This is a genomic window from Methylobacterium cerastii (assembly GCF_022179125.1).
Taxonomy (GTDB): Bacteria; Pseudomonadota; Alphaproteobacteria; order Rhizobiales; family Beijerinckiaceae; genus Methylobacterium; species Methylobacterium cerastii.
Genome location: NZ_BPQG01000068.1, coordinates 1 through 55,419, shown reverse-complemented (window position 1 = coordinate 55,419; position 55,419 = coordinate 1). Strand labels below are relative to the sequence as shown.

Genomic DNA, 55,419 nt, shown 5'->3' with positions numbered 1-55,419 from the left:
CGTCGGAGGCGGTGTAGGGCGCGATCACCTTCAGGCCGGGCACGTTCGAGTACCACGCCGAATAGTCGTGGCTGTGCTGGGCGCCGACGCGGGCTGCCGCGCCGTTGGGGCCGCGGAACACGATCGGGCAGCCGAGCTGGCCGCCGGACATGTAGAGGGTCTTGGCCGCCGAGTTGATGATGTGGTCGATCGCCTGCATGGCGAAGTTGAAGGTCATGAACTCGACGATCGGCTTCAGGCCGGACAAGGCCGCGCCGACGCCGATGCCGGCGAAGCCGTGCTCGGTGATCGGGGTGTCGACCACGCGCCGCGCGCCGAATTCCTGCAGCAGGTTCTGCGTGACCTTGTAGGCGCCCTGGTACTCGGCGACCTCCTCGCCCATGACGAAGACGTCCTCGTCCCGGCGCATCTCCTCGGCCATGGCGTCGCGAAGCGCCTCGCGCACGGTCATAGTCACCATCTCGGTGCCGGCCGGGAACTCCTCCATCACCGGCGCGGCGGCCTTGTTGGTGATCACGGCGGGCGCGGCCGGCGCACGGGGCGCGTCGTCGCCGGTCTTGGCGGTGGGCGCCGGCGCCGGGGCGAGCCCTTCCGCCTGCATGTCCGGCGTCGGGGCGGGATGGCCCTCGGCCGGACCCTTCGGCTTTCCGCCGCCGCCCCCGGAGGCCGCGGCCGCCGCGACGTCCTCGCCCTCGCCGGCGATGATCGCGATCGGGGTGTTGACGGCGACGCCCTCGGTGCCCTCGGCGACCAGGATCTTGGCGAGCGTGCCCTCGTCGATCGCCTCGACCTCCATGGTCGCCTTGTCGGTCTCGATCTCGGCGAGCACGTCGCCCGACTTGATCGCGTCGCCCTCCTTCTTGAGCCATTTGGAGAGCTTGCCCTCCTCCATGGTCGGAGACAGGGCGGGCATCAGGATGTCGGTCGCCATGAAGGGTCTCTGATCGGTGAGGCGGGCGGGGCGGCCTTGAAGGGGGCGTCGGAGAGGCGGCGCGCCCTCAGGCGCGCGCGTCCAGCAGGATGTCGGTCCACAGCTCGGACGGATCCGGCTCGGGATCGTGGGTCGCGAACTCGGCGGCGTCGGCGACGGTCTCGCGGACCTTGGCGTCGGTGGCCTTCAGCTCGGCCTCGGCGACCCCGTGCAGCTCGATCAGGCGCTTGCGCACCATCTCGATCGGGTCGTGCTCGTCGCGCATCTTCGAGACCTCGTCCTTCGTCCGGTACTTGGCCGGATCGGACATCGAGTGGCCGCGATAGCGGTAGGTCTGCATCTCGAGGATGTAGGGGCCCGCGCCGGTGCGGGCGTGCTCGATCGCGCGCTGCGCCGCCTCGCGCACGGTCCGCACGTCCATGCCGTCGACCTGCTCGCCGGGGATGCCGAAGGAGATGCCGCGCCGCGAGAAGTCCGTCTGCGCCGAGGCGCGGGCGACCGAGGTGCCCATGGCGTAGCGGTTGTTCTCGATCACGTAGACCACGGGCAGCTTCCACAGCTGCGCCATGTTGAAGCTCTCGTAGACCTGGCCCTGGTTGGCCGCGCCGTCGCCCATGTAGGTCAGGCTGACCTTGCCGTTCTTGCGGTAGGCGTCGGCGAAGCCGAGGCCCGTGCCGAGGGAGACCTGCGCGCCGACGATGCCGTGCCCGCCGAAGAACTGCTTCTCGCGGCTGAACATGTGCATCGAGCCGCCCTTGCCGCGGCTGTAGCCGCCGCGGCGGCCGGTGAGCTCGGCCATCACGCCCTTCGGGTCCATGCCGCAGGCGAGCATGTGGCCGTGGTCGCGGTAGCCGGTGATCACCTGGTCGCCGTCGACCGAGGCCATCTGCATGCCGATGACGACCGCTTCCTGGCCGATGTAGAGGTGGCAGAAGCCGCCGATCAGGCCCATGCCGTAGAGCTGCCCCGCCTTCTCCTCGAAGCGGCGGATCAGCAGCATCTGGTGGTAGGCGTGGAGGTCTTCCTCGCGGGTGAATTGCGGCGCGTTGGGAGCGGGCTGGTGCTCGGCCGCCACGGCTTCCGGCGCCTCCGCGGCAGGGTTGGGCTGCCCCGCATCTTTCGCGGCATCCATCGGCGTGCTCCCGTGCTGGCGTCTCTTCCCTGTCGGTTTAGGACACGCGCCCCGGGAATGCGAGGGCCTACGCTCTGACAGGTTCCGGCCGTTGTCAGGCGCTTCGGAGCTTCGCGGGAAGGGCCGTTCGGGCGTCGAAGCGCCGTTCAGGGATCGATGACGACCACGTCGTTGGCGTGGACCCGGCCGAGGACGACGCGGGCGCGCTCCTCCAGCAGGTCGCGGTCGATCTGCTCGCTGCGCAGCAGCGCGACGCGGTGCTCCCAGGTCGCCCGCTCGGCCTTGGCGGCCGCGAGGTCCCGGGTCAGCCCGTAGGCCTGGATCTTGAGGGCGCGCTTGGCCTCCAGGCCGCGGTTGCCGTTCTCGGCCTGATACACGAAGTAGCCGACCACCAGCCCGGACAGGGTCCAGAGGCTGAGGGGCAACACGACCATTCTGACGCGGCGACGGACGACCATGCCGCGACCATCGGCGGCGAGGGTTAACAAAGCCTTTGCCGCGCCGCCCGATCGCGCGCTCGGCGGTGGACGGTGGCACACCTGCGGGTTGAACCGACCTCCGGGGTGCGGGAAGATCGGAACAAAGGTCGAACATCGATCCGCCTGCGATCGCGCTGCGGACGGATCGCTCAAACGGGACAGCGCAGTGACCGCCCCGGTGCGAAAAGTCATCCACGTCGACATGGACGCGTTCTACGCCTCCGTCGAGCAGCGCGACGACCCCGCCCTGCGCGGCCGGCCGGTGGCGGTCGGCGGCTCGCGCGAGCGCGGCGTGGTCGCGGCGGCGAGCTACGAGGCGCGGGTCTTCGGGGTGCGCTCGGCGATGCCCTCGGTGACCGCGCGCCGGCTCTGCCCGGACCTGGTGTTCGTGCGCCCGCGCTTCGAGGTCTACCGCGGCATCTCCGAGGAGATCCGCACGGTGTTCTCCGAGCACACGCCGGTGATCGAGCCGCTCTCCCTCGACGAGGCCTACCTCGACGTCACCGAGAACCTGCAGGGGCTGCCGACCGCCACCCTGGTCGCCCGCGCGATCCGTGCCGCGATCCGCGAACGCACCGGGCTCGTGGCCTCGGCCGGCGTCTCGTACAACAAGTTCCTGGCCAAGGTGGCCTCCGACTACCGCAAGCCCGACGCGCTGTTCGTGATCACCCCGGAGATGGGGCCGGCCTTCGTCGAGGATCTGGCCATCGGCCGCTTCCACGGCATCGGCCCGGTCACGGAGACGAAGATGCGCCGGCTGGGCATCCACACCGGCCGCGACCTCAAGGCCCGCTCGCTGGAGGAGCTGACCGCCATCCTCGGCAGCGCGGCGCCCTACTACCACGGGGTGGCGCGCGGCATCGACGAGCGCCCGGTGCGGGCGCACCGCATCCGCAAGTCGATCGGCGCCGAGAACACCTTCTCCGACGACAGCGCCGACCTCGACGTCCTCGCGGAGCGCCTCGCGCCGATCCTCGACAAGGTCGCGGGCGCCTGCGCCGCCAAGGGCCTGCGCGGCCGGACCGTGACGCTCAAGGTGAAGTTTTCGGACTTCGCGCAGGTGACCCGGGCGCGCTCGCTGGCCTCGCCCGTCGGCGACCGGGCGAGCCTGGAGGCGATCAGCCTCGGCCTGCTGCGCGACCTCTACCCGCTCCGGCGCAGCGTGCGGCTGCTCGGCGTCGCGCTCTCGGCCCTCGACCACGGCGAATCCCCGGAGCCGCTGCAGCTCGGCCTGGCGATCTGACGGCCCCCGCCGAGCCGCCGGGGGCGCAGTCATCGGGTCGCGGTCATCGGGTCGCGGGTCCTTCGCCGGCGCCCCGCCCTACCTGGGTGGAGAACGACAGCGACAGCAGGCAGCCATGACCGACGACCCCCGCGAAGCCGGAGCACGGCCCCCCTTCCCCGGCGACCAGCAGCAGGCGCGGCCGGGATTGTCTTCGCGGATGACCCCCGCCCCCGACCACGGCGAGCACAGCTACGTCGGCAAGGGCCTGCTGACCGATCGCGTCGCCCTGATCACCGGGGGCGATTCCGGGATCGGCCGGGCGGTGGCGATCGCCTACGCCCGCGAGGGCGCCGACGTGGCGATCTCGTACCTGCCCGTCGAGCAGACGGACGCCGAGGAGACGAAGGCCTGGGTCGAGCGGGCCGGCCGCCGCGCCCTGCTGCTGCCGGGAGACCTGCGCGAGGAGGCCCATTGCCGCGACCTCGTCGCGCGCACGGTCGCCGAATTCGGGCGCCTCGACATCCTGGTCAACAACGCCGCCGCGCAGACCGTCAACGACGGGCTCGACGACGTGACGGCGAAGGACCTCGAAGGCTCGTTCCGCGCCAACGTCTTCGCCATGTACTACCTGTGCCAGGCGGCGGTGCCGCACATGAAGCCCGGCTCGGCGATCGTGAACTCCACGAGCCAGCAGGCCAAGGTCGCCGACAAGACCATGCTGATCTACGCCGCCACCAAGGGGGCGATCGCCAGCCTGACGATCGGGCTGTCGAACCTGCTGGCGCCCAAGGGCATCCGGGTGAACTGCGTCGCGCCCGGCCCGGTCTGGACGCCGATCCAGCCGATCGTGAAGAGCCCGGAGCAGATCGCGTCGCTGGGGTCCGAGACGCCGCTCGGCCGCGCCGGCCAGCCGGCCGAGCTGGCCCCGGCCTACGTGCTGCTGGCGTCGCGCGAGGGCAGCTACATGTCCGGCGCGCTCGTGCCCGTCACCGGCGGCACGCCGATGTACTGAGCCGCGACCCCGCCGACCGGAACGGTCCGCGGCGCCTGCGATTGACGGCGGAACCCCCCAAGGGGCCGAATTGAGGGGCCGAACCGCCCTGCCACAGGAGCCGGAACCATGTCGAAGACCATCGCCGCCACGTTCGAGACCCGCCGCGACGCCGAGATGGCGGTCGAGCACCTCGTCCAGGAGCACAAGATCGACCGCAAGGCCGTGACCATCGCGCCGGTCTCGGACGAGAACAGCGCCGGCACCGAGACCGCCGGCGCCGACATCGAGGACGGCCGCGTCGCGAAGACCCACACCGACGGCGAGCCCAAGCTCGCCGGCCGCCTCAAGGTCTCGGCCGACGTCGACCCGTCGCTCGCCGACAAGGTCGAGACCTCGTTTGCGACCTACGGCGGCAAGGCCGCCTGAGCCGGCACGCCGCACGACGCCGTCCCGCGATCCAACGGGCGACCGCTTTATCCGGGAAGGCGCGGGGCCCCCTCTCCCCGCGGGCGGGGAGAGGCCCGCACCGACCTCGTCGTCGGTGCGGGAAGCGAAGGCGAAGCCGAAGCGGCGGTGAGGGGGGCCGACGGAGGAGCCTCATTCGGCTCGGCCCCCTCACCCTCGGCAGCCGCCTCGCTTCGTCGACGACGAGGTCGGCAAAGCCCTCTCCCCGCAGGCGGGGCGAGGGGATGCGCGCCGACCGTTCAGCCGGAAGCGGAGACGCGTGGGCACGACGGCTCGCCGCACCCCTGCCCCGGCTGGGCCGCTCAGGCGGCCCAGACCTGGCGGTACAGCGTCGCGATGGCCTCGATCTCCGGCACGACCGGGTTGTTGCCCGGCGAGCCCGAGGCCAGCGCCTGCGCCGCCATGGTCGGGATCAGCCCGTTCCACCTTGCCTCGTCGATGCCGTAATCGCCCGGCGTCGGCACCTGCAGGTCGTCGTTGAGGTTCTGCAGCTCGGCGATCAGGCGCGAGACCGCGCGCGCGTCGTCGTCGGTCTCGCGCGCCACGCCCATCGCCCGGGCGCAGGCGGCGTAGCGGCCGGGCGAGCCGGGCGCCGAGAACGCGGTGACGGCCGGCAGCAGCATCGCGTTCGAGAGCCCGTGCGGCACATGGAAATGCGCGCCGATCGGCCGGCTCATCCCGTGAACGAGGGCCACCGAGCTGTTCGAGAACGCGATCCCCGCCTGGGTCGCGCCGAACATCATCGCCTCGCGCGCACCGCGGTCGCCCGGATCGGTCCAGACCCGACGCAGGTTCGGTGCGATCGCCCGCATCGCGGCGAGTGCGAACCCGTCCGAGAACGGGTTGGACTTGCGCGAGACGTAGGCCTCGATCGCGTGCGTCAGCGCGTCGATGCCGGTGTCGGCGGTGAGCCGGGCGGGCTTGCTCAGGGTCAGCTCGTAGTCGACGAGCGCGGCGACCGGCAGGTAGGCGAGGCCGGCGCAGAGCATCTTCTCGTCGGTGGCCTCGTCGGTGACGATGGTGAAGCGCGTCGCCTCCGAGCCGGTGCCGGCGGTGGTGGGGATCGCCAGGATCGGCAGGCCGGGCGCCTCCTGGCTGTGCGGCGCCTTGTAGTCGCGCATGTGCCCGCCGTGGCGGGCCAGCACCGCGACCGCCTTGGCCGTGTCCATCGGGCTGCCGCCGCCGAAGCCGACGACGCAATCGTGGTCGCCGGCCTTGAGCGCCGCGAGCGCCGCCTCCACCGAGGCGACCGTCGGGTCCGGGACGGTCTGCGAGAACAGCCCGGCCTGGATGCCGGCCGCCGCCAGCCGCTCGACGAGCCGCCCGGCCCGGCCGCTGTCGGCGAGGTAGGGATCGGTGACGACGAACGGCCGCGACAGCCCGAGCTGCCCCAGGACCTCCGGCAACAGCCCGCACGCGCCGGCTCCGATCCGCATCAGCCGCGGCAGGGCGATGGCGCTGATCATGGCGTTGGATCCGTCTTCTCGAGGGACGCGGGCGGCGCGGGGGCGCGCGATTGAACCCATCATACGCAAGGCAGGCTAGCGGTTGCGCAGGCGCCAGGACAAGCCCGTTCGGAACGGCCGGCGCGACATCCGGCCCGCCTTATCCCGCCCGCGAGAACAGCGCCTGCGCCGCCTCGACCGCCCCGACGATGAACGCCGCCACCTCGCGGATGTGGGCGGCCTGCCGGTGGTCCTCGTGGATGTGCATGTGGAAGGCCCGCGTCAGCGACAGCGCGTCCGGCAGCACCGGCACGAGCCCCGGATGGGCGGCGGCGATGAAGCCCGGCACGATGCATAGCCCCGCGCCGGCCAGCGTCGCGTGGACCTGGGCGAGGAGGTTCGTCGAGCGCAGCCGCGCCGAGGCGCCCGGCCCGATCACGTTGAGGTAGTTGAGTTCGCGGGCAAACAGCATGTCCTCGATGTAGCTGACGAACGGATGCCGCCCGAGGTCGGCCACCGTCCGGATCGGCTCGGCCGCGTCGAGGTAGCCTTTCGACCCGTAGACGAAGAGCCGGTAGTCGGTGAGCCGGCGCGTCACCACCCGCGCCTGCTGCGGCGCCGACAGGCTGACGACGATGTCGGCCTCGCGCTTCGACAGGCTGAAGATCCGCGCGGTCGCCATGATCTCGACCTCGAGCCCCGGATGGGCTTGCGTCAGCCGGTGCATGCGCGGGGCGAGGAACACGCTGCCGAACCCGTCCGGCGCGCCGATCCGCACCGTGCCCGAGACGCTCCGCCCCGTCCCGCCGGAAGCCGACCCCGAGACGAAGGCGCTCTCCATCGCCTCCGCCGTCCCGAGCAGCGCCTCGCCGGCTTCCGTGAGCGCGTAGCCGAGGTTGCTCTTGTGGAACAGCCGCCGGTCGAGCCCCTCCTCCAGCGCCAGGATGCGCCTTGCCACCGTGGTGTGCTCGGTGCCGGTCTGCACCGCCGCGGCCGTCAGCGTGCCGGTGCGGGCGACGGCGAGGAAGTAGCGCAGGTCGTCCCAGTTGCGGGTCCGCTTGAGGCTCACGGGCGGGGTCCGATCCGGCTGCGTTGTGCATCGATGCACACCGGCTGCGAGCAGGTCCAGCTTTATCGCCCGATCGACGCTGCTATGGTCCGTCCAAAATCCGGTCGCGTTCGCGCAAGCCGGTCCTGAGGAAACGAAGCTAAGGAGAGGCGCGCATGCGCACGATCGGGCATTTCATCGGCGGCAAGGCCGTCGAGGGCACCAGCGGCCGGTTCGCGGACGTGTTCCTTCCCTCCACCGGCGAGGTCCAGGCCCGCGTCGCGCTGGCGAGCCGCGCCGAGCTTCGCGCGGCGGTCGAGAACGCCCGCGACGCGCAAGGGGCCTGGGCGGCCACCAACCCGCAGAAGCGCGCCCGCGTGATGATGCGCTTCCTCGAGCTGATCCGCGCCGAGATGGAGCCGCTGGCTGAGCTGCTGGCCTCCGAGCACGGCAAGACGGTGCCCGACGCCAAGGGCGACATCCAGCGCGGCGTCGAGGTGGTCGAGTTCGCCTGCGGCATCCCGCACCTGCTGAAGGGCGAGTACACCGAGGGCGCCGGCCCCGGCATCGACGTCTACTCCCTGCGCCAGCCGCTGGGGGTCGTGGCCGGCATCACGCCGTTCAACTTCCCCGCCATGATCCCGCTGTGGAAGTGCGCGCCGGCCATCGCCTGCGGCAACGCCTTCATCCTCAAGCCGTCCGAGCGTGACCCCGGCGTGCCGATGCGCATCGCCGAGATCTTCCTGGAGGCGGGCCTGCCGCCGGGCATCCTCAACGTCGTCAACGGCGACAAGGAGGCGGTCGACGCCATCCTCGACGACGAGGACATCAAGGCGGTGGGCTTCGTCGGCTCCTCGCAGATCGCCGAGTACATCTACGTCCGCTCCGCCCAGACGGGGAAGCGCGCCCAGTGCTTCGGCGGCGCCAAGAACCACATGATCATCATGCCGGACGCCGACATGGGCCAGGCCGTCGACGCGCTGATCGGCGCCGGCTACGGCTCGGCCGGCGAGCGCTGCATGGCGATCTCGGTCGCCGTGCCCGTGGGCGAGGGCACCGCCGACCGGCTGATGGAACGGCTGATCCCGCGGGTGGAGAGCCTGAAGATCGGCCCCTCGCACGATGGCTCGGCCGATTACGGCCCGATGGTCACCGCCGAGGCGGTGGCGCGGGTGAAGGGCTACATCGAGACCGGTGTGAGGGAAGGCGCCGAGCTCGCCGTCGACGGCCGCGGCTTCACCCTGCAGGGCTACGAGAACGGCTTCTACATGGGCGGCTGCCTGTTCGACCGCGTGACGCCGGACATGACGATCTACAAGGAAGAGATCTTCGGGCCGGTGCTCTCGGTGGTGCGGGCCAAGGATTACGAGGAGGCGCTGGCCCTCCCCTCGACCCACCAGTACGGCAACGGCGTCGCGATCTTCACCCAGGACGGCGACGCGGCGCGCGACTTCACCGCCAGGGTCAACGTCGGCATGGTCGGCGTCAACGTGCCGATCCCGGTGCCGATCGCCTACCACACCTTCGGCGGCTGGAAGCGCTCGGGCTTCGGCGACCTGAACCAGCACGGGCCGGACTCGATCCGCTTCTACACCAAGACCAAGACCGTGACCCAGCGCTGGCCCTCGGGCATCAAGAGCGGCGCGGAGTTCTCGATCCCGACGATGCGCTGAACCACGACACGCCCCCTCTCCCATAGGGAGAGCGTTGGGGTGAGGGGTATGACGCCTCAGACCTGAGTCCGCCATCGACGCGCGTTCAGGCCGCGCCTGATCTGGCTCCGTCATACCCCTCACCCTGTCCCTCTCCCTACAGGAGAGGGGACCCGCGCCTCATCTGCCGGGCGCGGGGCTGCAGCAGCGGCACGACGAAAGGCCACCCGATGACGTTCGGCCTCACTGAAGACCAGGTCGCCATCCGGGAGATGGCCCAAGACTTCGCGCGCGAGCACATCGCGCCGCACGCCCTCGATTGGGACGCGCGCAAGCACTTCCCCGTCGAGACTTTTCGCGCGGCGGCGGCCCTCGGCATGGCCGCGATCACCATCCGCGAGGATGTCGGCGGGTCGGGCCTGAGCCGCGTCGACGCCAGCCTGATCTTCGAGGCGTTGGGCCAGGGCTGCCCGACGGTGGCGGCCTTCCTCTCGATCCACAACCTGTCCTCCTGGATCATCGACGCCTTCGGCAGCGAGGCGCAGCGCCGGCGCTGGCTGCCGTCGCTGACCCGGATGGACACGATCGCCAGCTACTGCCTGACGGAGGCCGGCTCGGGGTCGGACGCCGCGGCGCTCCGCACCCGCGCGGTGCGCGACGGCGACGACTACGTCCTGACCGGCGAGAAGCAGTTCATCTCGGGCGCCGGCGCCAGCGACCTCTACCTCGTCATGGCCCGCACCGGGGCTGAGGGGGCGAAAGGCGTCTCGGCGATCCTGGTCGAGAAGGGCACGCCCGGCCTCTCCTTCGGCGCCGACGAGCGCAAGATGGGCTGGAACGCCCAGCCGACCCGTGCCGTGCGCTTCGACCAGTGCCGGGTGCCGGTGGAGAACCGCCTCGGCGCCGAGGGCGAGGGCTTCCGCTTCGCCATGGCCGGGCTCGACGGCGGGCGCCTCAACATCGCCGCCTGCGCGCTCGGCGGCGCGCAGTCGGCGCTGGACCGCACCCTCGCCTACCTGCAAGACCGCCGCGCGTTCGGCCAAAAACTCTCGGACTTCCAGGCGCTGCAGTTTCGCCTCGCCGACATGGCGACCGAACTCGAGGTCGCCCGCGCGTTCCTGCGCCATGCGGCCGCCGCCCTCGACGCCAAGGCGCCGGAGGCGACCAAGCTCTGCGCCATGGCCAAGCGCCACGTGACGGACGCCGCCTTCCACGTCGCCAACGAGGCGCTCCAGCTCCACGGCGGCTACGGGTATCTCGCCGAGTACGGCATCGAGAAGATCGTCCGCGACCTGCGCGTCCACCAGATCCTGGAAGGCACCAACGAGATCATGCGGGTGATCATCGCCCGCGCGCTGCTCGGGGGGCGCTGATGTCGGACATCCTCGTCGAGCGGACCGGCGCGCTCGGGCGCATCCGCCTCAACCGGCCGAAGGCGCTGAACGCGCTGACCCACGGCATGGTCGGCGCAATCGACGCGGCCCTCGACCGGTTCGGCGCCGACCCGGGCGTCGCCGCGATCCTGCTCACCGGCGAGGGCGCGCGCGGCCTCTGCGCCGGCGGCGACCTGCGCTTGCTCTACGAGAGCGCGGGTCCAGGCTTCGCCGAGGACTTCTGGCGCGACGAGTACCGCCTCGACGCCCGCATCGCGCGGCTCGAAAAGCCGTTCGTGGCGATCATGGACGGGATCACCATGGGCGGCGGCGTCGGGCTGTCGGGCCATGCCCGCCACCGCGTCGTCACCGAGCGCTCGCGCATCGCCATGCCGGAGACCGGCATCGGCTACCTGCCCGACGTCGGCGGCACCTGGCTGCTGCCCCGCGCGCCCGGCGAAATCGGGACCTATCTCGGGCTGACCGGGGCACAGATGGGGGCCGCCGACGCGATCTTCGCGGGCTTCGCCGACGCCCTCGTGCCGGCCGCGGCCCTGCCCGGCCTGGTCGACGCGCTCGCCGCCCTCCCCCAAGGGGCAAAACAAGAGGCCGGACATGCCGCCGTCCGGGCGGCGATCCACGCGCGCGCCGTCACGCCGGAGCCAACCCCGCTCGGGGAGGCGCGGGCGCTGATCGACGCCTGCTTCGCCTTCGACCGCGTCGCGGACATCCTGGCGGCGCTCGCCGCCGACGGGTCCGAGTTCGCGACGCGGACGCGCACGACGCTGCTGGAGAAATCCCCGTCGAGCCTCGTGCTGACGCTGCGTCTGCTGCGTCTGGGCCGCACGTCCGCACGGCTGGAGGACTGCCTGGAACGCGAGTTCCACGCCTCGCTGGCGCTGCTGGCCGAGGGCGATTTTCGCGAGGGCATCCGCGCCGCCGTGATCGACAAGGACAAGACGCCGCGCTGGTCGCCGACGACGCTCGATGCGGTCGACCTCGAACGGATCGAGGCCTGGCTGGCCCCTCGGGCGGCCCCGGTCTTTCCGGTGCCGGCCGACGCTTCCCGCCCAGCCCCCGCATCCCGAGGCGCCCGCTGACGCGGCACCTCGGGATGCGGGCGGAGGATTAGGGCCACGAAACAAGATGCGACGCGGAGCACCGCGCGCGAGACACGACCGGAGGAGCCATGACCACGACGCCCCAAACCATCGCCTTCGTCGGCCTCGGCAACATGGGCGGCCCGATGGCGGCCAACCTCGTCCGGGCCGGGCATTCGGTGCGCGGGTTCGACCTCGCCCCGGCCTCGCTGGAGACCGCGAAGGCCGAGGGGATCGGGATCGTCGGCTCGGTCCTGGAGGCCGTGGACGGCGCGGCCGTGGTGGTGACGATGCTGCCGGCCGGGCGGCACGTGATCGAGGTCTGGTCGCAGGTCGTCGAGGCGGTTCCCGCCGGCACGCTCCTGATCGATTCCTCGACGGTGGACGTCGCGAGCGCCCGCCAGGCCCACGCGCTCGCCGAGGCGCGCGGCTGCTGGGGCGTCGACGCGCCGGTCTCCGGCGGCACCGGCGGCGCCAAGGCCGGGACGCTGACCTTCATGGCCGGCGGCGCGGAGGAGGCCTTCGCCGCCGCCGAGCCGATCCTGAGGCGCATGGGCAAGAGCGTGTTCCATTGCGGCGCGGCGGGCGCCGGCCAGGCCGCCAAGATCTGCAACAACATGATCCTCGGCATCTCGATGATCGGCGTGTGCGAGGCCTTCGCGCTCGGCGAGAAGCTCGGGCTCTCGCAGCAGGCGCTGTTCGACGTGGCCTCGGTCTCGTCCGGGCAGTGCTGGTCGCTCACCACCTATTGCCCGGTGCCGGGACCGGTGCCGACCTCGCCCGCCAACACCGGCTACAAGCCGGGCTTCGCCGCCGCCCTGATGCTGAAGGACCTGCGGCTCGCCCAGGAAGCCGCGGCGGCCGCCGGCGCCGCGACGCCGCTCGGCGCCGAGGCAGAGCGGCTCTACGCGACGTTCGGCGAGGCCGGCCATGGCGGCGAGGACTTCTCGGCGATCATCCGGATGCTGCGCGGACCGAGCGAGGAGGCCTGACCATGCAAGACCATTCGACCGGGCAAGACCATGCGACCGGGCAAGACCATGCGACCGGGGATTCGACGATCCTCACCGAGACGCGGGGCCGCGTCCGCCTGATCACCCTGAACCGGCCGAAGGCGCTGAACGCGATCAATGCCCAGCTCACCCGCGAGCTGATCGCGGCGGCGAGCGCCGCCGACGCCGACCCGGGGATCGGCTGCATCGTGATCACAGGGTCGGCCAAGGCCTTCGCCGCCGGCGCCGACATCAAGGAGATGCAGAGCGCCACCTATGCCGAGATGTATGCCGGCGATCGCTTCGCCGACTGGGAGCGCTTCACCGCCCTGCGGATTCCGATCGTCGCGGCGGTGGCGGGCTTCGCGCTCGGCGGCGGCTGCGAGCTCGCGATGATGTGCGACCTGATCCTGGCCGCCGACACCGCCCAGTTCGGCCAGCCGGAGATCAAGCTCGGCGTGATGCCCGGCATCGGCGGCAGCCAGCGGCTGACCCGGTTCGTCGGCAAGGCCAAGGCGATGGAGATGTGCCTGACCGGCCGGATGATGGATGCGGCCGAGGCCGAGCGGGCCGGCCTGGTCTCGCGGGTCGTCCCCGCCGACGGGCTGGTGGAGGAGGCGATGCGAGTCGCCGAGACCATCGCCGGCATGTCGAAGCCGATCGCGATGATGACCAAGGAGGCGGTCAACCGCGCCTACGAGACCACGCTCACCGAGGGCGTCCGCTTCGAGCGCCGCGTGTTCCACGCGATGTTCGCCACGCAGGACCAGAAGGAGGGCATGGCCGCCTTCGTCGAGAAGCGCGCGGCCAAGTTCACGCACGGGTAGGGCCGCCATCCCCTCCCCCGCAGAGGGGGAGGGAGAGGCGCATCCGGTTCCTCGTTTCCGTAAAACACCGATCAAAAACAAGAAAACGGAACAGCCACCAAAAATCCAGGGAGAACGCCGATGCCGAGCTTTCGCGAAGCCCGCAACCTTCTGCTGGCCCACCGCACCGATTACGCGGCGGCCTATGCGGGCTTCCGATGGCCGGACGAGACGGTGTTCAACTGGGCGCTCGACTGGTTCGACGCCGGCCTCGCGACCGACCCGGAAAGCCGCGACCGGACGGCCCTGTGGATCGTCGACGCGGCCTCGGGGGTGGAGACCCGGATCTCGTTCTCCGAGATGAGCCGGCGCTCGAACCAGGTCGCCAACCACCTGCGGTCGCTGGGCCTGCGGCGCGGCGATACCCTGCTGCTGCTGCTCGGCAACGTGCCGGCCCTGTGGGAGACGATGCTGGCGGCGATGAAGCTCGGGGCGATCGTGATCCCGGCGACCACGCTGCTCACCGACGGCGAACTCGCCGACCGCCTGGAGCGCGGACGGCCGCGGCTGATCGTGGCCGGGCCCGATCAGGTGCCGAAATTCGCGGGCCTCGACTCCGCGAGCCTCGACATGGGATCGGTCGTGCGCTTGACGACCGGGCCGGACGCGCCGGGCTGGCACGCCTACGCGGCGGCGTTCTCGCAAGCCGACACGTTCGCGCCCGACGCGGAGACCGGGGCCGACGACCCGTTCCTGCTGTACTTCACCTCGGGGACCACGGCGAAGCCGAAGCTGGTCCGGCACAGCCACCGCTCGTATCCGGTCGGCAGCCTCTCGACCATGTACTGGCTCGGGCTGCAGCCGGGCGACGTCCACTGCAACGTCTCCTCGCCCGGCTGGGCCAAGCACGCCTGGTCCTCGATCTTCGCCCCCTGGAACGCGGGCGCCACCGTGTTCGTGGTCAACCAGGCGCCGTTCTCGGCCACCGCCCTGCTGGCGGTGCTCGCCCGCTGCCGCGTCACCACGCTGTGCGCGCCGCCAACGGTGTGGCGGCTGATGATCCAGGAGGACCTGACCGGGCACGACCTGGCGCTGCGCGAGGTGTGCGCCGCCGGCGAGCCGCTCAACCCGGAGGTGATCGAGCGGGTGCGCGACGCCTGGGGCCTGACCATCCGCGACGGCTACGGCCAGACCGAGACCACGGCGCAGGTCGCCAACACGCCCGGCCAGACGGTGAAGCCGGGCGCCATGGGCCGGCCGCTGCCGGGCTACACGGTCCGCATCCTCGACATCGACGACCGGCCGGCCACCGAGGGCGAGGTCTGCCTGGCGCTCGGCGCCGACCGACCGGCCGGCCTGATGCAGGGCTACGACGACGGCGCAGGCCACCTCTCCGGCGCGGACGGGCCGCTCTACCGCACCGGCGACGTCGCCTTCGTCGAGCCGGACGGGACGCTGACCTTCGTCGGGCGCGCCGACGACGTGTTCAAGTCGTCCGGCTATCGCATCAGCCCGTTCGAGCTGGAGAGCGTGCTGATCGAGCATCCGGCGGTGGCCGAGGCCGCGGTGGTGCCGGCGCCGGACGCGATCCGCTACACGATCCCGAAGGCCTACGTGTCGCTCGTCGGCGGCGCGGAGGCGACGCGGGAGACCGCGCTGGACATCTTCCGCTTCACCAACGCCCGGCTCGCGACGTTCAAGCGCCTGCGCGCGATCGAGTTCGTCGCGGAGCTGCCCAAGACCATCTCCGGCAAGATCCGCCGGGTCCAGCTCTGCCGCCTGGAGCACGACGGCACCGCCGACGACCCGTTCCGGGGCCTGGCCTTCGCGCAATCCGATTTTGCGGAACTCAAGGGCGACGAGCGGAAGCCGGGCTGACCCGTCCGGCTCAGCCGGCTGCGGGCGGGAGGCGGCCGCCGCGCGTGGTGCGCGGCGGAGCGTAGGCGAGCGCGGCGTGGACCGGCGACGGGTGGCGGACCTTGGAGGGCCGCCCGGTCTCGCGCATCCGCCGGTCGGCTTCCGCCCAGTCCGGCAGGCCGGTCCCGTTCCAGTGGGCGACGGAGGCCTCGTCGCACCAGCGGCTGAGCTTTCCCATCGCCGCGCGGTGGTCGCCGGACAGAACGTAGGCGCGCATCGCCGCCTCGTCGGCCCAGGCGGTCACGGTCCAGAAGGTCAGCTTGGCGTCGTTGAGCAGCGCGCCGTCGAGGTAGCCGGCGGCCTTGGCGGCCTGGCGGCTCGACCGGACCGCGTACCACGCGAACCCGGGCACGAAGCGCCAGCCGCGAAGCCGCAACCGGGTGAGGCTGATCCACGACATGCCGGCATCCCTCGAAGAGGGGCCGTGCCTACCACGTCCCGCGGATTCAGGCGCGACGGCTGTCGAGGCGCGGTCCGCCGAGGCTGATCCGGCTGCCCGACGCGCGGTGGCTGCCGTAGCTCGGGGGCGCGTAGGGCCGGCGCGACAGGTCGTAGAGGGTGTTGCCGACGAGGCCGGCGGCCCGGCGCAGCACGGCACCGTCGCAGGTGGCCGCGATCCGGATGCCGAGCTCGTGGGTGTGGCTGCGGCCGTAGAGGTAGACCGCGAGCCGCGCGCGGGTCGCCTCGGGGATCTCGCAGACCATCGCCGACACCGTCTCCGGGTCGGCGCGGGAGATGCGGCCGAGCGCGTCCGGCGGCAGCGGGCACTCGGCGGTGGGGTCGTCGAAGCTGAGGGTCAGGGTCTTGGTCACCACGTTCGCTCCCGGCTTGAAGTGCACAGGATGGCGAGCGGATGGTTAACGAAGCGTAACGACCATGTCCGCGTGTTTCGCACGGCGTCCACCAGCCCGCGATGATCTCGCCTTCAGGGTCCGGCCCCAGCGACCGCCGCCATCGGATCCACACCTGTCGGCGAGCCCGGCCCGGACCGATCATGCGGAGCACGGCGCGGCCCCGTCCCCACGGCAGGGCGATCGTAGATGGCACCACGCCGTCATTCCGGGGCGCCGCAGGCGAGCCCGGAATCCAGAGCCGCCGACCGTGCAAGGTCCTGCGCGACCTGCGTTTCCGGATCCCGGGCTCCGCTGCGCGGCCCCGGGATGACGAAGGTGCTGCCCGCGGGTTTCCGAAGAGCCGATCGCCATCGGCGATCGCCCTGCCCGAACGGGAGAGGGGACCCGCAACTCCTTCAAGATGCGTGGCGAGATGCGCGCATACGGCAGGTGACGGCAGGAGGGGCTTTCCGCCGGACCTCGCGGGTTCCGACCCATGAGAGCCTGTGAGATCCTAAAGAGCGCGGGCCTGCTCGCGCAGCACGAACTTCTGGATCTTGCCGGTGGCGGTCTTCGGCAGGGGGCCGAACACGATCCGCTTCGGCACCTTGAAGCGGGCGAGCCCGGCCCGGCAGAACGCGACGACGTCCGCCTCGCTCGGCTGCGGCGCACCGGCCTTCAGCTCGAGGAAGGCGCAGGGGCTCTCGCCCCAGGTGGCGTCGGGCTGCGCCACCACGGCCGCGAGCATCACCGCGGGGTGCCGCGTCAGAACCTCCTCGATCTCGAGGCTGGAGATGTTCTCCCCGCCGGAGATGATGATGTCCTTGGCGCGGTCCTTGATCTCGATCTGCCCGTCGGGGTGCTGCACCGCGAGGTCGCCCGACAGGTACCAGCCGGCGCCGAGCGTCGCCGCCGTCGCCTCGGGGTTCTTCAGGTAGCCCTTCATCACCGTGTTGCCGCGCAAGCCGATCTCGCCGACCGTGGCGCCGTCGCGCGGCACCGGCGCCAGCGTCGCGGGATCGACGACGCGGGCGGCCGCGACGGTCGGCAGCGCCACGCCCTGGCGGGCCATGCGGCCGTGGCGCTCGGCCGGCGCGAGCGCGTCCCAGTCGGGGCCGGGCACGCAGATCGTCGCCGGGCCGTAGCTCTCGGTGGCGCCGTAGAGGTGGGTCACCGCGAAGCCGAGCGCCTCCATCGCCGCGATCACCGTCGAGGGCGGCGCCGCGCCCCCGGTGGCGCAGCGCACGCGTTGCGGGAACGGCACGCGCACGGCGTCCGGCGCGTCGACGATCATCGACAGCACGATCGGCGCGCCGCAGAGATGCGTGACGCCCTGCTCGGCGATCGCCCGGTAGATCGCGGCCGGCTCGACCTTGCGCAGGCAGACCTGCGTGCCGCCGGCCGCCACCACCGCCCAGGGGTACGACCAGCCGCTGCAGTGGAACATCGGCAGCGTCCAGAGGTAGACGCTGTCGGCCGAGAGCCCGAAGGCGAGGGCGTTGCCGAGCGCCTGAAGGTAGGCGCCGCGGTGGCTGTAGACCGCGCCCTTCGGGTCCCCGGTGGTGCCCGAGGTGTAGAGCAGGCAGAGCGACTGCCACTCGTCGTCCGGCCCCGGCCCGGCGAAGTCCGGGTCGCCCTCCGCGAGCAGGTCCTCGTAGGCGAGGCCGCCGCCGGGATCGTCCACGGCGATCACCAGGATCGGCTCCGGGAGGGCTTCGAACGCCTCTTCGGCGAGCGCCCGGAACGGCGCGTCGACGATCAGCGCCCGCGCCTCGCCATGCGCCAGCGAGGCGGCGAGCGTCGCCGCGTCGAGGCGGGTGTTGAGCGGGTTCAGCACTGCGCCGAGCATCGGCACGGCGAAGTGCGCCTCGATCATCGCGGGCACGTTGCCGGCCAGGATCGCCACGGTGTCGAGCCGGCCGACGCCGCGCCCCCGCAGTGCCGAAGCGAGGCGGCGGCAACGGGCGTCGAGGTCGCGGTAGGTCAGGCGCCGGTCGCCGTCGATCACCGCGATCCGGTCGGCGAAGGCGTCGGCGGCGCGCGCCAGGAAGCTCACGGGGGTGAGCGCCACGTGGTTGGCGGCCGAGCGGTCGAGCCCGGTCTCGAACGGGCTCGCGCGCCCGCCCTCCCCCCGGTTCCCTCGGCCGCCCAGGCTCACAGCGGGCGCCGGGCGATCCGCGCGACGAGGCCGACGATGCCCTCGCGGAACAGCAGCACGCAGAGCACGAAGACCACGCCCTGGATGATCGTGACCCAGGCGCCGAACTGCGCGAGGTAGGTCTCCATCGTGACGATCACCAGCGCGCCGACGATCGGCCCGAACACGGTGCCCATGCCGCCGACCAGCGTCATCAGCACCACCTCGCCCGACATCGCCCAATGCACGTCGGTGAGCGAGGCGAGCTGGAACACGATCGCCTTGGTGGAGCCGGCGAGCCCGGCGAGCGTCGCCGAGAGCACGAACACCGCGAGCTTGTACTGGTTCACCCGGTAGCCGAGCGAGATCGCGCGGGGCTCGTTGTCGCGAATCGCCTTCAGCACCTGCCCGAACGGCGAGTGGATGATGCGGTAGATCAGCAGCAGGCCGCCGAGGAACACCACGGCCACGAGGCCGTAGAGCGCCCGGTCGTCGGCGAGGCTGATCGTGCCGAACAGGGCGCCGCGCGGCACCGCCTGGATCCCGTCCTCGCCGCCGGTGAACTTGGCCTGGAGCGAGAAGAAGAACGCCATCTGCGCGAGCGCCAGCGTGATCATCGAGAAGTAGATGCCCTGGCGCCGGATCGCCAGCGCCCCGAACACCAACCCGAGCAGCGCCGCCGTCAGCGTGCCGCAGAGGATCGCGAGCTCCGGGGTCAGCCCCCAGACCTTGGCCGCGTAGGCGCAGAGGTAGCTCGCCATGCCGAAATAGGCGGCGTGCCCGAAGGAGAGCAGGCCGCCGTAGCCGAGCAATAGGTTGAACGCGAGCGCGAACAGCCCGAAGCACAGCACCTTCATCAGGAAGACGGGGTAGAGCACGAACGGCGCCACCGCGAGGAACACGGCGATGCCGAGCATGATCTTGCGGTGCAGGGCGCGCACGTCCCGACCCTCGGACAGCGCCGGCAGGATCGGGGCGGCGTCCACGGACGCGATGGCGGCGGTGTCGGCCATGTCAGAGCCCTGTCGCGAAGAGGATCATGCCGTCCGACCGAACAGGCCGGCGGGCTTCACCAGCAGCACCAGCACCATGATCACGAAGATCACGGTGGCCGAGGCCTCGGGGTAGAACACCTTGGTCAGCCCCTCGATCAGCCCGAGGCCGAAGCCGGTGATGACCGAGCCGAGGATCGAGCCCATGCCGCCGATCACCACCACGGCGAAGACCACGATGATGATGTCGGCGCCCATGTTGGGGTTGACCGAGTAGATCGGCGCGGCGAGCACCCCGGCGAAGCCCGCGAGCGCGACGCCGAACCCGTAGGTCAGGGTCAGGAACAGGGGCACGTTGACGCCGAAGGCCTGGACCAGCGTCGGGTTCTCGGTGGCCGCGCGCAGGTACGAGCCGAGCTTGGTCTTCTCGATGACGAGCCAGGTGGCCAGGCACACGGCCAGCGATGCGACCACGACCCAGGCGCGGTAGTTCGGCAGGAACATGAACGGCAGGCGCTGGCCGCCCGACAGTTCCGGCGGGATCGCGTAGGGCAGGCCCGAGACGCCGTAGGAGTTGCGGAACAGCCCCTGGATGATCAGTGCCATGCCGAAGGTGAGCAGCAGGCCGTAGAGGTGGTCGAGCTTGTACAGCCGCGCGATCAGCACCCGCTCCAGCACGATGCCGAAGGCGCCGACGATCAGCGGCGCGAGCCCCAGCGCCCACCAGTAGTTCACCCCGAGGTAGTTGAGCAGCATCCAGGCGACGAAGGCGCCCATCATGTACAGCGCCCCGTGGGCGAAGTTGATGATGTTCAGGAGCCCGAAGATGATCGCCAGCCCGAGGCTGAGGATCGCGTAGAACGAGCCGTTGATCAGGCCGAGCAGGAGCTGGCCGAACAGCGCCTGCATCGGAACGCCGAAGATCGTGGTCATCGCAACTCAGCCATCGCCTGTTCCGACCCCGCGGCGCGCCGCGCGCCGCGGGGGTGCCTCACACGCTCAACCCTTCACGAGGGGGCAGCCGCCCTCGTTCAGCGGGCGGAACACCTCGTTGCCGGGGATGGTGGCCAGCGTCTTGTAGAGGTCCCACTCGCCCTTGGACTCGGCGGGCTTCTTGACCTCGAACAGGTACATGTCGTGGATCTTGCGCCCGTCGACGCGGATCGTGCCCTTGCCGAACAGCGGGTCGTCGGTCGGCATCTCCTTCATCTTGGCGACCACCTTGGCGCCGTCGGAGGACGCCTTCAGGGCCTCGACCGCCTTGAGGTAGTGCAGCGTGCCCGCGTAGACGCCGGCATGGTTGGCGGTCGGCTTCTTGCCGCCCATCTGCTTGGCGAACCGGTCCGAGAACGCGCGGGTGGCGTCGGTGAGGTCCCAGTAGAACGGCTCGGTCAGGACCAGGCCCTGCGCCACCTTGGTGCCGAGCGAATGCACGTCGGAGGAGAAGACGAGGAGGCCAGCCAGCGCCTGGCCGCCCTCGGTGATGCCGAACTCGCCGGCCTGCTTGATCGCGTTGATGGTGTCGGCCCCGGCGTTGGCCAGACCGATCACCTTGGCGCCCGACCCCTGCGCCTGCAGCAGGAACGAGGAGAAGTCGGCGGTCGGGAACGGGGTCTTGACCGAGCCGACGACCTTGCCGCCGTTCTTGGTGACGACCGTGGTGGTGTCGCGCTGGAGCGTCTGGCCGAAGACGTAGTCGGCGGCGAGGAAGAACCAGGTGTCGCCGCCGCGCTTGACCATGGCGCCGCCGGTACCGTTGGCGAGCGCCACGGTGTCGTAGACCCAGTGGACGGTGTTGGGAGTGCATTGCACGCCGGTGAGGTCGGCGGTGCCGGCGCCGGTGTCGATGAAGGTCTTGTTCTTCTCCTTGGTGACCTGGTTGATCGCCAGGGCCACGGAGGAGGTCACGCCGTCGATGATCATGTCGACGCCGTCACGGTCGTACCATTGCCGCGCGATCGCCGAGCCGACGTCGGGCTTGTTCTGGTGGTCGGCGGCGATAACCTCGACCTTGAGGCCCTTGTCGGCGGCCTTGAAGTCTTCCACCGCCATCCGGGCGGCCACGAGCGAACCTTCGCCCGCGATGTCGGCGTAGACGCCGGAGCGGTCGGTGAGCACGCCGATCTTGACGGGGGTCTGGGCTTGCGCGGCCGCCGTCGTCAGGGTCCCCAGCGCGGCGGCAAGCAGCATTCGTCTCAGCATCCGGTCCGTCCTCCTCGGTGCGCCGGCCGTTTTGCGCGTCGGGGCCAAGTGCCCGTCCGTCGTCGGCCTCGTGCGTCGCGTTTCTCTTCGTATTCGGACTGATAAGTCCGTCGATGCCCGGGGTGTTTCAGACCCCGAGGTAGGCGTGGAGCTTGTCGATATTGGCGTCAAGCGCGTCGTTGGCGATCTCGTCGACCACCCGCCCCTGCTCGATCACCACGTGGCGGTCGGCCAGCGTCTGGGCGAAGCGGAAGTTCTGTTCGACGAGCACGATGGTGTAGCCGCGCCCCTTCAGCTCGCGGATCGTCCGGCCGATCTGCTGGACGATGACGGGGGCGAGCCCCTCGGTCGGCTCGTCGAGCAGGATCAGCTTGGCGCCGGTGCGCAGGATGCGGCCGATGGCGAGCATCTGCTGCTCGCCGCCCGAGAGCTTGGTGCCCTGGCTGCCGGCCCGCTCCTTGAGGTTCGGGAACAGGGTGTGGATCTCGGCCACCGACATGCCGCCGGGCTTCACCACCGGCGGCAGCATCAGGTTCTCGGCGACCGTCAGGCTCGCGAAGATCCCGCGCTCCTCCGGCACGTAGCCGAGGCCGAGCCGCGCGATGTTGCGCGAGGCCATCGCGATCGTCTCGACGCCCTCGTAGGTGATCGAGCCCGCGCGGCGGCCGAGGATGCCGATGATGGCGCGCAGGGTCGTGGTCTTGCCCGCCCCGTTGCGGCCGAGCAGCGTCACCACCTCGCCGGCCCGCACGTCGAGGTCGATGCCGTGGAGCACATGGCTCTCGCCGTACCAGCCCTCCAGGCCCCGCACCGCCAGGAGGGCGTCCGGGACCGCACGCGATACGGTCTTCAAAGCCGCCTCAGCCAAGCCTGTCTCAGCCATGCCTGCCTCAGCCATGCCCGGCCCCGATATACGCTTCGATCACGCGCGGATCCTTCGACACGGTGGCGTAGTCGCCCTCCGCGAGCACCTGGCCCCGGGCGAGCACGGTGATCCGGTCCGAGAGCGAGGCCACCACCGACAGGTTGTGCTCGACCATCAGGATGGTGCGGTCCTTGCCGACGCGGCGGATCAGGCTCGCGGTGCGCTCCACGTCCTCGTGGCCCATCCCGGCCATCGGCTCGTCGAGCAGCAGCATCTCGGGATCGAGGGCCAGGGTCGTCGCGATCTCGAGCGCGCGCTTGCGGCCGTAGGACAGCTCCACCGCCTGGTGCCCGGAGAACGCCGACAGGCCGACCTGGTCGACAAGGTCCAGCGCCTCGGCGTCGAGGCGGCGCAGCACCTTCTCGGCCCGCCAGAAATCGAACGAATCGCCGTGCTTGCGTCGCTGCAGCGCGATGCGGACGTTCTCCATCACCGTGAGGTGCGGGAACACCGCCGAGATCTGGAACGAGCGCACCAGCCCGAGCCGGGCGACGTCGGCCGGCTGCAGGCGGCTGATGTCGCGGCCCTTGTAGTGGATCGCCCCGGCGGTCGGGCTGAGGAACTTGGTGAGCAGGTTGAAGCAGGTCGTCTTGCCGGCGCCGTTCGGGCCGATCAGCGCGTGGATCGTGCCGCGCACGACTTCGAGCGTCACGCCGTTGACCGCGCGAAACCCCTTGAATTCCTTGGTCAACCCGGTGGTGGACAGGATGATGTCCTGTGCCAAACGCAACCCTCCCCTGCATCTTTGGCAGGATGTATCGCCGGAAGCGTCGGCGCCGTCCATCGCGTTTTCGAGGGCGCCCCGAACATTCCCCGGCCGATGACACCCCTCTCCCGGACGAGAAGCGTGACAGCGAAGGCCCGTTGTCGGCTTGCCGCTTGCCGGCCCTTGAGAGGCATGCCAGTCTGACGGCGTCCGCATAAAGCGATACGGGAGAGCCCAGGCCGGTCCGACGACCGGTCATGGCGCCGACGGAGCAACCACCCCCGGAAACTCTCAGGCACAATCACCGTATCGTTGGACAATCTGGAGAGAGGCGCCGCCTGGCGTCCACCGAAGGAGAAACCTTGGAGGCCGCCGACGCGGCGTCCGGGGGAAGCTCTCAGGTAACCGCGACAGATGGGGGCAACCGAGGCGCGCGACCGCGTTCCTCGGCGGCTCGTGTCGTGGAACCACCAGATGCATGCGGATACCTTCGGGACCTTCGACGACACCCTCGCATCCGGGCCGCAGCGCACCCCGCTGCATGCCCTGCACCTGCGTCGCGGCGCGCGGATGGTGCCGTTCTCCGGCTACGACATGCCGCTGCACTATCCCGCCGGGCTGCTGAAGGAGCACCTCCACACCCGCGCCGGCGCCGGCCTGTTCGACGTCTCCCACATGGGCCAGATCGCGCTTCACGCGGACGACCCGGCGGACGCCGCCCGCGCCCTCGAAGCCCTGATCCCGGCCGACATCCTCGGGCTGAGGTCCGGCCGCCAGCGCTACGGCCTGCTGACCGACGCCGCCGGCGGCATCCGCGACGACCTGATGGTGGCCCGGTTCGGCGACCGGCTGGTGCTGGTGGTCAACGCGGCCAACAAGGCGGCCGACCTTGCGCACCTGCGGGCCAACCTGCCCGCCTCGGTGACGGCGACCCCGCTCGACCGGGCGCTCGTCGCGCTCCAGGGCCCGGCGGCGGAGGCCGCGCTCGCCCGCCTCGCCCCGGAGGTGGCGGCGATGCGCTTCATGGACGCCGCCGACATCCCGATCCTCGGCCAGGACTGCCTCGTGACCCGCTCCGGCTACACCGGCGAGGACGGCTTCGAGATCTCGGTGCCGGGCTTCGCCGCCGAGGCCCTGGCCGAGGCCTTGCTCGCGGACGGGTCCGTGATGCCGGCCGGGCTCGGCGCCCGCGATTCCCTGCGGCTCGAAGCGGGCCTGTGCCTGCACGGGTCCGACATCGGCCCCGACACCACGCCTACTGAGGCCGGGCTGGCCTGGGCGATCCCGTCCGTCCGCCGTGCCGGCGGGGCGCGCGAAGGCGGGTTCCCGGGCGCGGCCCGCATCCTCGCCGAGATCGCCGCCGGCCCGGCCCGGCGCCGCGTCGGCCTGCGCCCGGAGGGGCGTAGCCCCGTGCGCGCCGGAGCACCGCTGTTTGCCGACGCCGCCGCGCCCGAGCCCGTCGGCATCGTGACCTCCGGCGGCTTCGGGCCGAGCCTCGGCGCGCCGGTGGCGATGGCGATGCTGCCCATAGCGCTGGCTGCCGCCGGCACCCGCCTCCTCGCCGAGGTCCGCGGCCAGCGCCTGCCCGTCCAGGTCGTCCCCCTCCCCTTCGTCCCGGCCGGATTCAAGCGCGGCTGATCCGGCCCGCCCTTCCCATCCCTCAGGAGCCAAGACATGTTGCGATTCACCGACGAGCACGAGTGGCTGAAGGCGGAGGGCGCGGTCGTCACCGTCGGCATCACGGCGCATGCCGCCGAGCAGCTCGGCGACCTCGTCTTCATCGAGCTGCCGAAGGTCGGGGCCCGGCTCGCCAAGGGCGAGGCGGCGGCGGTGGTCGAGTCGGTGAAGGCGGCCTCCGACGTCTACGCGCCGCTCCCGGGCGAGGTCGTCGCGGTCAACGACGCGGCGGTCGCGGACCCGGCGACGGTGGGCACCGATCCGCAAGGGGATGGCTGGCTCTACCGCCTGCGCCTCGACGACCCGTCCGAGATGGACGGGCTGATGGACGAGGCCGCCTACGCCGCCTTGCCGAAGTAGCCGCCTTGCCGAAGTAGCCGCCTGCCGAAACAACCGCCTGCGATGCGCCGGCGGCCCTTCGCCCTTCCAAAGGCCCACTCCGAGCCGGGACGCCGCCATGACCGCGCATTACGACCCCTACGACTTCGCCAACCGCCGCCACATCGGCCCGACGCAGGCCGAGATCGACGCGATGCTCGCCGCCGTCGGGGCGCCGAGCCTGGAGGCCCTGATCGACGAGACGCTGCCCCCCGACATCCGGCAGGCGCAGCCGCTGGCGGAGGAGGACGCCTTCGGCCCCGCCCTCACCGAGCGCCGGGCGATCGAGCGGATGCGCGAGATCGCCGACCGCAACCGCGTCCTCGTCTCGCTGATCGGCCAGGGCTATCACGGCACGACGATGCCGCCGGCGATCCAGCGCAACATCTTCGAGAACCCGGCCTGGTACACGGCGTATTCGCCCTACCAGCCGGAGATCAGCCAGGGGCGGCTCGAGGCCCTGATCAACTTCCAGACCCTGGTCTGCGACCTCACCGGCCTCGACGTCGCCAACGCCTCGCTGCTGGACGAGGCCACCGCCGCGGCCGAGGCGATGGGCCTCGCCCGCCGCGTCGCGGCCTCGAAGGCCGACGCCTTCTTCGTCGATCGCGACTGCCTGCCCCAGACCATCGCCGTGCTGAAGACGCGGGCGGCGCCCATGGGCTGGCGCGTCGTCGTCGGCTGCCCCTTCGCCGACCTCGATCCGGCCGAGGTCTTCGGGGCGATCTTCCAGTACCCGGGGGTTGGCGGCGCGATCCACGACTTTTCGGGGCCGATCGCGGCCCTGCACGCGGCCGGCGCCATCGCCGCGGTCGCCGCCGACCCGCTGGCGCTGACGCTGCTGACATCGCCCGGCGAGATGGGCGCCGACGTCGCGATCGGCTCGATGCAGCGCTACGGCGTGCCGATGGGGTTCGGCGGCCCGCACGCCGCCTACATGGCGACGCGCGACGCGCACAAGCGGGCGCTGCCCGGCCGCCTCGTCGGCGTCTCGGTCGACGCCCACGGCCGCCGCGCCTACCGCCTCGCGCTGCAGACCCGCGAGCAGCACATCCGCCGGGAGAAGGCGACCTCGAACATCTGCACCGCGCAGGTGCTGCTCGCCGTCATCGCCTCGATGTACGCGGTGTTCCACGGCCCGGCCGGGCTGAAGGCCATCGCCCAGCGCGTCCACCGCGACGCGGTGCGCCTCGGCCGGGGGCTGGCGGATCTGGGCTTTGCGGTCGAGCCCGAGCACTTCTTCGACACGATCACCGTCCGGGTCGGGGCGTTCCAGGGGGTGATCCTGGCGCAAGCGGTCGCCAACGGGGTCAACCTGCGCAAGGTCGGCGACGACCGCATCGGCATCACGGTGGACGAGCGCACCCGCCCCGACATCCTCCAGGCGGTGTGGCGCGCCTTCGGCGCCGACGACCCGGCCTACGACGAGGCCTGGCCGGACGCCCGGTTGCCCGAGGCGCTGGTGCGCACCTCGGCCTACCTCACCCACCCGATCTTCCACATGAACCGGGCCGAGAGCGAGATGACGCGCTACATGCGCCGCCTCGCCGACCGCGACCTGGCGCTCGACCGGGCGATGATCCCGCTCGGCTCCTGCACGATGAAGCTCAACGCCACCGCCGAGATGCTGCCGATCTCCTGGCCGGAATTCTACGAGATCCATCCGTTCGTGCCGGCCGACCAGGCGGCGGGCTACCACGCGCTGATCGGCGACCTCTCCGACAAGCTCTGCGCGATCACCGGCTACGACGCGATCTCGATGCAGCCGAATTCCGGCGCCCAGGGCGAATACGCCGGGCTGCTTGCGATCCGGCGCTACCACCTGTCCCGCGGCGAGGCGCACCGGACGATCTGCCTGATCCCGTCCTCGGCCCACGGCACCAACCCGGCCTCGGCGCAGATGTGCGGGATGAGCGTGGTGGTGGTCGGCGCCGACGCCGACGGCAACATCGACGTGGAAGACTTCCGCGCCAAGGCCGAGCGGCATTCCGGACACCTCGCCGCCTGCATGATCACCTATCCCTCGACCCACGGGGTGTTCGAGGCGCGGGTGCGCGAGCTCTGCGACGTGGTCCACGCCCATGGCGGCCAGGTCTACCTCGACGGCGCCAACCTCAACGCGCTGGTGGGCCTGGCGCGGCCCGGCGACATCGGGGCGGACGTGAGCCACCTGAACCTGCACAAGACCTTCTGCATCCCGCATGGCGGCGGCGGGCCGGGCATGGGGCCGATCGGCGTCAAGGCGCACCTGATCCCGTTCCTGCCCTCCGATCCGCGCTCGGGCACGGAGGGCGCGGTGTCGGCGGCCCCCTACGGCTCGGCCTCGATCCTGCCGATCTCGTGGAGCTACTGCCTGATGATGGGCGGGCGCGGCCTCGCCCAGGCGACGCGGGTCGCGATCCTCAACGCCAACTACATCGCCGCCCGGCTCGGGCACGCCTACCCGATCCTCTATGCCGGCGCGAACGGCCGGGTCGCGCACGAATGCATCGTCGACGTGCGCCCCTTCCAGAAGAGCGCCGGCGTCACGGTGGAGGACGTCGCCAAGCGCCTGATCGATTGCGGCTTCCACCCGCCGACCATGAGCTGGCCGGTGGCCGGCACGCTGATGATCGAGCCGACCGAATCCGAGACCAAGGCCGAGATCGATCGGTTCTGCGACGCGATGCTGGCGATCCGCGAGGAGATCCGCGCCATCGAGGACGGGCGGATCGACCGGGCGAACAACCCGCTCAAGAACGCCCCCCACACGGTGCAGGACCTGATCGGCGCCTGGGAGCGGCCCTATTCCCGCGAGGCCGCCTGCTTCCCGTGGGGCGCACGCGGCATCGACAAGTACTGGCCGCCGGTCAACCGCGTCGACAACGCCTACGGCGACCGCAACCTGATGTGCTCCTGCCCGGCCCCGGACAGCTACGAGGAAGCCGCGGAATGAGCCGGCGCCGGCGACGCGTTTCCGGCCTCTTGCAGGCTCCTTGCAGGCCCCCGGCCGGCGCGCGTCGCGGGTTCGGCGCCCGGAACGACGGTTCCGCGCCATTTGCCGACTCTTTGGGCGCCGAATGCCTTTCCTGGGACTTCCGCTTCAGGAACAAACACCTCTACCGATATTTGGAAACTCTTTCCTCCTTGCGGCGGGGCGCTCGATGAAGATCCGGACCGGCTACACGATCGGCTACGACACGTTCGGGCCGACGCCGCTCACCTACCAGCTCAACGTCCACCCCTCGCGGGCCATCGACCTGCTCACCTCGGACGCGATGCGGGTCGACCCCCCGGTGCCGATGCGGACCTACACCGACGCGTTCGGCAACACCTGCGTGCGCCTGCTGTCGCCGGGCGGGCGCGTCACGGTCTCGGCCGACTTCCTGATCGCCGACAGCGGCGAGCTCGACGCCTACGAGCCGACCGCGCGGCAATTCGCGGTGCAGGACCTGCCCGACGACGTGCTCGTGTTCCTGCTGGGCTCGCGCTACTGCGAGACCGACAAGCTCTCCGCCATCGCGTGGTCGCTGTTCGGCACGACGCCGGAGGGCTGGGCCCGGGTCCAGGCGATCGTCACCTGGGTGCACCAGCGCATCCGCTTCGACTACCAGCTCGCCGACGCCACCCGCTCGGCCTTCGACGGCTACAACCAACAGGTCGGCGTCTGCCGCGACTACGCGCATCTCGCCGTCGCCCTGTGCCGCTGCATGAACATCCCGGCGCGCTACTGCACCGGCTATCTCGGCGACATCGGCGTGCCGGTGGACATCAACCCGATGGACTTCTCGGCCTGGTTCGAGGTCTACCTCGACGGCCCGACCGGCGGCCGCTGGTACACGTTCGACGCCCGCCACGACGCCCGCCGGATCGGCCGCATCGTCATCGCGCGCGGCCGCGACGCCACCGACGTCGCGATCTCGACGAGCTTCGGCACGGCGCTGCTGGCGCAGTTCGACGTCCACACCGACGCGGTGCCCGACGACTTCGTGCTGATGCAGGCCGCCTGAGCGGCCCTTTGCAGGGCCGTCGCTCGAAGGCGCCGGCCCTGTTTTTCCAAACGTCCTCGATCACGCCGCCGGGCCGGGGTCATCCCGCCGCTGCGGCGGATCGCGTGGTGGCCGGGCGCCCGCGACGCCGCTATCCGGCCGCGATGGATCCGATCGCGCTCGCCCTGATGGCCACCGCCCTCACCTATTCCGGCTACGTCGTGCTGCTCGGTTGGCGGTGACGGGCGTAGCCCGCCCCTCCCCGCCTCGCATGACGGACCATAGAACGTGAAAGACCGCACCCGGCACGACGGCCGGATGCGGTCTCGATGCGATCGTCGGAGGACCCGCCGCGAACCCGACGGGTTCAGGCCGGGCTGCGGCCGTCGGCGGCGTAGCGGTCGATGGCCGAGGGAAGCTCACGCGAGAGGCGGGCCAGCAGCGCCGACCGGCTCAGGCCGGTCTGCTGTGTCAGGTGGTCGAGGGTGTCCGGACCGATGGCGCGCTCGAGGTCGGCCTCGCGGATGTCGCGGTTGGGGCCCTGGTTGACCCAGGAGCTGGCGGCCTCGCCGTGGCCGCCCTTGGTGAAGTGGTCCACCAGCTCGCTCAGGCCGCTGGCGATGAGCCCGCCGACGCCGGCCGTGCCGACGCCGCCGAGGAGGCTGCCCAAGGTGCCGAGGCCGTTGCCGGAGGCAGAGGTCCCGGTCGCCGTGGTGTTGGGGACGCGCGGGACGGTGCCAGCGTTCGGCACGGTGTCATGGCTCGGCACCGTGTCGTGGCTCGGCACCGTGTCGTGGCCCTTCAGCAGCTCCGCGATCTTGTCGCGGTTCTGGTAGCCGGCCACGGCCAGCAGGCCCAGCAGCGCGGTCATCGAGGGATAGCCCTTGCTCATCGGTCGTCCTTGTCGGTTGAGAAGGTGGAAGGTCCGGGCAGTGGCCTAGAGCATTTTCCATGATCACCGGATCACGGAAAATGCTCTAACTGACTGTGTAGTCGTATTTTCTTCACGCGAGCCGGCATCCACCTCGCTTGAAAATGCTCTAGGGAAACGCTGCGGGCTCGAAAAGGCACCAGACGTCGAAGCGACGGACGAAGCCAGGGCGTCATCCCGCCGGACCCGTCGCGTAGGCGGGTCCGGCGGGATGGGCGATCACGGGCAGGGGTGGCGGTCGCCGTCGTTGCCGAGATAGGTCCCGCTCGATGCGTCGTAGGAGCGGAAGCGGCGGGCGCAGGCGGCCACCGCCTCGGGGTTCGGTCCGCCCTGCACCACCACCGGCGCTGCCTGCGCCTGCGAGTTGGCGATGGCGCCGCCGATGATCGCGCCGGCCGCAAGGCCCGCCACGCCCGCGCCGACCGCGGCGCCGACGCCGGGACCCCGGCGATAGCCGTAGCCGCGACCGTAGCCGTAGCCGCGGCCGCCGCGCCAGCCGTAGCGATGGCCGAACCGGCGGTACTGGACGTACCCGGTCGGGAGGTCGCCGTGCGCGAGCGCCGCGATCGGGGCGGCGGGAGCCGGCGCCGCCTCAGCCGGCAGCCCGACCAGGGTGGCCGCGACGGCGGCGGCGAGGGCGAGGGACAGCTTCATCGTGATCGTCTCCTGATGATGGCGCGTTCTTGTGCGTCGGGGGCGGCGCGCGGACTCGGCCGGCCTCGATGGACCAACCGGGGCGGCGCCCGCGCCTAGGGCGAAGGACGCTCGCCCCGTCGTTTCAGTCCCTGGAGCGCGACAGCCAGCCGACCGCGAAGGCGACGGCGGCGAGGCCGAGCAGGGCGGAGCTGCGGTGGTCGTCGGCGTATCGCAGGGCGCTGCGGCCGTAGGCGGTCCCGCGCTTGCGGGCGTGGCGGGCGACGCCGCGGCCCTCTTCGATCCAGTGGCCGGCGCGGTCCTGCGCCGCGTGGGCGAGGTCGCGTCCGTCGTCGAGGAGATCCTCGGCACGGTCGCGGGCGCGGCCGTAGGCGTATTGCGCGCCGCCGGCCACTTGGTTGACGGCGCCGCGGACCTGGCGGGCCGGGTCGCCGGTGAGGCCGCCCAGCGCGGTCTGGGCACGGCCCTTGATGTGGCGCGATGCACCGCGGATCTGGTCGCCGTTCATGGGATTCTCCTGCATTCGACGATGTCGGGGGCGGCCGGGCCGTCGGCTCGGTCGCCCACCGTGTTTCGGGCCAGGGCGTTCGGGTTCAGCGCTTGCCGGTGGGCTTTCAGCGCTTGCCGGTCGCCTTGTCGACCAGGGACGACACGCCGTCCTTGGCCTCGCCGACGGTGCGCTGGGCCTCGCCCTTGAGCTCCTGCGCCTTGCCCTCGACGACGAGCCCGTCGTTGCCCGTGATCTTGCCGGCGGCCTGCTTGACGTTGCCGGCCGCCTCGTTGGCGAGGCCCTTCAGCTTGTCCGTGGTGCTGCTCATCGGATGGCTCCTTTCGAGAGAATGGGGTGAGTGGCGTGGGTGATCGGTCCCGGCCGGCCGTATGGGCCGGCCGGGTGGGGATCAGGCGCGGCGGGGGTCGTAGCCGGCGACGAGGGTCGGCAGCTTCGGGGCGCCGAAGCGGCCGCCGAGGAAGCCGGCGAGCGCACCGAGGATCAGCGCCAGGGCACCGTAGAACGCGCCCTGGGTGGCGGCGCTGCGGGTGGCCTCGGCGGCGACCTTGGCCTTCTGCTTGGCGTCGGCGAGCGCCGCCTCGTACTGCTTCTCGTAGCCCTGGATCTGCGTCTTGGCCTGGTCGGCCGGGATGCCCTGGGCCTTGGCCAGCGCGTCGGCGGCGCGGTTCTCGGCCTGGGCCTTCTGCGCCGGGTCGCCCGAGAGCAGGGCGCGGATCGCGGAGGCGGCGGCGTCGCGCAGCGCCTGCGGGTCCTGGCCGGCCGCCTGCTGACGCACCGACTTCTCGATCCCGTCGAGCGGGTTCGAGATCTGCGCCAGCGACGGGGCAGCCGCCTGGGCCGCGGTCTGCACGGTGCCGCCGACCAGCGAGCCGGCACCGCCCAGCGTGCTGGTCACGCCCGAGAACGCGCCGCCGACGATGCCGCCGACGGCGGAGCTGAGCAGGTAGAGCACGACCAGCGTCGTCACCGCCCAGGAGACGAGGCCGTGCAGGCCGGCCGCCCCCGCGATGGGCTTGCCCGAGAGGCGCCCGGCGATGAGGCCGCCGGCCAGCGACGCGACGATGCCGGACCCGACGAACCAGAGGCCGGCGCCCATCGACAGGGTCGAGGCGGCGGGGTTGTCGGCGGCGGGACCGCCGACGCTGGACAGGCCGACGCCGACGCCGACCATGTTGAGGACGACCTGGGCCACCAGGGCGGTGACCGCGCCGGCGAAGATCGCGCCCCACGAGACCTGGTTCAGCAGGACGGTGCGGGTGTCGGCCGCGGCGGCGTTCGGGACGGTGGAAGGGGTCGCGAGGATGGGAGAGGAAGTCACGGTACGGCTACTCCGGGGTCGTCGGTCGTCCGAGAAGGTCGGTCGTTCGAGGGGGTGATGGATAGGGCGTGAAAGGGCGAAGGCCCGCCGGACCGCGGCGCGGTTCGCCTGGGCCCCGCGGGTCAGTCGCGGCCGTGGATGAGGAGGCCGAGGCCGTAGCCGAGCAGGCCGACCACCAGCAGCGCGGCGATGGGGTGCTCGGCGATCCGACCGGTGGCTGCGCCGCCGCCCTGGCGCAGGGCGCGGGCGCCGTCCTCGTAGGCGTCGCCGGCGCGGTCGTAGGCCTTGCCGCCGGCGCTGCGGACGTAGCGCTCGCCGCGGTCGTAGGCGTCCTCGGCGGCGCCCTGCGCCCGGCGGGCGCGGTCCTCGACGTCGTCCGACCCGACGAGGTTGCCGACCGCGTCGCGGACGCGGCCGCCGAGGTCGCGGGCGGTGTCGGCCACCGTGTCGGCGGCGTCGCGGACGGTGTCCTTGGCCTGGCCGTAGAGGTTCTCGGCGGCGCCCTGCGCCTCGCGGGCGCGGCCCTCGACCGAGCCGCGCTTCGAGCCGGTGAGGTCGCCGACCGCGCCCTGCACCTTGCAGCCGAACTCCTTGGCGGCGCCCGTGATCCGATCCGTGTCGACCATGATGTTCTTATCCTACGTTAGGTTTTCGAGGGGAATGAGCGATACGGGTGAGGCTACGGCTTGGACCGGGTCTTTGGTTTCACGCCGTCGCTCGGTAATTTCTGCTGATCCTTGCCTTCGGTCTCGACCTTTCCGTCGCCGATCAGCTTGCCGATCGCCTCCCTGAACGAGCCTTTGATCTTGTCGGCGTGCTCGGATGTCTTCTGCGTGCTCATGCTGGATCTCCGCGGCGGCCAGGATGACGTCGAACCCTGAGATGGCCCGCCGATCCGGCGAGGCAATGATGCAGACGTACTGGTTGGACGGTCATTTTTTGTCAGGCGGCGACAGCGGGAAGCCGTTGTCCCGGCCCCAGACGATCGCTTCCGTGCGCTTGTGGACGTTGAGCTTGCGGTAGAGCGAGGCGGAGTGGTTCCGCACCGTGTTGCGCGACAGGTTCAGGCGCTGCGCGATCGCCTCGTCGCCCAGGCCCTGGCAGATCAGGTCGAGGATCTGGCGCTCGCGCACGGTGAGGTTCGGGGCGATGCCGTCCCGGTGGTCGGTGCCCGGCCGGCGCAGGTTGGCGAGCTTCTCGATCAGCCCGCGGCTGAACCAGGACGTGTCGGCCATCGCCGTCTCGACCGCCTCGAACATCTCGCGCTCGCTGCGCTTGCGCGCGGTGATGTCCTGCAGGACGATGAGGGCGAAGGCCGTGTCGCCGATCTCGACGCGCTCGGCCGAGGCGAGGCAATCGAGGCTCGTTCCGTCCTGGTGGCGCAGGCAGACCTCGAGCCCGAGTACGAAGCCGGTGCGCAGCAACGCGGTCTCGAACCGGGTCCGCGCCGCATCGTGGACCCAGAGGCCGATCTCGCCGGGCGAGCGCCCCACCATCGCGTCGGCCGCGTAGCCGAAGACGCGGGCGAAGGCCTCGTTCACGCCGGTGACGGCGAAATCCTCGGCGCGCGCGATCAGCGTCGGCACCGGCGTCAGGCGGAACGCCTTGGCGAAGCGCTCCTCGCTCTGGCGGAGCGCGGTCTCGGCCTTCTTGCGCAGCTCCAGGTCGGCGAAGGTGAACAACATGCACGGCTCGTCGCCGAGCTCCATCGGCTGGCCGGCGACGATGACGAAGCGGGTGCCGCCGTCCGGCAGGTCGAGGCAGGCCTCCATCTGCGGGATGGTGGCGCCTTCGTTCAGCCGGTTGATCGCGAGGTCGCGGTTGCGGGCGTTGGCCAGCACGTCGACCTCGTAGACGCTGCGGCCGATCACGGCGTCGCGGGTGTAGCCGGTCATCTCCAGGAAGCCGACGTTCACCTTGACGTGGCGCAGGTCCGACAGCCGGCAGATCACGGCCGGTGCCGGGTTGGCGTTGAAGGTGGTCTCGAACCGGTCCTCGGCCTCGAACTGCTCCGAGACGTCCTTGAGGATCAGGGCGAGGCAGCTCGGGGTGCCCTCGCGGTCGGTCGCCACCAGGCTGCGCAGCGAGTGGACGAAATCGACGCCCGGCTTGTCGGTGCGCTTCACGTCGACGATGACGTCGTGGAAGCGCTCGCCGGAGACGACCCGCTCCATCGGGTACTGGTTCGGGGTGTGGTTGTTGCGGTAGCGCAGGGCGAAGCGCTCGCGGTAGATCTCCACGGTCTCGCCGAGCTCGCCCAGCGTCTCGGCCCCGTGCATCGCCAGCGCGGCCGCGTTGGCGTAGGCGATGGTCTGGTCGGGCTCGACCAGGATCACCCCCTCGCTGAGGCCGGCGACGATCTGCCGAAGCTCGTGCCTGTCGACGCCCGCAACCACCTTGGCCCACCTTCTCGATCACCCGCGAAATCGAAGCGCGAAACAGCGTCGTCCCCGCGCGGTTCCAGCAATTCTTAAGGCGGACCGGCCCGTTCGGGCGAGGCCCGGGATCGCAAGCCCCGCTCAGGCCGTCAGCCGCGCTCCCCTGCCGGTCCGGCCTCGGGCGCGCCCTCGCTCGGCAGCACGAAGATCTGCCCGGGATAGATCAGGTCGGGATCGCGGATCTGGTCCTGGTTGGCGTCGTAGATCACCGAGTACCGGTCGCCCGCGCCGTAGGTGCGCCGGCTGATCTCCCATAGGCTGTCGCCGCGCGCGATCGTGGCGGTCCTGACCTCCGGAACGAACACGTCGGCGCCGCCGCCCGGCTCGGATGGCCCACGCGCCGCCGGGGTTTCGGCGGCGAGCCGTGGTGAAGCGGGAGTGCCCGCGGTCCGGTCGGACCCTTCCGCCGCCTGCGCGTGCGCCGCCTTCGGCTCCGCCTCGGTCCCGGCTTTGCGCGCGGGCGCCGGCATCGTGAACGGCACCTCCACGCGGCTGCGGACCTTGCCCGAGGCCGCGTCGACCTGGTCGAGCCGGACCTTGTAGGCCCCCGGCGCGACGCCGCGCCCGATGGTGAAGGTCACGGTTCCGTCGCGGCCGACGGCGGCGGGGGCGATCAGGGTGTCGTTGAGGTACAGCCGGACCGTCGAGCCCGGCGCCGAGCGGGCGGTGACGAACAACCGCCCCCCGTCCTGCGCGTCGATGCCGACGACCTTGACGCGGTCGGCGTTCGCGGCCGGGTCCGCGGCGGGCGCGTCCGGCCGCGCCGCCGCCACCGGCTCCCCGGCGGCGGTTGCGCCCCCACCCCGCGCGGCCTCCGCGCTTGCGGGGCCTCCGCCCGTGCCGTCGCGGTCGCCGCCAGGCCGGGCCGTCGCGGTGGGCGCATCCGTTCGCCCGGTGGCGCGCGCGGTCGCGGCCGGGTCCGGTTGCGACAGCACCCGGGTCGGCGCGTCCGGCGCGCTCAAGGCCACGAGCGGCTTCGCGTCCCGCGTGGGCGAGACCGCCACCGCGACGCTTTCCTGGGACCGGCGGATCCGGCCCTCGGCGCCGGTGACGGCCAGCCCGAGCTCGCTGTTGCCGGCCGGGAGGGCGGGCGGCACGATCGCGAACCGGCCTCCGGCGTCGGCGAGCGCCTGCGCTGTCGGCTTGCCGTCAACCAGCAGCGTCACGGTGCCGTTCGGCGTCGATCGCCCCGCCACGACGGCCTCCCCGTTCGGTTCGATGCGGAGGGTCTCGAAGGTCGGCGCGACCGGCTCCGCGGCGGGCAGGGTATTCTCCCCGCGGGCGCCGGCTGCTCGTCCGGCCTCGGCGCCCTGGCCGGCCCCGGCCTTCGCTGCCGACCCGCCCGAAGCGGGCGTTCCGGCCTCCGGCATGCGGGCGTCGCCGCGGCTGGCCAGGGCGGGCGCGGCCGAACCGTCGGCCGTCGAGGCTACCGGCAGGAAGGGCCGCTGGATCCCGTCGCGCCCGTAGAACGCGAGGATCAGCCCGATCCCGAAGAGCAGGGCGAGGAGCGCGACGGCGAGGCCGCGTCCACGCACCGCAGCCGGCGCCGGCGTCGCGGACGCGATGTCGGGCGCCGCGTCCGGCGTCCGGCGGCGCTTGCCGAGCAGGGTCGCGACGACGCCGACGCCGACGAGCAAGCCCAGGAACCACCGGACGAGAGCGCCACGCAGACCGATCGACATGCCGGAATCCCCCCCTGCGGCGCCAGCCTCGGCGCCTGGCGGTCCCGGCTGTCGGGAGCGCGCGATCCGCCCCGGGGCGGCGGCGTCGCCGCGGCTCGGAGCAAGGCCCGTAACAACGTCGCGATGATCGGGTTCCTTGGTGGGTTTGGGTGGAAACTGGTATAGTCGCACCATTGACGTGAACGTGATCGATCATCCAGAACCGAGGACACGAGCCGGACCGTAGAGAGCCTGGTCAACACCATCTCCTCTACGAACACAGGACGCACGATCCCTATGGACTTAAGTACAGAGCCTGAAGAACTCTCCGCGAGCGAGGGATTGCCCCGTCATGTCCGCGATATGATCGGCAGGCGCCTGGATGAACTCTTCCCGACGGTCGCCGAGGCCGACCCCGACACGCGCCTCGGGCAGGTCCTGCTTCGCTTGCGGGCCGCGCTGCTGGACGCCCAGGCGGAACGGCAGGTGACGAAGGCCTTCAGCGACAGCCTGATCCAGGCGGTGCCGCGGCTGCGCCGCTTCGCGATGATGCGCACCCGCAGCGCGGCGGAAGCCGACGACCTGGTGCAGGCGACCCTGTTGAAGGCCTGGGAGAACCGGTCCCGCTTCCAGGCCGGCACCAACCTCGTCGCCTGGCTGTTCACGATCCTGCGCAACGCGCACATCAACCAGGGCAAGCGCTACCGGCGCGAGGTTCCGGACGTCGACGGCATCTTCGCCGCGGGCTTGAGCGCGCCGGCCGAGCAGGAGCACCGGATCGGGCTGATCGAGCTGCAGGTCGCGCTGGACGCACTTCCCGCCGAGCAGCGCGAGACCCTGCTCCTCGTGGTGATCGAGGGCCTGCCTTACGAGGAGGCGGCCCTCGTCCTCGGGTGCCAGCCGGGCACGGTGAAGAGCCGGGTGAGCCGGGCGCGCGAACGTCTCTCCCAGATCCTGGGCGTGGCGTGACCGACGGCGCGGCCGGCGCGACGCCCGAGGATTGGGCCGACGCGGAGGCCGCCGCCGCCCGCGTCCGCGCCGCCATCGACGGCTAACTTGCGATGCGGGCGCCCGAGCAGCGCGCGGCCTTCCGGAAGGCCGTCGTCCTCGGCTGCGGCGCCTCGGGCGCCGAGGTGCCCTCGCCGGAAGCGGCGTCCTCGACGGTCGGCTGACCGGCGCGAGATCCATCACGTTCTCTCGATCCGTGCCGTCGGCAGGCGACTGGACGGAGCCGATGCCGCACGCCGCGTGTTGAGGCAGTCGCGGACGCGGTCGTCCAGCTCATGGACCCATCGCCCCGATGCCGACGATCCCGCCCTGGCTGTTCACGCGCGGCACACTCGCCGCCGTCGCCATCGCGGGCCTCGTCGCGGCCGGAGCTGTTGCCGTCTACCTGGCCCAGGCGACGACGCTCGTCATCGCGGTCGCCCCACGCGACGGGACCGAGCCCGGCCTGATCAGGGCCTACGCCGACGCCCTCGACGCCGGCGGCAAGGCCGTCCGGTTCAAGATCCTGCCCTTTGACGACGTGCGCGAGAGCGCCGCGGCGCTCCAGGACGGGCGCGCCGACCTCGCGGTGGTGCGGCCCGACGTCGACCTGCCGACCAACGGCCTGACGCTGGCGATCCTGCGCGACCAGGCGATGATCATCGTCTCGCCGGAGACCGCCGGGATCGACGCGTTTCCCAAGCTCGGCGGCCGGCGGCTCGGCATCGCCGCGCACAAGGACGCCGACCTCTCGCTGCTGAAGAGCATCCTCGGCTATTACGGCCTGAGCCTTGAGACGGGGCCCGTCGGCGCGAAGGTGCCGGCGCAGTCCGTCCTGCTCGTGCCGGTCGAAGGTGCGCAGGCGGGTCCGGCGATCCGGGCGCGGACGGTCGACGCGTTCGTGAGCATCATCGCCCCGTCGGCACCGAAGGCCCTGGCCCTCGTCGAGGCGGTCAAGGCCGTCAGCAAGGGCGGCAAGGTCAACTTCGTCGGCTTGCCGGACGACGCGGCGATCATCGAGCGCTTCCCGCGCCTGCAGGCCGTCACGGTCCCGGGCGGGTTGTTCGGCGGGGCTCCGAAGCTTCCCGACGACGACGTCAAGACCGTCGGCGCCTCCTACCGGCTGATGGCCCGCGCCTCGCTCGGCCGGGTGGTCGCGGCCGACGTGACCCAGAACCTGTTCGAGTTGCGCACCGCCGCGGCGAAGACGAGCGATGCGGCCGAGTACGTGCTGGCCCCGGCCTACGAGACGACGGTGGCGGCCACGAGCGCGCGGATCCCGATCCATCCCGGCGCCATCGACTACTACGAGCGCGAGCAGCACAGCTTCGTCGACCGCTACGGCGACACCCTCTACCTGCTGGCGGCGCTCGCCGGCGGCCTGGTCTCGGCGATGGCGTGGCTGCGGCAGCGGCTGGCCGGCCTGCGCCGCGAACGGATCGACGAGGTCACCGACCGCCTGCTGGCGATCATCGACGAGGCGCGCACCCTGCGCGACCCGGCCGCCATCGCGGCGCTGAACGTCGAGATCGACCGGCTCGCGACCGAGGTCGTCCGCTATGCCCGGGCGCGCGCGCCGGAGATGCGGACCATGGCCGCCGTGGGCATCGCCATCGAGACGGCCAAGGCCACCGTCGCCGATTGCCGCAACGCGGCTGCGGCCGGGCACGGGCCGGACAGCAAGCCGCCGTTCAAGCCGAGGCTGCATCTGGCCGGCGGCGAGGCATGACCGCCTTTCGCCTGCGCCGACGCCCGCCGTCGCGCGGCTTGCGCCGCGGGACGGACCGGGCCGGGTTTGCGGCCGCCCTTGCGAGCGATCGCCCGAGGGCCCGGAACGTCGACGGCGATCCGGGCGGCGATCCGGGCGGCTCTTCGGCGTCGCGCGATGGGCCGACCGCGCCTGAACCCGCCAGGACTTGGCGCGACGCCCCGTCCTCGCAGGTCCCGCCGGCCGCGACCGCGGAACGGGGACGCGGCGGCCTGCGGGGGGTCGGGCGCGCGATGCTCCGCCTCACCCTGGTCCGGTCGCGGACCGTCACCTGGATGAGCGCGGGCTTTGCCGCCCTCGTCGTGATGATCGCCGTCGCGGTCGCGGGCGTCGTCTACCAGCAGCACGGGAGCGACGCCGTCCGCCATACGGTCGAGGTCGACGGCCGCCTCGCGCGGGTCCTGTCCGCGTTGCAGGATGCCGAGACCGGCCAGCGCGGCTTCATCATCAGCGGCGACGAGGCGTTCCTCGGGCCGTTCCTCGCCAGCCGGGAGGCCTTCGAGCGCAACCTCGACCGCCTGCGCGAGCGCGTCGCCGACAACCCGGAGCAGCTCGCGCAACTCGTTCGCCTGCGGGCGCTGGCGCATCGTTTCGCGGGCGAGCTCGACCAGGGCGTCGCCCTGCGCCGGGCGGGCGACGCGGCGGGAAGCGCACGGCTCGTCGCCGAGGGGCAGGGCAAGCGCACGATGGACGCGATCCGCACCCTGGTCCGCGAGATGGAGGCGCGCGAGGCGGCCCTGCTCGACGCGCGGCAGGAGGCGGTGTCGCGCGTCGCCCTCGCCGTCTGGGCGGCCGTCGCGGCGGTCGTCGTGCTCCTCGCCGTGCTCGCGACCGCGGCCTTGCGGGAGGCCGGCCGCCGCGCGAGCTTGGCGCGGTTCCTCCCCGAGGAGCTGTCCGGGCGGCTCGCGGACGCCGACGACAGCCTCCGGGTCGGCCGCCGGCAGAACGCCGCCGTGGCCTTCGTCGACATGCGCGGCTCGACCACCCTGGCCGAGAACCTCGACCCGCACGAACTCTCGGTCTTCCTTACCGCGTTCCGGCGCCGGGTGATGCGCATCGCCCGCCTTCGCGGCGGCGTGGTCGACAAGTTCATCGGCGACGGGGCGCTGGTCGTGTTCGGCCTGCCCGAGCCGCGGGCGGACGACGCCGCGCGGGCGCTCGCCTTCGCCAAGGACCTCGTCGCCATCATCGCCCGGTGGAACCTCAAGGACGACGGCCACGCCCCGGTGCGGATCGGCGTCGGCATCCACTACGGCGACCTGTTCTGCGGCATCATCGGCGAGGACATGCGCCTGGAATTCACCGTGCTCGGCGACACGGTGAACGTCGCCGCCCGCCTGGAGCAGGCGACGAAGGCGCACGGCGTGTCGATCCTGGTCTCGGACGCGGCGCGGCAGGCGGCGGGCTCGGATGCAGGCCGGTGGCGCGAGGTCGGCCGGGCCCCGTTGCGGGGCCGGACCGAGGCGATGCCCTACCACACGCCCGACGACGAGGACGCCGCGGGGCCGTCCCCTTCGGCGACGCCTCAGGATCGGTCTGCGGCTCCGAACGCATCCAGCGCCGCCTGACCGGCCTCGATCGCGTCCTCATCCGTCGCGTAGGTCTCCGGCGAGACCCGGACGGACACGCCGCCCGCGTCCGTCAGGTGCCAGCGGTAGCGCCCGTGGGCGTCGTCGCGCGCCTCGACGGCGACGGGCGTCGGGTCCTCCATGGCTCAGCCTCCGTCGGTTCGACGCCACAGGTCGTCGCAGCGCTTGCTCCGAGGCGAGGGCTGGCGGGCACGGATCGGACCACCCAGGGTGCCGTCATGCCGCCGTCGCTCCGGACATCGCTGGCCAACGTGACGTGAATTCCGGCGTTCCGGGCGCATCCTGCGGCGGAAGCGCCCCGCCAAGCCGGGTTCGATCCGCGCCTCGCTGCCGCCCGCGGATGGGTTTTTCCGCGCCGCGCCGTCGTCGGCTCGTGGGCTCGGACGTTGGCAGGATCGGGGGAAGCCTCGCTCGCTTCGCGCGCGGGCAGGCCGGGTGCGCGAGCGGAGTCGAGCGATTGATGACGAACACGGTGGGCACGGCCGGCCTCGGACGCCTGTCGGGACGCGACGACGTCCGCGCGGCGGCACGCGACGCCATGGCGGCCGCCCTCGCCGCGTTCGAGCCGGACGCGCCGGTGCTGGTGGTCAGCCACTTCGACGCCGACGGCCTGAGCGCGGCCGCCATCCTGATCCGGGCCCTGCGGCAGGCCGGGCGCGAGGCCGACGCCTTCGTCGTCGCCAAGGCCGAGTCGCCCTGGGACCCCGAGGTCGCCGCCCGCATCGCCACCCGTGCGCCCGGCGGCCTGATCGTCGCCGACCTCGGCACCCGGCCCGATCCCGTGCTGCCGGGCCGCCCGACGCTGGTGATCGACCACCACGTCCCGACCGGCGAACCGAAGGGCGCCGTCACCATCAGCGGGAACGGCCTCGATCCGGAGCCGACCACCGCCCTCCTCGCCTGGTGGGCCGCCGGCGCCCTGGGCGACCAGGCCGACCTCCTGTGGCTGGCCGCGGTCGGCCTGATCGGCGACATGGCCGAAGGGCTGGATTTTCCGGAGATGGCGGAGGCCCAGGCGCGCTGGGGCAAGACCGCCCTTCGCGACGCCACGGCGCTCGTCAACGCCCCGCGCCGCACGGCCGCCGCCGACGCCAGCCCCGCGCTGCGGCTCCTCCTTAAATCGGACGGCCCGAAGCGCATCACCAAGGGCGAGGACGCGGACGCGTCGGCTCTTCATGCGGCCAAGGCGGAGGTCCGCGCCGCCATGGAGGTGGTCAAGCGCGTGCCGCCCGCGATCGGCGGCGACGTCGCGCTGATCGTGCTGGACTCGCCCTGCCAGATCCATCCGCTGATCGCGCAGCAATGGCGCGGCCGGTTGAAGGACAAGGTCGTGATCGCCGCCAACGTCGGCTATCGGCCCGGCTGGGTCCACTTCGCCGCGCGCTCGGCGAGCGGGCGCGACCTCATCGCCTTCCTGGCCGAGCACCGCCCGGCCAACGCCGACGGACGCTACGGCAACGGTCACGCCCAGGCGACCGGCGGCGCGTTGCGGAACGCCGACTGGAACGGCTTCGTCCGCGGCCTCGGCTTTCCGAAGGCGGAGGTCGAGGCCTGACCGGCGATGTTTTAGCGCCGCGGCGTTCGCGTCCGCTCAGGCTGACGTGACGGAGCCGTCGAACGGCCGGGCGCCCGAGCGGCAAGATGCAGGGCGTGTCCTACGTCGAGGACACGCCCTGCGACGGTCTTCGGAGTGGATCAGCGACCCTGCTGCGGCATCAGCGAGCGGGCCTGCTGGACCGCGTCGCGGCAGGACTGGTCGCCCTTGGCGTTGAGGTCGGTGGCGCGCTGCAGCGCCGTCTTGGCCTGGGAGACCTTGTCCTCGGCCGAGAGGCTTGCCTGGGCCGACGGCTCGCCGCCCTTCGCGGCCTCGACGGCGGCGGTCGGCTTGTTCTCGGACTGCGCCCGCACGTCGGCCGGCGAGGTCGCGATCTGCCCGTTGGCGACGGAGTTGGCCTGGCCGGTCCCGGTCGCGGCGGCGACGGGGCCCGCGACGCCGCCGACCGTGCCCGGCGATCCGCCGGTCGCACGGGCGGCGCCGTCCTGCTGGGCGCGGTCCGTGTCGGCGTTCCCGACCGGCTTGGCCATGGTTCCGGTGGTGCTCGCCGTCTGGTCGGCCGCTCCGTCGTTCGGTCCCTTGCGCTGGCCGGTATCGGGCTGCGAGACGGGCGCGCCCATGCCGACCTGCGTTCCGAGCTCGCGCTTGAGCTTGGCGATGTCGTCCGAGCAGGGGCCGCCATCCTGGGCGTAGGCGGCCGTGTTGAGGAAGCCGAGGGTGGACAGGGCTGCGACGCCGCAAAGCATCTTCAAGCGAGACATGGGCATCCTTTTATAAATCCGGTCGTCAACGCGATCGTCGTCAACATGTTCAAGATGAAAGGATCTATTTTACAATTTCTATCTTGGATATGCAGTGGATGTTGAAGGACAGCCGAGGTGGCGCGCTCGGGTGTCTCCCTGCGCAGGGCTCGTTGCTTCCAATGGCCGAAGCCGATGGGCGAAGCGCCCGGTCGGCACCCGTCTCCCTCGGTGGGGGCGTGACGCCATCGCGGCCGTAGGCCGAAAGCGGTGCGGGGCTCGGCCGGGCCGCACGAGGATACGAAGGGCCGAGCGGGCCTCAAACAGCCCCGCCCTCGCCCCCGTTCCGGCCGCGCCCCTGGTTCAACACGTCACAGGGTTACTCGTCCGCGTCGTCGGACGAGCGGCCGCGCGAGCGCTCGTAGGTGGCGATGGCCTGCGAGCAGGCCGGCGACAGGTTCGGGCGGTTGCGCTTGAAGCAGGCCTTCACCTCGGGGCCTCCGGGCTTCATGCCGGCACAGAGGCGGAGGTAGTCGCCGCCGCAATTCGCCTTCATGGCCTCCATCTCGGGGCCTTCCTGCGCCGCCGACGGCTGCAGGAGAGCGAGGGTCAAAGTCAGGGCGGAGGCGAGGGCGAGCCCTGCGCGTGTGGTGAAGCGTCGGTTCATGTCGATCTCACGGTTGGTTGCGGAAGCCGGCTGTCGTCAACGCGCAGGCTGCGGCGCGTTCCCGGGCTTGTTCGGTGCTGCGGCGGGCGGGCTGGCGAGTTGCTGGCGGGTCTCGGCGAGCTTCGCCTGGGCGGTGGCGAGGTCCTGCCGGGCCGTGGCCAGCCGTCCGTCGAGGGCCGCGGCCTCCGTGTTGCGGCTGGCCAGGGTCTCGGTGAGGGCGGCGAGCTCGCCCTGCGCGTCGGCCTGGCGCTTGCGCAGGGCGTCGAGGGCCGCGCTCGCGGCGTCGCGGTCGGCGGCGAGCTTCTGCACCGCCTGCTCGGCCTGCCCCCGCTCGGACGCCACGCGGTCGCGCTGGGCCTGGGCCTCGGCGAGGTCCTTGCGGAGGCCGGTGAGGGCCTCGCGCGCCTGCTGGGCGTCGCGGTCGGCCTGCGCGATCTCGGAGGTCAGCCGGTCCTTGTCGGCGGTCAGGTCGGCGACCGCCTGCTCGGTGCCCGTGCGCTGGCCGACCACCTGCCCGGTCGCGGCGCGCGCCTCCGCCAGCTCCTTCTGGGCCGCGGCCGCGGCCTCGCGGGCGGTCTGCTGGCGCTCCTCGGCCTTGGCGAGGTCGGCCGTCTTGGCGGTCGCCTCCTGCGTCATGGTCGCGAGGTCGGCGCGGAGCTTGGCCTCCTGCACCCGGGCGTCCTCGAGGCGGCGCCCGACCTCGGCGAGGTCCTGGGCGCTGTCGGCGGCCGCCTTCTCGGCGGCGGCGACGGCCTCGCGCAGGGGCGTCAGCTTTCCCTCGGCCTGGGCGGTCTGGGCTTGCAGGTTGGCGAGCTTCTGCGACGCGGCGTCGGCGGACTTGCGCGCCTCGGACGCCTTGGCCTCGGCGGCCTGCTGATCCTTGGCCAGCGCCTCGGCACGCGATTTGGCCTGCTCCGCGGCCTGCGTCGCCTGCTGGTCCTGCTGCCGGGCGGTCGCGATCTTGGCCTGAAGCGCGCTCAAGGTGCCGGCCGTCGAGACCTGCCGGTCGAGGTCGGCGCGCAGCGCCGTCTGCTGGGTCTGCAGCTCCGCGATGCGGTGGTCGCGGGCGCCGCGCTGGCGCGCCCCGGCGATGGAGGCGACGACGAGCCAGACCAGCAGCACCGCGGCGGCGACCGCGAGGCTGAACGGGAGGGGACGGCGCAGTTCCGAGCGATAGTCGATGGCCATGGGCGTCTCGCGATGTCGAAGGAGGGGTTGCGAAGGGAAGGCGAAGAGAAGGGGCGAAGAGAAGGGGCGAAGGAAAAGCGGAGTCCGGCGCGTCGGCGCGCCGGTCGTGGCTCGGTCCGGCGTCAGGCCGGCCTGGCGTTCGGCTGCGTCGAGGGATCAGCTTGGCTCGTCGGGCATCCTGTTTCCCGGTTCGAGGCCGGACGCTGGCGTCCGAGGTTCCGCAATCAACCCGCCGCGTCGGATGCGGCGCCCATCGAGGTCATGCGCTGGTGGAGGTCATGCGCTGGTGGAGGTCATGCGCCCGGCGAGGTCCGGCTCCTCGACCGGCGGCTCCCCGGCGGCGATGGTCCGCTTGACCGTCGAGCGGGCCGCATCGATGGCGATGGCCGCCGCCGACATGGTCCTGGCTTCCGTCGGCCGCTCGAGCGCATGCTTGGCGATGTCGCCGGCCAGGTCGTCGATCTCGCGGGCGAGGATCTCCAGGCGTCGCGCGGGCGCGCCGTCCTGGGCCTCGCGGCGGATCTCCAGCAGCCGGTCGGTGGCCTCCTCGACGCGCTCGCGCCGGATGCGCGACAGGCGCTGCCCCACCCACGCCACCGCCGAGCCGATGCCGCCGCCGAGGAACGCGACGAGGTAGATCCAGGTCTCGTAGCGCTCGATGAAGCTCTGCTGCTCGCGCTCGAAATAGTCGACCGCACCCGGATGGATCGGGAGCCGCGCGCTGGTGGCGGCCGCGGTGCTGTCGTAGCTCGGCGCCTGCAGGTAGTCCGCGGCCGGGGCCACGTTCGCCATGCCGCTGCGCAGCTCGAACAGGTGCTGGGTCACGTCGGCGGCCACCGCGCGGGACAGGTTCGCCCGCGCCATCAGCCGGTAGGAGGCGCCGACGGTGACCACGTCCTCGGCGGGGACCTGCGGGCTGCCGCCGAAGGTCTCGGCGGGCATGGTGACCGCCTGGAGCCGCGGCAGGCGGGCGACGATGGCGGCGGCGTTCGCGACCGCGACGAAGGCGACCTTCCGGTTCTTGCTGACGCCCTGCACGATGCCGATGATGCGTTGCGCCGCCGGGGCCGTCGGCGAGATCACGGAGATCACCGCGTCCACGCGCCGCCGGGCGAAGGCCGAGGTCAGGTCGGCCTCGGGCATCTCCACCAGGGCGACGTGGCGGGGCGGCACCGGCCCCTCGGGATCGTGGTCGAGCAGCGTCAGGCCGTAATGCTCGACCATCGCCTTGATCAGGTCCTGGTCCGCGTCGCGGTGGGCGAGGATGGCGAGGCGCTTGCGGTCGAGATCCGGGAAACTCTTCAAGCCCGACGCCTCGGGCGAGGCGATGATCATCGCCTGGTCGCGCAGGATCGCCAGCGTCAGGCCGTTGTCGGGGAGGTCGACGTCGGGGCGCACCACCGCGAGGTCGGCCCGGCCGTCCTGGAGCGCCGCCGCGCTGTCGCGCACGTCGTCGAAGGCCAGGATCTTGAGGCGGATCTCCTTGTGCCGCCGGGCGAGCGCGTCGGCGTAGGCCCGGATCACGGCCGGCTCCGTGCCGTCGCTGGGCGCCACGGCGATGGTCAGCACCGTGGCGCGCGACACCCAGTAGGCCGCCGCCGCCCCGAGCCCGAGTACCACCGCGAGGGCGAGGAACGCGAATTCGCGGCGCAGCGCCAAGGCGGCGACGCTCATCGGTGGCGACTTGGGCGGCAAGGTTGCCGAGAACTCGGGCGGACGACCAGCACCTTCGACCGCCCTCCCTGCCGCGTGGATCACGCCGGCCCGAAACAAGCACCGCCCGAAGACGGTTCCAGCGAAAGCAGGAAGGCTGCCCGTGCATCCCCTCGCCCCGCGTGCGGGGAGAGGGCTTTGCCGACCTCGTCGTCGGCAAAGCGAGGCGGCAGCCGACGGTGAGGGGGCGCGAACGGAGGAGTCTCATCCGTCGGCACCCCCTCACCGCCGCTTCGGCTTCGCCTCCGCTTCCCGGCTGCACGACGGGGTGCAGCCGGGCCTCTCCCCGCCCGCGGGGAGAGGGGGAACCCGCGGGTCGTCCGAGGCCGTGGCTGGCTGCGTGGATACGATAGCGGCCGAGGGACTGTCGTGACGGATGTTCGCCGTTTGTAGCCCACGCGATCACGCGAGGACGACGCATGCTTCGCCGCGCTTTACCAAATAAAGTTTCAACAAAATGATACGTCTGCATCATTGAGTGGACCTGGCGCGTACATATCTCTCGGTCATCGCCAGACCCTTGAAGGTCATCCCTCCAAGGTCATCCCTCCAAGGTCATGGCGGAAGACTTTCCAAGTTATGTCGGACCCGATGAGACCCCCGCTCGGGTCCGGCATGGCCGCAGGGCCGGGCGTGCCGCCTTCGGTGCACGCTCGGCCCGTAGGCCGTCCCGACCAGCTCGCAGGAAGGATCCCAAGAGTGGCCAACCCCGGCATGCCCGATCCGAGCCCCGGCGGCGACGCGCCGTCCGAGCCGCCGCCGCGTCCGTTCCCCGGCGAGCGCCCGCTCGGGCCGGACGAGCCGTCCGCGCCCTTCGAGGAGCCCGCCCCCGACGTCCCGTTCGAACCCGTCATCGATCCCGGGCCTCTGCCCGGCGAGCCGGCGGTTCCGGGAATCCGTGCCTGAGCGCGGGCCTGCAGACCTACGAGGCGCAGGCCATCGCGGAGGCCATCGAATCGGGCATGGCCCGCGGCGGACTCATGGCGACCCTCGGCGGCCTGCGCCTGACGACCTTCATCCCGCCCCGTGCCGGCGAGCCGATCGCGGACTACGCCGCCCGCGCCACGGGCGAACTCATGGTCCGCTATCTGGCTCAAGATGCGGACGACACCGAGCCGCCCGCTTGACGGGCCGGCCTTGAAGAGGAGCCCATGCCACCGTTTTCGACGTCCTTGTCGTCCATCTCCCCCGTGCTCACCGCGAAACTCGCCGCGCTGGCCCTGACCGTGGCCTGTGCCGCAATCGCTCCGGCCGCCGCCGCCGAGCCCAGCTTCGACGGGCGCTGGTCCGTCTCCGCCACCGTCGAGGATGGCGGCTGCACCGGCCCCTACCGCTATCCCATCGTCATCCGCGCCGGCGTCGTCGACGACGACGGCGGCAGCGGGGCCGACGCCTCGGGCCGCGTCGGAGAGGACGGGCGCATCGTCGGTTCGATCAAGAGCGGGCTCGCCAGCATCGCCGTCGAGGGGCAGCTCCGGGCGTCGGCCGGTTCGGGGCGCTGGACGCTCGCCGGCCCGATCGCCTGCTCGGGCCGCTGGACGGCGAGCAAAGCGGGCTGACGCACAAGGCGGGCCGGCGCAGGGGGGCGTCGAGCCGGTAGCGCGACCGGCAGGATAGCTTGGCTTGCGCTAACGCCCCGGCACGTCCTGGTGGTCGCTCATCGCGGCGGGCGCGTCGGTGATGTCGTCCATCACGAGCTGGTTCAGGGCGCAGATGAACGACGACAGGCGATAGCCGTCGTGGCGCGACAGCGCGTTGTCGAAGGCGCGGACGTTCCAGAACGGGTCGTTGGGCCGGGTGATCGGCGCGATGCCGGTCAGCTGGAGGCCGTGCAGGAAGCGCGCGGCCGGCTCGTTCTCGTGCAGGCTGTCCTCTTGCGGAAAGCGGGGCGCGAGGTCTGTGCTGTCCCAGAAGTTGCCGCGCCGGTCGGCGCGCGCCAGCCGCGCGCGGGTCAGCCAACGGTCCGAGCGCGGGCAGTCGATCGCCGCGTCGGCGAGCGTCGCGTAGGGGTGGTGCCGCTCGAGCCCGGGCGCGTCGAGGCCCATCAGCTCGTGGGTGGTGCCGAAGGGCGCAGCCGATTGCTGGGCGTCGGCGAGCACCCCGGCCGCCGGGCGCGGCGGGTCCAGGTTGCCGATGGTGTGCGAATCCTCCCGCGCGGTGTTCTGGAACGGGAAGGTCGCGGCGAGCAGCGACAGGGTCCGCACCGGCAGCGTCGCCAGCCCCGCGCCGAGGCCGACGGGGGCGGCCGGCGTGCAGGTCTCGCCGCGGGGCGGGCGGCCCTCGAACCGCGCCGCCACCCGGTCGAGGAAGCCGGCGGCCGGACGGAAGTCGAACTTGAAGGTCGGGAACAGGTCGTGCGTCGCCCAATCGTAGTCGACGCCGGCATCGAACATGCGGTCGGTGGCGGCGAGCCGGCTCCGGATGCGCTTGCGGGCGGCGGCAAAGCCGTCCGCGACGTCGAGGCCGATCCAGGCGCAGTCGCCGGGCCGTAGCCCGCCCGCCGGGAAGGCCAGCGCCGCGGTGACCGACATCAGCACGGGCCGCTGGTCGGCGGGGAAGTAGCCGTCGTCGCGCACGACCTCGGAGGCCGGCGTGTGCGCGTCGGCGTGGTCGGCGAGGTGGGACCAGACCTCGCGCTGGATCGCGGTCCACTTGCTCGCCTCGGAGGCCGGGTTGATCAGGACCACGAGGTTGCCGAGCACCGGCGGCAGCGCCTCGCCGAAGCGGTGGCGGCGCACCGCCTTGACGACGTCGTCCTGCAGCCCGGTGGCGAGCATGTTGCCGCCGAGGCTGTGCCCGGCCACGATCAGCTTGTTGTGCGCGCCCGGCGAGCTGAGCGTCGTCTCGATCGTGCGCAGCGCCGAGATCGCCCCGGGGGCGATCGCCTCGCTCACGGGCTTGCGGTCGAACAGGGTGGCCCCGGCCGACAGGCCGCCGAAGAAGCCGCCGACCGCGTCGCCGAACCAGGTCCGCAGGCCGCGCTCGTCCACGCGGGCGCCGCGCCAGCCGACGTAGATCGCCGTCACGTCCATGTCGCAGACGCTCGGGTCGTCCGGGCAGCGCTGCGCCAGGAAGCGCGCGGCGTGGGCCGCGTAGAGGCGCAGGTCCGCGACGTTGCCGTCGCCGATCCGCGCGTCGTGGCGCCAGCCGTGGACGAAGGCGATCACGTAGTGCGAGCCGTGCGCGAGGTGCTTCTTCAGGGCGTCGAGCTGGGTGATCACCGGCTTGACCATGGTGGCCGGCATGCCCTTGGCCCGCATCTCGTCGTCCATGGCGTGGCGGAGCATCGCGCTGTCGACGGCCGCGTCGCCGGCCCCTTCTCGGGAGACCAGCGCGTAGGGCTCGCCGTCCTCCTGGAACTCGATGAAGCCGAGATGGTAGGCGAGGTCGCGTCCGCCCGGCGCGCGGGCGGGGACGACGTGGCGCTGCAGCGCGCAGCGCAGGCGCGTCCCCCATCGCGCATCCGCCGCGACGACGGCGCCCTCGTCGTTGCTGGCGTCGACCCAGCCGTCGCCGTCGGACGGAATCGCCGTCTGCAGGGTCTCGCGCCCGGTGTCGGCCAGGATCGTCCAGCCCCGGGCGAGACCGTCGCGGCATTCGGCGACGTTCGGGTCGAGGTCGCGATAGGCGCGCGCCTTGTCCGTGGAGAGCACGACGTAGTTCAGGAACAGGATGCCGAGGGCGGCGAGCGCCGACGCGGCGGCGACGCGGGACGCCGTGCGCAACGCGCCGACGGCCCAGCGCCCGAGCCGGACGACGACGCCTGCGGCGACGCGCGAGGACGCAGCCCGCCGCGCGCTCATCGCGCCGGGGTTCCGGCCGGATACGCCTCCGAGGGGCGCCGCATCGGAGACGATGTCATCGAAAACCCACTTCGAAACCCCTGATCCCCATGCCGATCCTTCGGTCGCCGTCCACCCTCGGTTACGGTGCCGGCGCGGCACGATCCGGTTTCGGTAACCGCACGGCCCGGGCCCGCGAAAGCGCGTCGATCGAACCGGGAGTGATCCATCATGATGCGCGCGATTCTACCAGCCGTCGCCCTCCTCGCCGGCACGGGGGTGGCCACGGCGTCGCTGTCGAGTCTCGTCGGCGCCTGGGGCCACGACTTCGCTGTGACGCCGTTCGAGCCGATGCAGCTCATGGTCGCGATGGCGACCGACAAGGCCACCGGCAAGTCGTTCAACGTGATCAGGATGCCGGACGGCCACGTGATGGCGGTCGTGCCGTTCGACCAGATGCCGAAGATGCCGGAGGTCGACCCCAAGAGCCTGATGCCGATGAAGGGCGGGCGATGAAGGGTGGCCGATGAGCGATCCCCGCCGACCCGCGCCGATGAACGGCAGAGGCCGCCCGCCGGGCTCCGCGGGCGGCGATCCCGCGCGTGGCCGGCATCGTCGTCGGAGACCCCCGCCAGGGTCGAGCCGAGCGGGATCCTCGCCGTCCTCGTCGGCGCGGCGAGCACCGCTCAAGCCCGCGCTCTCGCACCGATGCCGGCGCCCGCGCTCCGGAGCCTTCCGATTTTACGCAGCGTCACCTCGCCCGGCACCACGAAGCCTGCCGGCGACCCCACGATGCAAGCGGCGGCACCAAGCCGAGCCGCGCTGCGGAAAGCCGCCGAAACGCCGCCGCCACTGCTCGCTCACTTCGACAGCCCGGGACCCGCCGCCGCCCGGAAGCGTCGGAAGCGCATCCCCGTTCTGCGCCGTGCTCGTCTTATCGATCTGGCCGCCCAGGCTCAGAGGGTCACCCGCGCCCTGGTTGAAGCCCAGCACGATGTCCCGCGCCGCCGACCAGGATGGTGTTGCCGAGGCCGCCGACGAGGATGTTGTCGCCCATGCCGCCGTGGAGCCCGTCGTCGGCTTCGTCCACCGCGTCGCTTTGGTCGGACCGCTGTCGCAATGAATGGCTTGCGAGAGCTTCCTCCGTGATCTCTGGATCACGGAGGAAGCTCTAACCTACAGGGTGGTCGCATTTTCTTCACGCCAGCCGGCATCCACCGCGGTCGAAAATGCACTAGAAGCTGGCTGACGTGATCCTCGATCCGATCGATGACCATTCATGCACCGCATCGCGGCCCGGAACGATTTGAACCCGAAGCGCCTTCCGACCAAGCCGAACGCAGGTGCCCTCGTGCCAGGCCGATCGTGCGGACAGTGCACGGCTTGCTGCCAAGTTCTTGCGATCGAGGTTCTGGCTAAACCCGCTGGCGTCCTGTGTCGGCATAGCACCGGCACGGCGTGCGGGACCTATCGGGATCGCCCCGAGGTGTGCATGCGGTGGTACTGCCTCTGGCGCAAGATCGGCGCGCTCCCGGATGAACTGAGACCCGATCGATCAGGGGTGGTCTTCGCGATCGAGAGCCGTGCGCCTTGCGCGGATGTCCTCGACGGGGCCTGCGTCGTCGGCCGCGCCGTGGATGGAGAGGGTGCCCTGGGCAGCGCGGAAGCGACCGAAGCGTTCGCCATGTTCGTCCGTGAGGGGTCGTTCCCGGTGTGGAAGGTGTCCAACCAAGAGGCGACCCTCATGCGCCCCGGCGACCGCACTTAAAGTCCGGTACCGTCGGGGCGCTTCCTCTGCCGAAAGCAGGCTTTTCAGGTGATCTGACCATCTCCCGAAGGAGACGGCACCGCCTCAGGCCGACTGCAGATTGCCGGCGGACAGCTTGCCGCTGCGCTTGTCGGTCTCTTCCTCGTAGGAGAGCTTCTGGCCCTCGATCAGGTTGCGCATGCCGGCGCGCTCGACCGCCGAGATGTGGACGAACACGTCCTTGCCGCCGTCATCCGGCTGGATGAAGCCGTAACCCTTGGTCTCGTTGAACCACTTCACGGTACCGATGCTCATAGACAATTCCTAGACGTCTTGGGCGCACCAAAGCGGCGCACTCACACGCCAAACGAATGATCCCGACGCGACGTTCCGCACAAAGTCGCCCGCTAAGGCGGGGCCGGAGGGCGGTCGGCGTCGCCGAGATCCACGTCGAGGCAGGGGAAGGTCCGGTTGGCGATGGTCTTGGCGAGCACTCAGGTCTTGAGGGCCGGCCAGAGCACGTCCCCGCTCGGATCGCCCGCAGAGCGTCCAAGCGCCGGGAGCACGGCCAGGCTGATCAGGAGCGGCAGGATGCGACGCATGGTGTTCACGCCGACGGGGCGCAAAGGCCGGAGCGATAAACCGCTACGAACGCACGTCTGATGGTCAAACAGTCGACCTGACGATTGAAAAAACGGTCGACATCACCCGATTGTACCGTGCGTCCCCGGTGCAGCCCCGGCCTAAAACGGGGCAGCATCGAATTTATATGCAGGCCTAGCTTGTTGGCAAAAAGGGAGAATTGGTGAGCGCGTTGGGGTTCGAACCCAAGACCTACAGATTAAAAGACGATTTTTGCCCCGTCACACCCCCTAACAAATCAGAACATTCCGGCGCGGCCAAGTGATTGCCGGATCAGCGATTGACGCTGATTGTGCGCTGGCGTTAATACCATCGGGTAACGGGCCCTAACGGGCCCTCCGCGTTACCCCTATGGTACCCGGCCGGGATCAACTGATCGTGGCGCCGACGTATCCGCGGGGCCCGAGATCTTGCCTGATGCCGGCGTTCACCGCCCGATCCGTCGAGCTGCTCAAGCCCGACCCCGAAAAGCGCTTGGAGCTACCGGACAGCGCGCTGCCGGGCTTCTACCTCGTCGTCCAGCCGTCCGGTGCCAAGAGCTGGGCGGTCCGCTACCGGGCTGACGGCAAGCCGAAGAAGCTGACCCTCGGGCCGTACCCGCGGCTCGGCCTCGGTGACGCCCGTGAGCGCGCCAGAACAGCCCTGCAGGCGGTCTCGGAGGGGCGTGATCCGGCCGGCGAGAAGGCGGCGGACCTGCAGGAGCAGGCCGCCGCGACGCGCCTCACGTTTGGCGCTGTGGCGGCCGACTTTGTCGCCCGGTATGCCAAGCCTCGGAACCGCAGCTGGCCGGAGACGGAGCGGCTGCTCACCAAGGCCGACCTGGAGCCATGGCAGGCGCGCGACGTGCGCGGCATCGGGCGGCGTGATGTTCTCGACGTCATCGACGGCGTCGTTGAGCGCGGCGCGCCGATCCACGCGAACCGGCTGTTCGCCGCACTCCGCAAGATGTTCGGTTGGGCCGTCGAGCGGGGTGTGCTGGACGCATCGCCCATGGCCGCGCTCAAGCCGCCCTCCCCCGAGGTCGCCCGCGACCGCGTGCTCTCCGATGTCGAGCTTGCTGCAGTTTGGAAAGCCGCAGCCGAGGTGGGCTACCCGTTCGGCACTGTCGTTCAGCTGCTCATCCTGACCGGCCAGCGCCGGTCCGAGGTCCTCGACGCCGAGTGGCGTGAGATCGATCGCGACGGGCGCATGTGGACCATCCCACGGCAGCGCGCGAAGAACGACAGAGCTCATGCCGTGCCGCTATCGGACGCGGCGCTGGGGATCCTCGATGCCCTCCCTCGCATCGGAAAGCCTGCCCGCTTCCTCTTCACCACGACCGGCTCCAGCCCGTTCTCCGGGGTCTCGAAGGCCACGGAGCGCCTGTCGAAGCTTGCGGCCAAGCACATGCCTGACGCCGTACTTCTTGAGCCCTGGCGCCTCCACGACTTGCGCCGAACATTCGCTAGCGGCTGCGCTCGCCTGGGCGTCGGGATCCATGTCGTTGAGAAGGCCTTGAATCACACGTCCGGGACGTTCGGCGGGATCGTTGGCGTCTACCAGCTCCACGACTTTGCTGATGAACGGCGGCAGGCCCTCGACAATTGGGCCAGTCACTTGATGGTTCTGCTGGATAATCCACGTTCTACAGGCGCAATGAGAGGCATGAAGTGATGTCGTATGCCGATACGCGCATATCTCTGTCTGACGAACAAAGGCTGCGTCTGCAGAGAGATATTCGGCTGTCCTCTGCTGAAGGAGTGAATGCGGTAATCAACCGCATCAACGGCGCTGTTGGCTATTATAGGTTCGAGGGGAAATTCGTGATGTCGTGTGACCTGACCGGCTGGCTTTGGACCGGGCTGATTGAGAGGATCAGGCAGGACCAAAGGAGTTGGACATGCGGCGAGGTCAGAAGACGGGTGCGGAGCAGGTCGTGCTGAAGCTGCGCCAGATTGAGGTGCAGACAGCCCAGGGCAAGAGTTTAGCCCTTGCATGCAGGGAGACGGAGATCTCCGAGCAAAGCTACTATCGCTGGCGCAAGGAATACGGCGGCTTGCAGATCGACCAAGCGCGCCGGATGAAGGATCTTGAGCGTGAGAACGCGCGATTGGGCGGCTCGTGGCTGATCTGTCCTTGGAGAAGCAAGTGCTGATCCTCCCCCGGTTCCAC

General features: G+C 71.5%; 53 protein-coding genes, 1 pseudogene and 1 riboswitch (1 of these 55 only partly in view). Of the genes and pseudogenes, 24 read left to right on the top strand and 30 right to left on the bottom strand.

From position 1 onward, the window contains the following. From MFF13_RS20290 to MFF13_RS20280, 3 genes are all read right to left on the bottom strand, one after another. On the bottom strand, positions 1-931 hold the 5' portion of the coding sequence (locus MFF13_RS20290; RefSeq protein ID WP_147752091.1) for a pyruvate dehydrogenase complex E1 component subunit beta. 521 nt of this gene lie to the left of the window's left edge; the window shows 931 of its 1,452 coding nt (coding positions 1-931); the start codon lies at positions 929-931; the stop codon falls past the left edge of the window. Between the two features lie 67 nt (positions 932-998). Further along, positions 999-2,063 carry a pyruvate dehydrogenase (acetyl-transferring) E1 component subunit alpha gene (gene pdhA / locus MFF13_RS20285; protein WP_147752092.1) on the bottom strand — a complete coding sequence of 355 codons (1,065 nt, stop codon included), beginning with the start codon at positions 2,061-2,063 and terminating at the stop codon, positions 999-1,001. A gap of 146 nt (positions 2,064-2,209) precedes the next feature. Then, the gene (locus tag MFF13_RS20280) at positions 2,210-2,521 is read right to left on the bottom strand and encodes an FtsB family cell division protein (protein ID WP_147752093.1); all 312 of its coding nucleotides are present in this window, start codon (positions 2,519-2,521) and stop codon (positions 2,210-2,212) included. Between the two features lie 187 nt (positions 2,522-2,708). Here MFF13_RS20280 and dinB point away from each other — a divergent pair, with 187 nt between their 5' ends. From dinB to MFF13_RS20265, 3 genes are all read left to right on the top strand, one after another. Next, positions 2,709-3,785 carry a DNA polymerase IV gene (gene dinB, locus MFF13_RS20275; RefSeq protein ID WP_373322587.1) on the top strand — a complete coding sequence of 359 codons (1,077 nt, stop codon included), beginning with the start codon at positions 2,709-2,711 and terminating at the stop codon, positions 3,783-3,785. A 115-nt stretch (positions 3,786-3,900) separates the two neighbouring features. Continuing rightward, the gene (locus MFF13_RS20270) at positions 3,901-4,779 is read left to right on the top strand and encodes an SDR family oxidoreductase (RefSeq protein ID WP_147752095.1); all 879 of its coding nucleotides are present in this window, start codon (positions 3,901-3,903) and stop codon (positions 4,777-4,779) included. A gap of 108 nt (positions 4,780-4,887) precedes the next feature. After that, positions 4,888-5,187: a hypothetical protein gene (locus MFF13_RS20265; RefSeq protein WP_147752096.1), complete on the top strand. Its 300-nt coding sequence runs from the start codon at positions 4,888-4,890 to the stop codon at positions 5,185-5,187. A 341-nt stretch (positions 5,188-5,528) separates the two neighbouring features. Here the strand turns inward: MFF13_RS20265 and MFF13_RS20260 are convergent, their stop codons facing one another. Together MFF13_RS20260 and MFF13_RS20255 are read right to left on the bottom strand one after the other, a co-directional pair. Then, positions 5,529-6,692: an iron-containing alcohol dehydrogenase gene (locus tag MFF13_RS20260; RefSeq protein ID WP_147762584.1), complete on the bottom strand. Its 1,164-nt coding sequence runs from the start codon at positions 6,690-6,692 to the stop codon at positions 5,529-5,531. A gap of 139 nt (positions 6,693-6,831) precedes the next feature. Next, positions 6,832-7,740 carry a LysR family transcriptional regulator gene (locus MFF13_RS20255; protein WP_147827952.1) on the bottom strand — a complete coding sequence of 303 codons (909 nt, stop codon included), beginning with the start codon at positions 7,738-7,740 and terminating at the stop codon, positions 6,832-6,834. A gap of 155 nt (positions 7,741-7,895) precedes the next feature. On the opposite strand from MFF13_RS20255, the gene MFF13_RS20250 reads away from it, so the two are divergent. From MFF13_RS20250 to MFF13_RS20225, 6 genes are all read left to right on the top strand, one after another. After that, positions 7,896-9,392, top strand: coding sequence for a CoA-acylating methylmalonate-semialdehyde dehydrogenase (locus tag MFF13_RS20250; protein ID WP_147827953.1), 1,497 nt, complete (start codon positions 7,896-7,898; stop codon positions 9,390-9,392). Between the two features lie 209 nt (positions 9,393-9,601). Continuing rightward, on the top strand, positions 9,602-10,744 hold the full coding sequence (locus MFF13_RS20245) for an acyl-CoA dehydrogenase family protein (RefSeq protein WP_147827954.1): 1,143 nt from the start codon (positions 9,602-9,604) through the stop codon (positions 10,742-10,744). Further along, the gene (locus MFF13_RS20240; RefSeq protein WP_238272821.1) at positions 10,744-11,844 is read left to right on the top strand and encodes an enoyl-CoA hydratase/isomerase family protein; all 1,101 of its coding nucleotides are present in this window, start codon (positions 10,744-10,746) and stop codon (positions 11,842-11,844) included. The genes MFF13_RS20245 and MFF13_RS20240 overlap by 1 nt, the downstream gene beginning before the upstream one ends. A gap of 89 nt (positions 11,845-11,933) precedes the next feature. Beyond that, entirely contained in the window at positions 11,934-12,836 is a 903-nt protein-coding gene (mmsB, locus tag MFF13_RS20235) for a 3-hydroxyisobutyrate dehydrogenase (RefSeq protein ID WP_147827956.1), read from the top strand. Positions 12,837-12,838: 2 nt separating this feature from the next. Then, the gene (locus MFF13_RS20230) at positions 12,839-13,663 is read left to right on the top strand and encodes an enoyl-CoA hydratase (protein WP_147827957.1); all 825 of its coding nucleotides are present in this window, start codon (positions 12,839-12,841) and stop codon (positions 13,661-13,663) included. A 120-nt stretch (positions 13,664-13,783) separates the two neighbouring features. Continuing rightward, on the top strand, positions 13,784-15,520 hold the full coding sequence (locus tag MFF13_RS20225) for an AMP-binding protein (protein ID WP_238272820.1): 1,737 nt from the start codon (positions 13,784-13,786) through the stop codon (positions 15,518-15,520). Between the two features lie 10 nt (positions 15,521-15,530). Here MFF13_RS20225 and MFF13_RS20220 read toward each other — a convergent pair whose 3' ends face one another. The 8 genes from MFF13_RS20220 to MFF13_RS20185 form a co-directional block, all read right to left on the bottom strand. Then, on the bottom strand, positions 15,531-15,959 hold the full coding sequence (locus MFF13_RS20220) for a DUF3291 domain-containing protein (protein ID WP_147815298.1): 429 nt from the start codon (positions 15,957-15,959) through the stop codon (positions 15,531-15,533). Between the two features lie 46 nt (positions 15,960-16,005). After that, positions 16,006-16,371 (bottom strand): hypothetical protein, encoded by a 366-nt coding sequence (locus MFF13_RS20215; protein ID WP_147752106.1) that lies wholly within the window; start codon positions 16,369-16,371, stop codon positions 16,006-16,008. Between the two features lie 535 nt (positions 16,372-16,906). After that, positions 16,907-18,550 carry an AMP-binding protein gene (locus MFF13_RS20210; protein ID WP_187273552.1) on the bottom strand — a complete coding sequence of 548 codons (1,644 nt, stop codon included), beginning with the start codon at positions 18,548-18,550 and terminating at the stop codon, positions 16,907-16,909. Further along, positions 18,547-19,542 (bottom strand): branched-chain amino acid ABC transporter permease, encoded by a 996-nt coding sequence (locus tag MFF13_RS20205; RefSeq protein WP_147752107.1) that lies wholly within the window; start codon positions 19,540-19,542, stop codon positions 18,547-18,549. Before MFF13_RS20205 ends, MFF13_RS20210 begins: the two co-directional genes overlap by 4 nt. A 24-nt stretch (positions 19,543-19,566) precedes the next feature. Further along, positions 19,567-20,454 carry a branched-chain amino acid ABC transporter permease gene (locus MFF13_RS20200; RefSeq protein ID WP_147752108.1) on the bottom strand — a complete coding sequence of 296 codons (888 nt, stop codon included), beginning with the start codon at positions 20,452-20,454 and terminating at the stop codon, positions 19,567-19,569. Between the two features lie 66 nt (positions 20,455-20,520). Continuing rightward, positions 20,521-21,723, bottom strand: coding sequence for an ABC transporter substrate-binding protein (locus MFF13_RS20195; protein WP_147752109.1), 1,203 nt, complete (start codon positions 21,721-21,723; stop codon positions 20,521-20,523). 127 nt (positions 21,724-21,850) lie between these two features. Then, on the bottom strand, positions 21,851-22,591 hold the full coding sequence (locus MFF13_RS20190) for an ABC transporter ATP-binding protein (protein ID WP_147827973.1): 741 nt from the start codon (positions 22,589-22,591) through the stop codon (positions 21,851-21,853). 22 nt (positions 22,592-22,613) lie between these two features. Next, positions 22,614-23,372 carry an ABC transporter ATP-binding protein gene (locus MFF13_RS20185; RefSeq protein WP_147752112.1) on the bottom strand — a complete coding sequence of 253 codons (759 nt, stop codon included), beginning with the start codon at positions 23,370-23,372 and terminating at the stop codon, positions 22,614-22,616. A gap of 197 nt (positions 23,373-23,569) precedes the next feature. Continuing rightward, positions 23,570-23,671, top strand: a riboswitch (glycine riboswitch). Between the two features lie 157 nt (positions 23,672-23,828). On the opposite strand from MFF13_RS20185, the gene gcvT reads away from it, so the two are divergent. From gcvT to MFF13_RS20165, 4 genes are all read left to right on the top strand, one after another. After that, complete coding sequence (gene gcvT, locus MFF13_RS20180) at positions 23,829-24,992, top strand: glycine cleavage system aminomethyltransferase GcvT (protein WP_147827959.1); 1,164 nt, start codon at positions 23,829-23,831, stop codon at positions 24,990-24,992. Between the two features lie 36 nt (positions 24,993-25,028). Continuing rightward, positions 25,029-25,391, top strand: coding sequence for a glycine cleavage system protein GcvH (gene gcvH, locus MFF13_RS20175; RefSeq protein ID WP_147827960.1), 363 nt, complete (start codon positions 25,029-25,031; stop codon positions 25,389-25,391). A gap of 97 nt (positions 25,392-25,488) precedes the next feature. Then, a complete protein-coding gene (gcvP, locus tag MFF13_RS20170) occupies positions 25,489-28,344 on the top strand; it encodes an aminomethyl-transferring glycine dehydrogenase (RefSeq protein WP_238272819.1) in 2,856 nt (951 codons plus the stop codon). A 208-nt stretch (positions 28,345-28,552) separates the two neighbouring features. After that, a complete protein-coding gene (locus tag MFF13_RS20165; RefSeq protein ID WP_147754008.1) occupies positions 28,553-29,398 on the top strand; it encodes a transglutaminase-like domain-containing protein in 846 nt (281 codons plus the stop codon). A 346-nt stretch (positions 29,399-29,744) separates the two neighbouring features. On the opposite strand, the gene MFF13_RS20160 is transcribed toward MFF13_RS20165, so the two are convergent. From MFF13_RS20160 to MFF13_RS20120, 9 genes are all read right to left on the bottom strand, one after another. Beyond that, positions 29,745-30,269 carry a YidB family protein gene (locus MFF13_RS20160; RefSeq protein ID WP_147827962.1) on the bottom strand — a complete coding sequence of 175 codons (525 nt, stop codon included), beginning with the start codon at positions 30,267-30,269 and terminating at the stop codon, positions 29,745-29,747. 258 nt (positions 30,270-30,527) lie between these two features. After that, complete coding sequence (locus MFF13_RS20155; RefSeq protein ID WP_147827963.1) at positions 30,528-30,962, bottom strand: BA14K family protein; 435 nt, start codon at positions 30,960-30,962, stop codon at positions 30,528-30,530. Positions 30,963-31,086: 124 nt separating this feature from the next. Next, on the bottom strand, positions 31,087-31,470 hold the full coding sequence (locus tag MFF13_RS20150; RefSeq protein ID WP_147754005.1) for a CsbD family protein: 384 nt from the start codon (positions 31,468-31,470) through the stop codon (positions 31,087-31,089). 106 nt (positions 31,471-31,576) lie between these two features. Beyond that, positions 31,577-31,780 (bottom strand): CsbD family protein, encoded by a 204-nt coding sequence (locus MFF13_RS20145; RefSeq protein WP_147754004.1) that lies wholly within the window; start codon positions 31,778-31,780, stop codon positions 31,577-31,579. An 81-nt stretch (positions 31,781-31,861) separates the two neighbouring features. Further along, the gene (locus MFF13_RS20140; protein ID WP_238272818.1) at positions 31,862-32,791 is read right to left on the bottom strand and encodes a cell envelope integrity TolA family protein; all 930 of its coding nucleotides are present in this window, start codon (positions 32,789-32,791) and stop codon (positions 31,862-31,864) included. A 122-nt stretch (positions 32,792-32,913) separates the two neighbouring features. Next, positions 32,914-33,417, bottom strand: a complete 504-nt coding sequence (locus MFF13_RS20135) for a CsbD family protein (protein ID WP_238272817.1) — start codon at positions 33,415-33,417, stop codon at positions 32,914-32,916. Positions 33,418-33,470: 53 nt separating this feature from the next. Then, positions 33,471-33,632, bottom strand: coding sequence for a CsbD family protein (locus tag MFF13_RS20130; RefSeq protein WP_147827966.1), 162 nt, complete (start codon positions 33,630-33,632; stop codon positions 33,471-33,473). A 91-nt stretch (positions 33,633-33,723) separates the two neighbouring features. Next, on the bottom strand, positions 33,724-35,187 hold the full coding sequence (locus MFF13_RS20125; protein WP_147827967.1) for a helix-turn-helix transcriptional regulator: 1,464 nt from the start codon (positions 35,185-35,187) through the stop codon (positions 33,724-33,726). 131 nt (positions 35,188-35,318) lie between these two features. After that, complete coding sequence (locus MFF13_RS20120; RefSeq protein ID WP_238272816.1) at positions 35,319-36,911, bottom strand: LysM peptidoglycan-binding domain-containing protein; 1,593 nt, start codon at positions 36,909-36,911, stop codon at positions 35,319-35,321. Between the two features lie 342 nt (positions 36,912-37,253). Between MFF13_RS20120 and MFF13_RS20115 the strand changes: the two genes are divergently transcribed. From MFF13_RS20115 to MFF13_RS20105, 3 genes are all read left to right on the top strand, one after another. Further along, positions 37,254-37,859 carry a sigma-70 family RNA polymerase sigma factor gene (locus tag MFF13_RS20115; protein WP_238272815.1) on the top strand — a complete coding sequence of 202 codons (606 nt, stop codon included), beginning with the start codon at positions 37,254-37,256 and terminating at the stop codon, positions 37,857-37,859. A gap of 331 nt (positions 37,860-38,190) precedes the next feature. Beyond that, positions 38,191-39,606, top strand: coding sequence for a TAXI family TRAP transporter solute-binding subunit (locus MFF13_RS20110; protein ID WP_147831701.1), 1,416 nt, complete (start codon positions 38,191-38,193; stop codon positions 39,604-39,606). 272 nt (positions 39,607-39,878) lie between these two features. Then, positions 39,879-41,213 carry an adenylate/guanylate cyclase domain-containing protein gene (locus tag MFF13_RS20105; protein ID WP_147831703.1) on the top strand — a complete coding sequence of 445 codons (1,335 nt, stop codon included), beginning with the start codon at positions 39,879-39,881 and terminating at the stop codon, positions 41,211-41,213. Here the strand turns inward: MFF13_RS20105 and MFF13_RS20100 are convergent. Then, positions 41,171-41,356, bottom strand: coding sequence for a type 2 periplasmic-binding domain-containing protein (locus MFF13_RS20100; RefSeq protein ID WP_147831705.1), 186 nt, complete (start codon positions 41,354-41,356; stop codon positions 41,171-41,173). The genes MFF13_RS20105 and MFF13_RS20100 overlap by 43 nt on opposite strands. 338 nt (positions 41,357-41,694) lie before the next feature. Here MFF13_RS20100 and MFF13_RS20095 point away from each other — a divergent pair, with 338 nt between their 5' ends. Beyond that, on the top strand, positions 41,695-42,789 hold the full coding sequence (locus MFF13_RS20095) for a single-stranded-DNA-specific exonuclease RecJ (protein WP_238272814.1): 1,095 nt from the start codon (positions 41,695-41,697) through the stop codon (positions 42,787-42,789). 140 nt (positions 42,790-42,929) lie between these two features. Here the strand turns inward: MFF13_RS20095 and MFF13_RS20090 are convergent, their stop codons facing one another. The 4 genes from MFF13_RS20090 to MFF13_RS20075 form a co-directional block, all read right to left on the bottom strand. Then, complete coding sequence (locus tag MFF13_RS20090; RefSeq protein WP_147831707.1) at positions 42,930-43,550, bottom strand: hypothetical protein; 621 nt, start codon at positions 43,548-43,550, stop codon at positions 42,930-42,932. 358 nt (positions 43,551-43,908) lie between these two features. Then, complete coding sequence (locus MFF13_RS20085; protein WP_147816150.1) at positions 43,909-44,196, bottom strand: hypothetical protein; 288 nt, start codon at positions 44,194-44,196, stop codon at positions 43,909-43,911. Positions 44,197-44,232: 36 nt separating this feature from the next. Further along, a complete protein-coding gene (locus tag MFF13_RS20080; protein ID WP_238272813.1) occupies positions 44,233-45,384 on the bottom strand; it encodes a coiled-coil domain-containing protein in 1,152 nt (383 codons plus the stop codon). Between the two features lie 276 nt (positions 45,385-45,660). After that, complete coding sequence (locus tag MFF13_RS20075; RefSeq protein ID WP_147754684.1) at positions 45,661-47,058, bottom strand: TAXI family TRAP transporter solute-binding subunit; 1,398 nt, start codon at positions 47,056-47,058, stop codon at positions 45,661-45,663. Between the two features lie 738 nt (positions 47,059-47,796). Between MFF13_RS20075 and MFF13_RS20070 the strand changes: the two genes are divergently transcribed. The 3 genes from MFF13_RS20070 to MFF13_RS20060 are packed head-to-tail and all read left to right on the top strand — an operon-like array spanning position 47,797 to position 48,656. Continuing rightward, the gene (locus MFF13_RS20070; protein ID WP_147831711.1) at positions 47,797-48,003 is read left to right on the top strand and encodes a hypothetical protein; all 207 of its coding nucleotides are present in this window, start codon (positions 47,797-47,799) and stop codon (positions 48,001-48,003) included. Between the two features lie 56 nt (positions 48,004-48,059). Next, a complete protein-coding gene (locus MFF13_RS20065; protein ID WP_187273766.1) occupies positions 48,060-48,224 on the top strand; it encodes a hypothetical protein in 165 nt (54 codons plus the stop codon). A 45-nt stretch (positions 48,225-48,269) separates the two neighbouring features. Then, entirely contained in the window at positions 48,270-48,656 is a 387-nt protein-coding gene (locus MFF13_RS20060; RefSeq protein WP_147831715.1) for a hypothetical protein, read from the top strand. Positions 48,657-48,725: 69 nt separating this feature from the next. On the opposite strand, the gene MFF13_RS20055 is transcribed toward MFF13_RS20060, so the two are convergent. Then, positions 48,726-50,900: a hypothetical protein gene (locus MFF13_RS20055; protein WP_238272812.1), complete on the bottom strand. Its 2,175-nt coding sequence runs from the start codon at positions 50,898-50,900 to the stop codon at positions 48,726-48,728. 210 nt (positions 50,901-51,110) lie between these two features. On the opposite strand from MFF13_RS20055, the gene MFF13_RS20050 reads away from it, so the two are divergent. Beyond that, a complete protein-coding gene (locus MFF13_RS20050; RefSeq protein ID WP_147754598.1) occupies positions 51,111-51,395 on the top strand; it encodes a hypothetical protein in 285 nt (94 codons plus the stop codon). 448 nt (positions 51,396-51,843) lie between these two features. On the opposite strand, the gene MFF13_RS26445 is transcribed toward MFF13_RS20050, so the two are convergent. Next, positions 51,844-51,969 carry a hypothetical protein gene (locus MFF13_RS26445; protein WP_283205829.1) on the bottom strand — a complete coding sequence of 42 codons (126 nt, stop codon included), beginning with the start codon at positions 51,967-51,969 and terminating at the stop codon, positions 51,844-51,846. Positions 51,970-52,371: 402 nt separating this feature from the next. Here MFF13_RS26445 and MFF13_RS20045 point away from each other — a divergent pair, with 402 nt between their 5' ends. Then, positions 52,372-52,647, top strand: a complete 276-nt coding sequence (locus tag MFF13_RS20045; protein ID WP_238272811.1) for a hypothetical protein — start codon at positions 52,372-52,374, stop codon at positions 52,645-52,647. A gap of 84 nt (positions 52,648-52,731) precedes the next feature. Here the strand turns inward: MFF13_RS20045 and MFF13_RS20040 are convergent, their stop codons facing one another. Next, entirely contained in the window at positions 52,732-52,941 is a 210-nt protein-coding gene (locus MFF13_RS20040) for a cold-shock protein (RefSeq protein ID WP_147753300.1), read from the bottom strand. 744 nt (positions 52,942-53,685) lie between these two features. Here MFF13_RS20040 and MFF13_RS20035 point away from each other — a divergent pair. Then, positions 53,686-54,921 carry a tyrosine-type recombinase/integrase gene (locus tag MFF13_RS20035; protein ID WP_238272810.1) on the top strand — a complete coding sequence of 412 codons (1,236 nt, stop codon included), beginning with the start codon at positions 53,686-53,688 and terminating at the stop codon, positions 54,919-54,921. A 226-nt stretch (positions 54,922-55,147) separates the two neighbouring features. Next, positions 55,148-55,419, top strand: a pseudogene (locus MFF13_RS20030) (transposase); the annotation flags it as partial.

Excerpts from the sequence above, each read along its gene's own strand:
- MFF13_RS20075 (WP_147754684.1), bottom strand. The coding sequence starts at position 47,058 with ATGAGCGTCGCCGCCTTGGCGCTGCGCCGCGAATTCGCGTTCCTCGCC.
- MFF13_RS20045 (WP_238272811.1), top strand. The coding sequence starts at position 52,372 with ATGCGGTGGTACTGCCTCTGGCGCAAGATCGGCGCGCTCCCGGATGAA.
- MFF13_RS20155 (WP_147827963.1), bottom strand. The coding sequence starts at position 30,962 with ATGAAGCTGTCCCTCGCCCTCGCCGCCGCCGTCGCGGCCACCCTGGTC.
- MFF13_RS20130 (WP_147827966.1), bottom strand. The coding sequence starts at position 33,632 with ATGAGCACGCAGAAGACATCCGAGCACGCCGACAAGATCAAAGGCTCG.
- MFF13_RS20280 (WP_147752093.1), bottom strand. The coding sequence starts at position 2,521 with ATGGTCGTCCGTCGCCGCGTCAGAATGGTCGTGTTGCCCCTCAGCCTC.
- MFF13_RS20150 (WP_147754005.1), bottom strand. The coding sequence starts at position 31,470 with ATGAACGGCGACCAGATCCGCGGTGCATCGCGCCACATCAAGGGCCGT.
- MFF13_RS20240 (WP_238272821.1), top strand. The coding sequence starts at position 10,744 with ATGTCGGACATCCTCGTCGAGCGGACCGGCGCGCTCGGGCGCATCCGC.
- MFF13_RS20165 (WP_147754008.1), top strand. The coding sequence starts at position 28,553 with ATGAAGATCCGGACCGGCTACACGATCGGCTACGACACGTTCGGGCCG.
- MFF13_RS20270 (WP_147752095.1), top strand. The coding sequence starts at position 3,901 with ATGACCGACGACCCCCGCGAAGCCGGAGCACGGCCCCCCTTCCCCGGC.
- MFF13_RS20250 (WP_147827953.1), top strand. The coding sequence starts at position 7,896 with ATGCGCACGATCGGGCATTTCATCGGCGGCAAGGCCGTCGAGGGCACC.
- MFF13_RS20110 (WP_147831701.1), top strand. The coding sequence starts at position 38,191 with ATGCCGACGATCCCGCCCTGGCTGTTCACGCGCGGCACACTCGCCGCC.
- MFF13_RS20260 (WP_147762584.1), bottom strand. The coding sequence starts at position 6,692 with ATGATCAGCGCCATCGCCCTGCCGCGGCTGATGCGGATCGGAGCCGGC.
- MFF13_RS20065 (WP_187273766.1), top strand. The coding sequence starts at position 48,060 with ATGGCCCGCGGCGGACTCATGGCGACCCTCGGCGGCCTGCGCCTGACG.
- MFF13_RS20095 (WP_238272814.1), top strand. The coding sequence starts at position 41,695 with ATGACGAACACGGTGGGCACGGCCGGCCTCGGACGCCTGTCGGGACGC.
- MFF13_RS20090 (WP_147831707.1), bottom strand. The coding sequence starts at position 43,550 with ATGTCTCGCTTGAAGATGCTTTGCGGCGTCGCAGCCCTGTCCACCCTC.
- MFF13_RS20035 (WP_238272810.1), top strand. The coding sequence starts at position 53,686 with ATGCCGGCGTTCACCGCCCGATCCGTCGAGCTGCTCAAGCCCGACCCC.
- mmsB (WP_147827956.1), top strand. The coding sequence starts at position 11,934 with ATGACCACGACGCCCCAAACCATCGCCTTCGTCGGCCTCGGCAACATG.
- MFF13_RS20245 (WP_147827954.1), top strand. The coding sequence starts at position 9,602 with ATGACGTTCGGCCTCACTGAAGACCAGGTCGCCATCCGGGAGATGGCC.
- MFF13_RS20120 (WP_238272816.1), bottom strand. The coding sequence starts at position 36,911 with ATGTCGATCGGTCTGCGTGGCGCTCTCGTCCGGTGGTTCCTGGGCTTG.
- MFF13_RS20085 (WP_147816150.1), bottom strand. The coding sequence starts at position 44,196 with ATGAACCGACGCTTCACCACACGCGCAGGGCTCGCCCTCGCCTCCGCC.
- MFF13_RS20265 (WP_147752096.1), top strand. The coding sequence starts at position 4,888 with ATGTCGAAGACCATCGCCGCCACGTTCGAGACCCGCCGCGACGCCGAG.
- MFF13_RS20040 (WP_147753300.1), bottom strand. The coding sequence starts at position 52,941 with ATGAGCATCGGTACCGTGAAGTGGTTCAACGAGACCAAGGGTTACGGC.
- gcvT (WP_147827959.1), top strand. The coding sequence starts at position 23,829 with ATGCATGCGGATACCTTCGGGACCTTCGACGACACCCTCGCATCCGGG.
- MFF13_RS20080 (WP_238272813.1), bottom strand. The coding sequence starts at position 45,384 with ATGGCCATCGACTATCGCTCGGAACTGCGCCGTCCCCTCCCGTTCAGC.
- MFF13_RS20230 (WP_147827957.1), top strand. The coding sequence starts at position 12,839 with ATGCAAGACCATTCGACCGGGCAAGACCATGCGACCGGGCAAGACCAT.
- gcvH (WP_147827960.1), top strand. The coding sequence starts at position 25,029 with ATGTTGCGATTCACCGACGAGCACGAGTGGCTGAAGGCGGAGGGCGCG.
- pdhA (WP_147752092.1), bottom strand. The coding sequence starts at position 2,063 with ATGGATGCCGCGAAAGATGCGGGGCAGCCCAACCCTGCCGCGGAGGCG.
- MFF13_RS20050 (WP_147754598.1), top strand. The coding sequence starts at position 51,111 with ATGATGCGCGCGATTCTACCAGCCGTCGCCCTCCTCGCCGGCACGGGG.
- MFF13_RS20135 (WP_238272817.1), bottom strand. The coding sequence starts at position 33,417 with ATGGTCGACACGGATCGGATCACGGGCGCCGCCAAGGAGTTCGGCTGC.
- MFF13_RS20225 (WP_238272820.1), top strand. The coding sequence starts at position 13,784 with ATGCCGAGCTTTCGCGAAGCCCGCAACCTTCTGCTGGCCCACCGCACC.
- MFF13_RS20220 (WP_147815298.1), bottom strand. The coding sequence starts at position 15,959 with ATGTCGTGGATCAGCCTCACCCGGTTGCGGCTTCGCGGCTGGCGCTTC.
- MFF13_RS20205 (WP_147752107.1), bottom strand. The coding sequence starts at position 19,542 with ATGGCCGACACCGCCGCCATCGCGTCCGTGGACGCCGCCCCGATCCTG.
- MFF13_RS20160 (WP_147827962.1), bottom strand. The coding sequence starts at position 30,269 with ATGAGCAAGGGCTATCCCTCGATGACCGCGCTGCTGGGCCTGCTGGCC.
- MFF13_RS20115 (WP_238272815.1), top strand. The coding sequence starts at position 37,254 with ATGATCGGCAGGCGCCTGGATGAACTCTTCCCGACGGTCGCCGAGGCC.
- MFF13_RS20195 (WP_147752109.1), bottom strand. The coding sequence starts at position 21,723 with ATGCTGAGACGAATGCTGCTTGCCGCCGCGCTGGGGACCCTGACGACG.
- MFF13_RS20200 (WP_147752108.1), bottom strand. The coding sequence starts at position 20,454 with ATGACCACGATCTTCGGCGTTCCGATGCAGGCGCTGTTCGGCCAGCTC.
- gcvP (WP_238272819.1), top strand. The coding sequence starts at position 25,489 with ATGACCGCGCATTACGACCCCTACGACTTCGCCAACCGCCGCCACATC.
- MFF13_RS20055 (WP_238272812.1), bottom strand. The coding sequence starts at position 50,900 with ATGAGCGCGCGGCGGGCTGCGTCCTCGCGCGTCGCCGCAGGCGTCGTC.
- MFF13_RS20100 (WP_147831705.1), bottom strand. The coding sequence starts at position 41,356 with ATGGAGGACCCGACGCCCGTCGCCGTCGAGGCGCGCGACGACGCCCAC.
- MFF13_RS20145 (WP_147754004.1), bottom strand. The coding sequence starts at position 31,780 with ATGAGCAGCACCACGGACAAGCTGAAGGGCCTCGCCAACGAGGCGGCC.
- MFF13_RS20105 (WP_147831703.1), top strand. The coding sequence starts at position 39,879 with ATGCTCCGCCTCACCCTGGTCCGGTCGCGGACCGTCACCTGGATGAGC.